This is a genomic window from Faecalibacterium sp. I3-3-89, from assembly GCF_023347275.1.
Taxonomy (GTDB): Bacteria; Bacillota; Clostridia; order Oscillospirales; family Ruminococcaceae; genus Faecalibacterium; species Faecalibacterium butyricigenerans.
This window is the reverse complement of sequence record NZ_CP094468.1, coordinates 2617648-2673640: the sequence shown is the minus strand read 5'-3', so window position 1 is coordinate 2673640 and position 55993 is coordinate 2617648. Positions and strand designations below refer to the sequence as shown.

Below are 55993 nucleotides of genomic sequence, written 5' to 3'. Positions count from 1 at the left end.
CCCCCAAGGCGGCAGCCGCCGCCAAGCCCGCTGCACCTGAAAAAAAGGGCGCGGCCAAGCTTTCTGCGGCAAAAAAGCAGAAAGCTCCCAAAATCGAAGCAAAAGAGGAACAGCTCATGGATGAGAACAACAAGCGCACTCCCGGCGGACGCGACAACAACCGCCGTAACAATAACAACCGGCCCCGCCGCGAGGGCAACGCCCCTGCACAGGGCACAGGCCGCGGCAGCAACGCCCAGCCGAAATTCGACCCCCACTTTGTGAGCGCTCCGGAGGCGACCCCCCTCCGCTCCGCCAAAAAGAACGCCGCCGCGCCCGCTGCCCCGGCCCAGAGCATCCCCACCGCGATGCAGAGCCGCCAGCCCGCCCCGCGCGGCGAGAACAATGGCCGCAATGGCGCAGGCCGCAGCCCCCGCAATGAGCGGAACGCCCGCCCGGCCCAGCCTGCCCAGCAGAACAATGCCCGCAGCGAGGGCCGGAACAGCCGCCGCAATGACCGCAGCGAGCAGGGCAGCGCAGGCCGTGCGCCCCGCGCCCCCAGAGCCGAGCAGCCCGGCCGGAACAACGGCCGCAGCCGCAGCAACGCGCCGGGAAAAGACGAAGACCCGGGCCTTATGCTCATCAGCCGCCGCCCGCCGCAGCAGAAGTTCACCAGCTTTGAGGAGTATATGAACGCCCACGGCGGCGCGACGGCCCCCATCGAGGACCACAGCGAGGAAGTGTGATGGCAGAGGGATTCGCTCCGTGGTGCTGCCCGCTGTGCGGCGCACCGCTTGCCGGGGAGAATGCGCTGAAATGCCCCTCCGGCCACAGCTTCGACCGGGCAAAAGAGGGCTACTGGCATCTGCTTCCGGTGCAGAACACCCGCACGAAAGCCCCCGGCGACAGCAAAGAGATGGTAGCCGCCCGCCGCGCGTTCCTGAGCGCGGGCTACTATGGCATCTTCGGGCAGGCGCTGGGGGAGCTGTGCCTTATGTATGGCCAGCCCGCCGCAAACGGGCCGCTCCGCCTGCTGGACGCGGGCTGCGGCGAGGGCTGGTATGACCGCTGCATCGCCCGGCAGTTCGGGGAGGCAGGCCGTCCGCTGGAGCTGGCAGGCTTCGACATCGCAAAGCCTGCAGTGCGTCTGGCCGCAAAGGCCCTGCCCTCGGCCCGGTACGCCGTGGCGTCCAGCTTCCATCAGCCGGTGCGCACGGGATGGGCCGATGTTCTGCTCAACTGCTTTTCGCCCTTCGCGCAGGAGGAGTTCCTCCGGGTGCTGCGCCCGGGCGGGCGGCTCATCTATGCCGTGCCCGGCCCGGAGCACCTCTTCCAGATGAAGGCCGTCCTCTACGAAAAGCCCTACAAAAATCCGGTGCAGGAAGTGGAATATCCGGGCTTTGAGGCCGTCGGGGAGCGGGAAGTGTCCGGCCGCATCACGGTGCCGGCCGGGCAGCTGGAAGCCCTCTTCGCCATGACGCCCTACTACTGGAAAACGCCCCGGGACGGTGCAGCCCGCCTCGCGGCGCTGCCGGAGCTGACCACCGACATCTCGTTCCGGTTCCTCGTATTTGAAAAGAAATAAACGAAAAAGGCATCTGTCCGCAGGGGCAGATGCCTTTTTCGCTTTATGAGTACATCAGACAGGGATGGAGTTGGTTACTTGTTTTCCGCCTTCTTCTCAGCCTTGGGCAGAAGGTTCGCACGCTCCAGCGCCGGGCGCAGGGCCAGATAGAGGAGAACGACGCAGACGGTGGAGGCCACGCTGTTGACAAAGGTGACGCCGCCGGTGATCTTGGTCAGGGCCTTGGCGATGGTGTAATCCTGACCGAAGATATATACATTGCGGAAGTAGCCGAGGAACGGGTCGGTAAAGACGTTCAGCAGCAGGCCGGAGGCAGCGGCGGCGGTCACTTTGACGAGATAGCCGGGGGTGTGCTTATCCAGCTCGCGGAGCTTGAAGACCTTGTGGGCCACTGCGCCGCAGGTGATGCCGATGAGGAACTTCAGGATGAAGGTGGTGACGGCATAGCCCGGGTCGCCGGCGAGGATGTCGGCCAGAGCCAGACCGATGGCACCGGCCAGACCGCCGGATACGCCGTCCAGCAGCAGGGCGGTCAGGGCCGTGAAGGTATTGCCCAGATGGAACGAGGAGCCGCCGTAGAAGGGCACCCGGAAGAATAAGTAGGCCACGAGGCTCAGAGCGGCCATGACGCCGGTGAGCGCCAGCTCGTGGACGGTGAAGGTGCGCTTGTAGAGCACACTTGCAAAGACGATCACGATGACAACGACTGCCAGAAGCAGCCACATTGCGGTGGTAGACATGATTTTTCCCTCCCATTTTACGAAAAACCCACAAAACCGATTGACTTTTTTGGTTCTTGCGGGTATGCTCCTATTATACGCAAAACTGGCCCCGTGCAAATACCCAGAACAAAGATTTTTTATGGGGTCAGTTTGGCACACTGGCTGAAAAGGAGGGGCTTTTTATGGTCCATTTGACGACAGCGCTGGACGCGGCATCCGATGTGCCGCTTTATGAGCAGCTCTACCGCAGCCTCGCCGCCGAGATGCGGACGGGAGCTGTCCCGGCGGGGACGCGGATGCCCGGCAAGCGGCGTCTGGCGGCAGAGCTTTCCGTCTCGGTGAACACGGTGGACGCGGCCTATCAGATGCTGGCAGCGGAGGGCTATCTGGAGGCGCGGGAGCGGAGCGGCTTTTATGTACAGGAGTATCTGGCTCTGCCCGAGAGCGCCGCGCCCGCCGCGCCGCCGAAGGCTGAGGCTGTACCGAAACAGCGGCCCATCCGCTATGACCTCTCCACCCGGGGCGTGGACCCGGGGCTGTTCCCCTTCCGGACGTGGGCGCGGCTGCAAAAGGAGCTGCTGTATTCGTCGCCCGAGCTGCTGACCCACGGCGATGCGCAGGGTGACCTTGCGCTGCGGCAGGCGCTGGCGGGCTACCTCGAAGAGTACCGGGGCGTCCGGTGCGGTGCGCACCAGATCGTCGTGGGAGCGGGCCTTGAGTACCTGCTGGGGCTGCTGGCCCCGCTTCTGCCCGGGCCGGCGGCGGTGGAGAATCCCGGCTACCCCCGCGCAAAGCAGGTGCTGGAAAACAACGGCGTGGCCTGCTGCTGCCTGCCGGTGGACGAGGATGGACTTTCCATCCGGGCGCTGTCGGACTCCGGCGCGGCGGTCTGCTACGTCACCCCCAGCCATCAGTTCCCCACAGGCGTCACCATGCCGGCCGGACGCAGGGCCGAGCTGCTCCACTGGGCTGCCCGCTGCCCGGGCCGGCGGTATATCATCGAGGACGACTACGACTCCGAGTTCCGCTTCGACACCCGCCCGCTGCCCAGCCTGCAGGGGATGGCCGGGGCCGACGGGCCGGTGGTCTACCTCTCCACCTGCTCCCGCAGCCTCGCGCCCAGTATCCGCATCGCCTACATGGTGCTGCCCGAGCAGCTTCTGCCCGCGTGGCACGCGAAGTATCGGCTCTACTCCGGCACCGTGAGCCGCTTCGAGCAGCAGACGCTGGCCCGCTTCATCACCGGAGGCTACTTCACCCGCCACTTGGCCCGGGAGCGGGTGGCCTATAAGGCCCGGCGGGACGCCCTGACGGCGGCGCTGCAGGAGGCCTTCGCGCCCGAGGAGCTGCATCTGATGGGGCTGCACACCGGCCTGCATCTGCTGGCCGAGCTGCGGGACCCGCCCCCGGATGACGCCCTCCGGGCCGCTGCCGAGGCCGAGGGCGTCCGGCTCAGCCTCCTGAGCGATTACGACCTCACCGGCGGCGGAGCCGCTCCGGTCGGCACGCTGGTGCTGGGCTATGGCTCGCTGGCGGACGAGAGCTGCCCGTCGGTGGGAGAGACGTTGAAGAGGGCCTGCACGGCGGCGCGGGAGTCCTCGGTAAGGGTGTAACGCCCGGCGTCGGCATCCCAATCCCCGGGCAGCGCCCCCGCATGGACGGAGGCTGTGCGGTCGGCGAGAAATTCCAGCGTATCCTCTAAGATGAGCAGGTCCTGCGCCGTCAGGTCGGTGAGCAGGCTCGGGCTGTAGGTGCGCAGGGCGTCGGGCAGGGTGGCGGGCAGAAGCTCCAGCTCCTGCCGGAAGAAGGCGTCCCACACCGCCGCCCGGGCGGCTGCTTTGTGGGCCGGAGGGACGACGCCCTCCATCCCGCTGAGCAGCGCTTCCGCCTCCCGGGCCGAGAGGGCCTGCACATTGGCGCTGTAGCCGGTGCGGGCCAGCTCGTCGGCGGTCAGCGCGCCCGAAAAGCCCACCCGGAGCGCCCCGTACCGGTCAGCGATGGCCTGTAAGACCGAGGGCGCAAGGGCGAGGTAGTGGGTGTCCTCAGGCAGGGCGAGGGCAGAGAGCAGTGCTTCCCGGCAGCGGGCCGGGCCTGCCGCCCGGTAGCAGTCGGCGAGGGCGGCTTCGTCCGTCCCAAAGGGGACGGTCAGCTCCCCGGGCAGGGCCAGCGCATGGATGCAGTTCTGGCTGGCGCTGAGGTAGAGCAGCAGGAAGCCGGGGGCTGTCGTCTCGGTGGGGGCGGTGCAGACCAGCAGGCTCAGGCGGTTTTCCTCCTTGGGCTGTCGGATGGCCACGCCGCTCTGAGGGCGGGAGGCCAGCTTTGTCCGCAGAGTGCGGCGGGTGAGCAGGACGGTGCCGCCCACCAGAGGTACCAGCACCAGCAGCCCTGCCAGCAGCGCGGCCCAGAAGGGCCTCCAACCTTTTGCGTTCATTCCTCTGCCTCCCTGCAAAAAACTGCATAAAGCATGGCCGGGTGGGGGAAGCTTTATGCAGAAAAGGAGGGAAATGCTATGAAATTCGATGATACCCCCAGCAAGGAAGAGCGGGAGGACTTCTGGCTCGACCTCGGCCCCGCCAGTGCCTACGAGGGGCTGGACTGCTGCGAGACCTCCCGCCGTGACGGCGACGTCAGCCCGGACGGCCTTGCCCACGGCTTTGAGGGCGCGGAAGGCCCGGAAGACCTCGTGCCCCCGCCCGATGACGACCCGGACGGTGAGCCGGTGCCCCACCTGCCGCCCCAGCTGAAGGCTGAGGAGTGGCTGGACGCGATGGGCAGCCCCGACGATGTGCCGCCCATCGACCGATAAAGACAAGAGAAAGTCATACCAAAATAAAATTCACCTTTCGGAATAAAAGATGAAACCGGAGCGTAAAATGCGGTGAAAGGCTTGCCAAGAAGCCGAAAATATGATAAAGTTTTTCTAATGTGCACAGCTGTGCATAAAGGGAGAACGAAATCACAAGATGTGCCGCCCGGTGCGCCGGGTGTGCCGCACTCTGGAGAAGCCCGCAGAAAGCGGGTGCCGAAGGTGTAAGGCCGAATGGGCCGATCTCTCAGGCAGAAGGACAGAGCAAACGTCTTTTGTGCAGGAAGCATATCCTGCGCGGAGTCATACGCTGCGTTTTTTGCGGGCAGAGCCTTTGGAAAAGAGGTTCTGCCCGCATTTTGTTTGGGATATTTGGAGGAGGATTCCTATGGTAGACATCGTCACGCGGATCAACAACGTGGTCAACGGCTTCGTCTGGGGGCCGTTCGGTTTGGCGCTGCTGTTCTGCACCGGCCTATGGCTCAGCATCCGCACCGGTTTTTTCCAGTTCCGGAGGATGGGCTACTGGCTCCGGCACACCATCGGCGCCATCTTTACCAATAAGGACGTCACCGCCCATACCAGCAAGGAGGACATGGCCATCAGCCAGTTCCAGAGCATGTGCACGGCGCTGGCGGGCACCATCGGCACAGGCAACATCGTGGGCGTGGCCACGGCCATCGTCTCGGGAGGCCCGGGGGCCATCTTCTGGATGTGGGTCATGGCGCTGCTGGGCATGATGACCAGCTTCGCCGAGAACGTGCTGGGCGTCTACTACCGCCGCAGGAACGAGAAGGGCGAGTGGTCCGGCGGCGCGATGTATTACTTAACGGACGGTCTGGGCGCAAAGCCCGGCTGTAAGACGGTGGGCAGGGTGCTGGCCGCCCTGTTCGCCTGCTTCTGCATCCTTGCGTCCTTCGGCATCGGCAACATGAGCCAGATCAATTCCATCGCGGGCAACATGAACGCCGCGTTCCATCTGCCCTACCTTGCCACCGGCCTTGCGCTGATGGTGGTCACGGCCCTCATCGTCATCGGCGGACTCAAGCGGGTGGCCGCTGTCACCGAGAAGCTGGTGCCCCTGATGGCCCTGTTCTACATCGCGGGCGCGCTCATCATCGTGGTCATGCACGCAGGCAATATCCCGGCGGCGCTGGCGGCGATCCTCCGGGGCGCATTCAATCTGAACGCCGCAGGCGGCGGCGCGCTGGGCTACGGCATCAGCCAGACCATCACATGGGGCTTCAAGCGGGGCGCGTTCTCCAACGAAGCCGGACTCGGCTCTGCGGTCATGGTCAACTCGGCCTCCAACGTCAAAGAACCGGTGCATCAGGGAATGTGGGGCGTGTTCGAGGTTTTTGCCGATACCATCGTGGTCTGCACCCTGACGGCCCTCGTCATCCTGACCACCGGCGTGGTAGACCTCGAGAGCGGCGCTGTCCTTGCGGGAGTGCAGGACAATGCACTGGTGGGGCAGGCCTTCACGGCGGCGTTCGGCAGCTTCGGCCCCAAGTTCATCGCGGTGTCCATCCTGCTGTTTGCCTACTCCACCACCCTCGGCTGGAGTCATTACGGCACCAAGGCCGTCGAGTACCTCTTCGGCACGGCAGGCAGCCGCATCTATAAGGTCGTCTTCGTGGGTATGACCGTCGTGGGCGCGACCATGAAGCTGGGCCTTGCGTGGGACCTCTCCGACACCTTCAACGGCCTGATGATGATCCCGAACCTCATCGGCGTGCTGGCGCTGTCCGGCACTGTGGTGGACATCACCAAGAACTACTTCGCCCGCCGCGTCCGGGGCGAGGACATCGAGCCGATGTGGTCGGCCTTTGCGGAGTATCAGAAGGAAGAAGAGGCGGAAGCTGCCGCCGAGGCCGCAGAGCTGGAGAAAGCGGCGAACGAATAACGCAGAAAACAAGACCCCGGAGAAATGCCCTCCGGGGTCTTGTGCTGCTTCAGGTCTTTTTCTTTTTCCGGGGGGCAGGGGCGGGGCGGCGCTTCGCCGCCGACCGGCCGGCGAGGATGCCGCTGCCGAAGGCCCAGTGGAGGTTGTAGCCGCCGCAGCTGCCCGCGCAGTCCAGCGTCTCGCCCACGAAGTAAAGGCCCGGACAGCCCTTGAACTGGAAGTCGTCCTCCACCTCGTCCAGCAGCAGTCCGCCGCCGGTCGTCTGGGCCTGCTTCCAGCCGCAGGGGGTCAGCCCCTCGAACCGCCAGCACTTGGCCGCGGCGGCGAGCTTCGGCCACGCCGAAGCGGGCAGGGCGCGGGCGTCTTCGGGCAGCCCGGCGTCGGCCCAGAGGGCGCGGCCCAGCTTTGCGGGCAGAAGCCCCAGCCAGAACTCCGCAGCGCCGCCCAGAAGCCCGGCCCGCCGGGCGAAGAGGGCGGACAGCTCCGCTTCGCTCAGGGCGGGGAAGAGGTCGAGGGCTACGACGGGCTGCTTCGGGCCGCGGCCCGGGGCCAGCAGGCCCGACAGCTGCATGATGCAGATGCCGGAGAGTCCGTAATCGGTGAACTGCACCTCGCCCATTTCCCGGGCAAGCACCCGGCCATCGGTGCCGTCCAACAGGCTGGCGCAGCCCTTGGCCCGGATGCCGGCCAGCGACTTACGGGGGTGGGCGCACTGTAAGGCCGTCAGGCAGGGGTAGAGGGGGGCCATCCGCCCGCCGCACTGGGCGGCGAACCGGGTGCCGAAGCCGTCGGTGCCAAACTGCGGCCCGGCTTCGCCGCCCATGGCGCAGATGACGGCATCGGCCCGCAGACTTTCGCGGCCCGCTTCGGTCTCGAACTGGAGGTCGTAGCCGCCCCGGCTCTGGCTCAGGCTCCGGACGGTGCAGCCGGTGCGAAGCTCGACGCCAAGCGCGGCCAGATGGTGTTCCAGCAGGGCCAGCACGTCTGCCGCCTGATTGGAGTAGGGGTACACCCGCCCGGCCTCGTCGGTGCGGGGGTAGAGGCCGAGGCCCTCGAACCACGCCAGCGGCGCGGCCTCGTTCACGGCGTCCAGCAGGCGGCGCAGGGCCTTGGGGCTGCTGGTGAAATACCGCTCGGGCGAGATGTCCCGGTTGTCGAGGTTGCAGCGCCCGTTGCCGGTGGCCAGAAGCTTTTTGCCCACCTTTGCGTTTCTGTCCAGTACGGTGATGCGGGCGCTGCCCTTGGCGGTCTGCGCTGCCGCCAGCGCAGCGGCCAGACCCGCTGCGCCGCCGCCTAAAACAAGGATATGCTGCATCCTCTGTCCATCCTTTCCAAGAAGCTGTGTTCAGAAGCAAACCAGCTTCTGAGATGAGTTCATTGTATCATAGCCGCTCCGGTTTGGCAAACAGAGGGCGGGCAGGTGTATATTTCCCTCTCGTTTCCACATAATAACTGTACCGCATCCGAAAGCAAAGAATGGGAAGGAAGGTACACCAGATGAAAGCAACCGGAATCGTCCGCCGCATCGATGAGCTGGGCCGGGTGGTCATCCCGAAGGAGATCCGCCGCACCCAGCGCATCCGCCGCGGCGACCCCCTCGAGATCTTCACCACCGGCGAGGGCGAGGTCATCTTCAAGAAGTATTCCCCGGTGGGGGAGCTGCACGGGGTGGCGGTGCAGTATGTGGAGGTGCTGAGCCGAAGCTTTGCCCTTACGGCCTTCATGGCCGACCGCGACCGCATCCTCGCCGCCGCAGGGGCAGGCCGGCGCGACCTTGCCGACCGTAGTGTCAGCCAGCCGCTGGAACGGGTGATGGAGTCCCGCAAGCCCTATCTCAGCGAGGGCGACCCGGAGCACGTCCTGCTGCCCTGTGAGGGCTCGCTGCGGCCTCTGCTCTGCGCGTGGCCCATCATCGCAGCGGGGGATGTCACCGGGGTCGTCGGGCTGCTGGCCGAGGATCGCGCCCAGCAGCCTGACCCCGCCCAGCAGAAGGCCGTGGCCGTGGCGGCGGCGTTTCTGGCAAAGCAGATGGAGGAATGAGGCTATAAAAGCATAAAAAGCGCGTGAAACCTTGTGCTCACGCGCTTTTTATGGTATCCTTTGGATGCTGCCTCTGGCAGCGAGGCGCTGTCTGCAAATGCAGGTGGTCAAGCTTCCTTACCCTGACGATTTGTTTTACTCTTTGGAGCGAAGCAGGCGTCCGGGAATGGACCTTTTTTGTTAGCAAAAAACCTTTCCCGGAGCCGTCTGTCGGTGAAGGGAGGGATGTGTCATGTCTCTGACAGAAACCTTTGCGCTGCTGGCGGTCATCATCAGCTTGCTGGTGCTGCTCGTCGATGCCGTCCACGTGACTTTCGAGATCACTTGGAAGATTTCTCATGAGGACAGAGAACATAACAAAAAAGATTGACCGCCTAAGTTCCCACACTCTGTCAGTCAATCTTTTTTGACATACGGGTAAGGAGCTGGCCATGTTGCAGACAGCGCCTTTTCTATAAATAAGTATAGCCGCCCTGCCGGGCGTTGTCAAGCGGGAAGCTCTCTTTATACCGGAAAGGGGGCCTCCCGCTGGTTTTATGACAGAATTATGAATCTTTATAAACTTTTTCGAGAAGCTATTGACAGGGAAAAAATTTTGGCTATAATGGTCTTAGCACTCAGGAAGATGGAGTGCTAAAGAAACAAAAGCCAAGAAGGAGGCAGGCGCTATGACGATGGATGCACGCAAGCAGCGAGTCTTGCAGGCGATCGTGGCGCTGTATGGCCTCGAGGGCGAGCCTGTGGGCAGCAGTGTGCTGGCAAACTATTTTGATATGGCCGTGTCCAGCGCCACGCTGCGCAACGAAATGGCGGCGCTGACCAAGCTGGGTCTGCTGGAACAGCCCCACACCAGCGCGGGCCGTGTCCCCAGTGCCAAGGGCTACCGTTATTATCTCGACAATCTGCTGACCGACGACCAGCCGCTGGACCGCGTGACCCGCGCCCGGGTGGAGGCCGTCTTCGCCAGCCTTGACCATGAGCCGGAAAAGCTGGCACAGGGTGCCGCCAAGGCGCTGGCCGCCATCAGCGGCTGCACCGCCGCGGTCAGCACCCCCTGCGCCGAAGACCTCTGCGTCGCCCACTACGAAGTCGTTCAGGTGGGCCGCAGCGCGGCGGCTGTGCTGGCCGTCACGACGGCAGGCTACGTCCGCACCCGTGTGGCGCGGGTCCGCACCGGGCTTTCCCGGGAGAATGCCGCTGCGCTGGCCGCGCTGCTCAACCGCAACCTGACCTTCGTTGCGCCGGTGGATCTTTCGAGCCGGCTGCTCGCCGAGCTGTGCAGCCAGATCGACCCGGAGCTTGTGCCGGTCATCAGCGCCGCAGCCGCGATTTTGCAGGACTCCGCACAGCCCCATGTATTCTTGGGCGGTGAGCAGCACCTGCTGGACTGGCCTCAGCTGGAGGGCAGGGTGGGCGACATCCTCACCTTGCTGAACGACGAGGAGCAGGCCGCCCACATCATCGCACCCCCGGCAGAGCGCAGTGAGAGCGTGCTGCTGGGCGAGGATCTGGAGCCTCAGATCCCCGGCCTGTGCATCGTCAGCGACCGCTACCTTGTGGGCGGCGGGCTGTGGGGCACGGTGGCCCTCATCGGGCCGACCCGGATGCCCTTCCAGAAGCTGATGCCGCTGCTCCACCTCTTCGCCGATGAGCTTGGCGAGGGTATGAGCGGCAAACGAAAAGACACCCCGCAGATGGCCGCACCCCGGCGGACTGTGATATATAAGGAGGATCTGGAATGAGCGAAGAGACGAAGAAGACGGCAGAAGCTCCCGAGCAGGAAGCGAAGGAGACCGAAGCCGCACCTCAGGAAGCGCCCGAGACCGCCGCAGCCCCCGAGCAGGAGGCCGAGGCAGAACCGGCAGACGCCAAGAAGAAAGATGGCTGGTTCAACAAGAAGGCCCGCGAGATGGACGCCGTGAAGGCGAAGCTCGATACGGCCGAGAAGAATGCCGCACAGGCAAAAGACCAGCTGCTGCGGATGGCAGCGGAGTACGAGAACTACCGCAAGCGCTCCACCCGCGAGGCTGACCAGAAGTTCAACGATGGTGTGTCCTTTGCCGTGAATCAGATCATCCCCATCCTTGACACGCTGGAGATGGCGGCCAACGCTCCCACCACCGACGAGAATTACAAGAAGGGCGTCATCATGACGCTGGATAAGGCTGCCAAGGCGCTGGATGCCCTCCATGTGGAGGAGATCGAAGCGCTGGGCAAGCCCTTCGACCCCAACATCATGAACGCCGTCCAGCAGATCCCCGCCCCGGACGGGCAGGAGAGCGGCACCGTCATCACGGTGTACCAGAAGGGCTACAAGCTGGGCGACAAGATCGTCCGCCACGCGACCGTCGTGGTGGCCGAGTGACATCGCAAAGACCCGCAAGGGTTTTGAAGATAAGACATCCGCTTCACACATCGAGCATGAGATAAACAAGTTCTTTTGAGAGGAGACTTCATTTATGAGCAAAATCATTGGTATTGACCTTGGTACTACGAATAGCTGCGTGGCTGTCATGGAGGGCGGCGAGCCTGTTGTCATCGCAAACTCTGAGGGCGCACGCACCACCCCGTCTGTTGTTGGCTTCACCAAGACCGGCGACCGTCTGGTCGGTCAGGTCGCAAAGCGTCAGGCCATCACCAACCCCGAGAACACCGTGTCCTCCATCAAGCGTCAGATGGGCACCGACCACAAGGTGACCCTGAACGGCAAGGAGTACACCCCCCAGCAGATCAGCGCGATGATCCTGCAGAAGCTGAAGGCTGACGCCGAGGCTTATCTGGGCGAGCCTGTCACCGAGGCCGTCATCACCGTTCCTGCCTACTTCAACGACAGCCAGCGTCAGGCCACCAAGGACGCAGGCACTATCGCCGGCCTGAACGTCAAGCGTATCATCAACGAGCCGACCGCCGCTTCTCTGGCCTACGGCATCGATAAGGAAGATGACCAGAAGATCATGGTCTACGATCTGGGCGGCGGCACCTTCGATGTCTCCATCATCGAGATGGGCGACGGCGTCACCGAAGTTCTGGCCACCAACGGCGACACCCATCTGGGCGGCGACGACTTCGACCAGCGCATCATCGACTGGATGGCAGACGCCTTCCAGACCGAGAACGGCATCGACCTGCGCAAGGATAAGATGGCCGCTCAGCGCCTGAAGGAGGCTGCCGAGAAGGCAAAGATCGAGCTGTCCAGCGCAATGAGCACCCAGATCAACCTGCCCTTCATCACCGCCGACGCTACCGGCCCCAAGCACCTCGACATGACCCTGACCCGCGCAAAGTTCAACGAGCTGACGGCGGATCTGGTCGATCGCACCATGACCCCTGTCCGCAAGGCTCTGCAGGATGCAGGCCTGCGCGCATCGGATCTGAAGAAGGTCCTGATGGTCGGCGGCTCCACCCGTATCCCCGCCGTCTACGATGCAGTCAAGAAAGAGCTGAACTGCGAGCCGTTCAAGGGCATCAACCCCGATGAGTGCGTGGCTGTCGGTGCTGCCATTCAGGGCGGCGTCCTGCAGGGCGACGTCAAGGGTCTGCTGCTGCTGGATGTCACTCCTCTGAGCCTCGGCATCGAGACTCTGGGCGGCGTCTGCACCAAGATCATCGAGCGCAACACCACCATCCCCACCCACAAGAGCCAGGTCTTCTCGACTGCTGCGGACAACCAGCCCTCGGTTGAGATCAACGTCCTGCAGGGCGAGCGTGAGTTCGCACGGGACAACAAGAGCCTCGGCGTCTTCCATCTGGACGGCATCGCTCCGGCTCCCCGCGGCGTGCCTCAGATCGAAGTCACCTTCGATATTGATGCAAACGGCATCGTGAAGGTCAGCGCAAAGGATCTGGGCACCGGCAAGGAGCAGAACATCACCATCACTGCTTCGACCAATATGTCCAAGGACGACATCGACAAGGCTGTGAAGGAAGCAGAGCAGTTTGCTGCCGACGATAAGAAGAAGCGCGAGGAAGTGGACATCCGCAACGGCGCCGACCAGATGGTCTTCCAGACGGAGAAGATGCTGAAGGAGAACGGCGACAAGATGCCCGCCGACGTCAAGAGCGAGGCTGAGGCAAAGCTGGCCGAGCTGAAGACCGCTGTCCAGTCCGGTTCCATCGACGACATCAAGGCAAAGCAGGACGCTCTGAGCCATGTTTTTGAGAAGATGTATCAGGCTGCCGCTGCTGCCCAGCAGGCCGCAGGCGCACAGCCCGGCCCCGACGCTGGCGCAAACGACCAGCAGAAGCCGAACGATGACGGCGTTGTGGACGCAGACTTCAAGGAAGTCTGATCTGAGACACAGCAGTGTGTGCCCGGCCAAACCGGCGGACGCACGCGTAGAATAGCAAAAGCCGCTCCGGTTTTGCCGGGGCGGCTCTTGCTGGTTATAGAGGACCTCTCAGTCTCGCTGCACGGGAAACAGCAGCGCGCTGCTGGAACAGGGAGGTTGCTGCTACATGAGAGGTGATTGGATTATGGCACAGGAGAAACGCGATTACTACGAAGTGCTGGGTGTATCCAAGACGGCCACCGATGCGGAGATCAAGAAGGCTTACCGCAAGCTGGCCATGAAGTACCACCCGGACTACAACCCCGGCGACAAGGAAGCCGAGGAAAAGTTCAAGGAGATCAACGAGGCGAACGAGGTGCTCTCCGATGAGAAGAAGCGCCAGCTCTACGACCAGTACGGCTTTGCCGGGGTCGACCCCAACTATGCGGCCCAGAACGGCGGCGGCCCGGGCGGCTTCGGCGGCGGTTTCGGCGGCGACGGTGTGGACTTGGGCGACATCTTCGGCGACATCTTTGGCGGCGGTTTCGGCGGCTTTGGCGGCTCGGCCCGCTCTGCGAACCCCAACGCCCCCCGCAAGGGTCAGGACATCCGGGTGCGCATCACCCTGAGCTTTGACGAGGCGGTGCATGGCTGCAAGAAGAACATCACCATCACCCGTCAGCAGGAGTGCACCGAGTGCCACGGCAGCGGCTGCGCTGCCGGCAGCAGCCCTGAGACCTGCCCCGACTGCGGCGGCAGAGGCTTCGTCATCCGTCAGCAGCGCACGCCCTTCGGTGTCATGCAGACCCAGCAGCCCTGCTCCCGCTGCGGCGGCAAGGGCAAGCTGGTCAAGAACCCCTGCAAGAGCTGCCACGGCAGCGGCAAGACCGCAGCAAAGAAGACGCTGGAGGTGTCCATCCCCATGGGCATCGACGACGATCAGAGCTTTGCACTGCGGGGCATGGGCGACGCCGGTGCCAACGGCGGCCCCGCCGGTGACGTCATCGTGATGGTCACGGTCCGTCCCAGCGAGGTGTTCCAGCGCGACGGCTACGACGTCTACGTCATCGTCCCCATCACCTACAGTCAAGCGGTTCTGGGCGACAGCATCACCGTGCCCTCGATCGACGGCAAGGTGGAGGTCACTGTGCCCGAGGGTACCCAGAGCGGCACCACCTTCCGCCTGCGGGGCAAGGGCATCCAGTACCTGAATGGCCGGGGCCGGGGCGATATGTACGTCAGGTGCGAGGTCGAGATCCCCAAGAAGCTCAGCAAGACCCAGCGCGACGCTCTGAAGAAGTTCGAGGGCACTCTGAAAGAAGAGAACTACGAAAAGCGCAAGGGCTTCTTCAAGAAGCTGAAGGATATGTTCCAGTAAAACGTAAAAAAGAGGGCGGGTGCCCTTCCCCATCGGGAAGAGCACCCGCCTTTGTTGTTCTTTGGAGTCTCCTGACTTATCAGCTGAAGATGACAAGTGCGTTGATCAAGAGGCCGACGCCCGTGAAGCAGCTGGACACCGTCCAGAAGGTGCAGCCGAGGCCGTAGAATGCATTGGCGACGCTCTTATCCATATAACGGGTCAGAGCATCCGGGCCAGTGCTGGTCCAGTCCTTCGGATGAGACTTCCGGTAGTCGCGCACACCGGCGACACCGGCGAACCATCCGTAGAACGGGATAAAAACAGCTGCTGCTGCCTGAACGATGTTGGCACCACCAGAGGTATAGGTCATTTCCTCTTCGTTCATAACGCAATAGGAAGCGGGAAGCATCATGATGTTTTCCATAGTAGCACTCCTTTACGAACAATATCCCAAAACGATGCACGGTGCATCGTTTTTTCAAGAGAGAGGCGAAGCTTACGGAACGCCGCGGGGGAAGCTTACAGGATGAGCAGGATGGCGCTCAGGGGGGCAAGAGCGATGACCGTACCGGCGGCCACCGTGTCACGCAGGAAGTTGGAGGGGGACTTGGACATATCCTCACTGAGGGCGTCGGACGCACGGCCCAGCACGGTGAAGAGGTTGCCCTTGCGGTTGCTGGAAACACTGAGCCAATCCTTGGCCTGCGAGATGCCCCAGACATAGCTGGAAGCCAGAACAGCGACGCCCACGACGGTGACGACACCGCCCACAGCGCTGCCGCCGGAGGTGTAGGTCATCTCATCTTCGGAAAGGGCGGTATAACCAGCGGGAAGCTCCATATATTTCTTCATAGGTGAAACACTCCTTTTGTATCAGCAGGCGGTACACCGCCTGAATTTCCCTCAGACAGAACCATGTTCTCTGTCAGCATCATTCTACTACAAGGCCGTGTTTTGTGCAAGTGTTTTGGCTAGAAACGACAAAAACCCGGGAAAATGCATGAAAAACAACCTTGAAGTTTGTGGAAAAGCACTGCAATAATTTCCAGCATCAGCCTGCGGCACCAGCCCGGTAGAGGTAGGGGTCGCTCTTGAAGCTGTCGAAGCTGTAGAGCACGAGGATCTGGTCATAGCCGTTGTCCGCGATGAGCTGGTCGAGGCCGTAGTTGTAGTTGCGGAAGTCCACCACGTCGATGTCGGCATAGTTGGCCGTCAGGTAGGGCACGAAGCAGTTGGCGTAGCTGTCCTTGATGACCAAAATTCGACCGCGCCCGGTGCCGTCGCCCTTGATGCGGCTCAGGCCGTTGTTGCCGTGGAGGAACATGGCGTACTTGTCGTAGACGGAAAGCTTGTCCGTGTCGTAGAGGCCGGTGGTCTCGCCCTCGGCGGGCTGGCCCGGGGCGGTGACGGTGTAGATGGTCAGGGCGTTGGGCAGGTCGTAGTAGGTGATGGTGTCCGGCTCGGCGTCGGGCGTCCGGGCCTTGGAGTAGTGGGTGCCGTAGAAGCCCTCTGCCGTCCGGGCTGTATGGGCCGAGGGGTCAAAGGGCGTAAGGCCCAGTGCGGTGCAGAGCTGCTGGTAGGCATAGTATGCGCCGGTGCTCGTCCAGTGATGGTCGGTGCGGTAGTAGATATATTCGCCCTTGTGGTCGGCGAGGGTCTGCCGCACGTCCACAAACCGGCCTCCGGCGGTCTGCACGGCCTCTGAGAGGGCGTCGAGATAACGGTCCTCGTCCAGCAGGGGAGCGCCTGCGGGGACGTTCTCAGGGTAGACAGCGGACGCCGCAGGCACCAGCATCACATTGACGAGGCCCGGGTACCGCTGGCAGAGGGCTTCAAGGGCGGCTGTATTCTTGGGCAGGGTGCGCGTCTCGCTGGAGACCAGACCGTAGGTGCGGGGGAACATCATATGCTCTTTGCCCAGCAGGATGCCGCCGCTCTGCTCCTTCTGCATCACCTTGGTCTCTACGGTGCTCTGGAGGGCGACCCAGTTGTCGCGGCCCGCCACCTGATCCTTGACGTACTTGGTGTAGGCCGTGAAGAACTTGTTCAGGCCGTCTGCCGAGAAGCTGGACAGGCTGGGCCGCTGGGAGAGGGTGGTGTTTTCCAGCTCACTATAGGCCCTGTCCGGGGTGACGAGGTCGAGGGCGAACAGCCCCACGAAAAACAGGCTGAATGCGAGCAGCACCGGGTAACGGAAGATGGAAGCAGAGCGCTTCGAATGTTTCGCCATCGTTTGCGCCTCCTCTTAGAAGTTGAAATACAGGAACGGGCTGTTGGTGCTGCCCACGACATAGGCCATCGAGATGGTCAGGAGGGCCAGAATGGTCAGCGCCTTGGTGACGGCATGGCGGGAAAGCAGGTCCCACAGCTTTTCGATGAGCGGGGTGCAGCAGAGGACAGAGACCGCCAGCAGCACGCCGTAGTTGCGCAGGAAGTAAAGGGGCATCACGCCGCCGGATGGGATAAAGAGCTTTTGGAACAGCAGCCCGAACTCCACGCCCGCGTCGTTGCCCACGAACATGGCCCAGCCCACCACCACGAGGAAGAGGGTGTAGAGATGGGGCCAGACCCTGCCCTTCTTCAGATAGGGCAGCAGGAAGAGTTTTTCCAGAGCCAGCAGCACGAAATAGTATAAGCCCCAGCAGATGAAGTTCCAGTTCGCGCCGTGCCAGATGCCCGTGAGCAGCTCGACGACAAAGAGGTTGAAGATCTGACGCCGGAGGCCCTTCCGGTTGCCGCCGAGGGGGATATAGACATACTCCCGGAACCAGCCCGAGAGGGTCATGTGCCAGCGCCGCCAGAACTCGGTGATGGAGGCGGAGATATAAGGGTAGTTGAAGTTCTGGGGAAAGTCGAAGCCCAGCATCTTGCCCATGCCGATGCCCATCATGGAGTAGCCGGAAAAGTCGAAATAGAGCTGTAAGGAGTAGGCGATGACGCCCAGCCAGACCAGCGGAGTGGAGGCGTTGGCAAGGCCCACGAAGGAGACGGAGGGGCTGTCCGCTACCCCGATGATGTCGGTCCAGAGGGCGCCGACGGCGTCGGCCAGCAGGACTTTCTTCGCCAGACCGAAGGTGAAGAGGGTCATGCCCTCCTCGATCTGCTTTAAGTTATAGCGGCCTTTGTAGACGTGGAGGCGGTCGGAGACGTCCCGGTACTTGACGATGGGGCCTGCGATGAGCTGGGGGAACATGACGACGTAAGCGCCGAAGTCGATGATGTTGTGCTCGGTCTTCACGTCCCGGCGGTAGACGTCGATGGTGTAGGAGAGGGTCTGGAAGGTGTAGAAGCTGATGCCCAGCGGCAGCACGCTGATGCCCGGGATGGCCGCAAAGCTGGTGCCGAAGAGGGCGTTGAGGCTGCTGAGCACAAAGTTTGCATACTTGAAGTAGAAGAGCATCCCGAGGCTGCCCGCCAGTGCGATGAGCAGCAGGACGAGGCGGGCCGTCCGGTTCCGGTCGAAGCGCTCAAGCCCGAGTCCGCAGAGGTAGTTGATAAGGATGAGGGCCAGCATGACCGGGAAAAACCGTACCTCGCCCCAGCAGTAGAACACGAGGCTGCACAGGAAGAGGACGGTGTTTTTGAGCTTCGGGGGCGCGAGGTAATAGAGCGCCAGCGTGATGGGCAGAAAGCGCAGCAGAAAGATGATGGTGCTGAAGACCACGGCGTCAGTCTCCTTTCGGACTTTCCCCGGTGGGGGGAGCGGACAGCGCCGGGAGGCGCTGCGTGAGAGGTTTTACCAAAGCGAAAAAGGCCGATGCCGCTGCGGCACCGGCCCGGAAGCGCTTCTTTACTTGCCCAGAACGCCGTTGACGGCGCTGGTCAGGTCGGCAGAGCAGCCGTTGGAGGCAATGATCATCACCACGAGGTCGTCGCTGACGTCGATGATGGCATTCTCCACGTTGGACTGTGCCTCAGCAAACTCGGCGTAGTTGCCGTAGAAGGCCACCTGATCCTGCTGGTAGGTCTTGAGGGTGTCCATGACATCCTGTGCCTTGCCTGCGGCGGGCTGGATGGCCAGCACGAGGCCGGCGTCGCCGTTGTCGTTGCTCTTGATGCCCTTGTAGCTGGTGACATCGTCGGCCTTCAGGCCGAAGTCGTACTCGATGTTCATGGCTGTGATCTCAAACTGGTTGGAGATGGGGTTCGTTTCCAGCAGGGCGTCCACGGCAGAGGCCACGGCGTCGGAAGCGCCGTTCTCCTCGGCGGAGACGGAAGCAGCAGGCTCAGAGGCGCTCTGGCTGGCAGCCCCGGAGGAGGCCGCAGAGGATGCCGAAGAGGATGCAGAGGAGGCAGAGCCGCCGCAGCCTGTCAGCAGGACACAGCCCGCAGCCAGCGCAGCAGCAGAAAGGACGAGTTTCAGACGAATATTCATAGAAGATTTCCCTCTTTTGTCGTTAAATTTCCAAGGCCCGGCCGCACCGAAAAGCGTCGGCCCAAGACCCTTATCAGTCTATCATAACGAGGTTCGGATTGCAAACGAACTGCAAGATTTTTAACCTTTTCTTCACCGGTCGGGTCAGCCTTCGGCCGCGATGTCCCGCAGCGTCTGGATATACTCCTCGAAGCAGAGGCCGCTGGCGTTGATCCGGGCCGCATTTTCGACGCCGACATACCGCCAGTGCCACGGCTCGTAGATGATCTCGGTCTTGTCCTCGGCGTCCTTCGGGTAGCGGAGGATGAAGCCGTAGTCCCCGGCGTGTGCACAGAGCCAGCGGAAGGCGGCGGTGTTCTCGAAGCCCTCGTCCAGCCCGGTGTGCTCGGGGCTGTTCAGATCGGCGGCGAGGCCGCAGTTGTGCTCGGAGTAGCCCGGAGGGTTGACGACGGCTGCGGCCTTTTCCTTGGCAGCGGCGTTGTCATAGCCCTTGTTGAGGTAGTACTGGGTCTTTTTCTCGTAGAGGCTGGTCTGGTACTTGACGCTGCGGTAGCCGCTCTGCATCCAGACGGTGACGCCGTCGGCGGCTGCGGCCTTCTGCATGGCGAGGAAGGCGTCGCAGGCCGCCGTCTGGAGAGTCTTGTTCACGGCGGTGGCAGAGCCGCACTCCTTGGTGTCAAAGGTGTAGTCGTCCGGCATCTTGTTGGTGTGGTTCACCAGCACCATCAGCGGGTCGGCCAGCAGGGCGCGGGCCTCGTCGGCGGTGAGGCCGAGGGCGTTGGAGGGGGCGGTGTTCTCGGGGACGCTGGACGCTGCGGCCTCCTGCGGGGCGCTCTGCGCCGGGAGAGGGGCCGCAGACGCCGCCGAGGCGCTGGGGATGGCGGCGCGGCGGGTGAGCAGGAAGGAGACGCCGCCCGCGGCGACGCAGAGCATCAGGGTAAGCCCGGCCACCCGGCGGATGGCACGTCTGCGCCTGCGGCGGCGCAGCTCAGCGCGGGTGAGGCGTCGGTGCTGAGGATGAGGAGTGGAGGGATTCATAAAAGACCTTCTTTCCGGTTGGGTGTGTATATTTTTCCACAGGGGAGGACATCCTATTCCCGGGAGGCGAACAGGATGAAAATGTCGGCTGAGGAATACGGGCGCAGGGTGCGCCGGGTCGGCCCGCCCTCGCCGCTGGGCAGAGACTGCCTTTGGGCGTTCTGCGTGGGCGGCGGCATCTGCCTGCTGGGCGAGGTGCTGCGGGGGTGGTATCTGACCATGGGGCTGGACAAAGAACTGGCCGGCACCCTCACCAGCTGCACACTGGTAGTGTTGTCGGCCCTGCTGACGACGCTGGGCCTCTACCAGAAGCTGGCCGCGAAGGCGGGCGCGGGCACCCTCGTGCCCATCACAGGCTTCGCCAACGCGGTGGTCAGTGCGGCCATCGAGTTCAAGACCGAGGGCCGGGTGCTGGGCACCGGCGCGAAGATGTTCCTCATCGCCGGGCCGGTCATCGTCTACGGCACGCTGGCGGCGGTGCTCTACGGCAGCGTCTGCTGGCTGCTTGGATAAAACGGCTCTCCCTGTCCAGAATACGCAGGAGAGGGTGCGAAAATTGCATCCGCCTGCCGAAACCCCAGTATACCACAAAAAGCGGATAAAATCAGCCCCATAAAGGAGGAAACTGTATGGCCGCACGCCGCGGAGATACCCTTTTGTTCCCGACGCCGCCCATCGTGGCGGCGCATGCGGCCATCGGCGGCAAAAAGGAGGGCGAAGGCCCCCTCGCCGCCTGCTTCGATGCGCTGAGCGCCGACAACTTCTTCGGCCAGTCCAGCTGGGAAGCCGCCGAAAAGGAGCTGGCCCTGCAAACGGCGCGGCTCTGCCTTAAAAAGGCCCAGACGACCCCCGAAAAGGTCAGCCTCGTGCTGGCGGGAGACTTGCAGGCCCAGTGCACCGCATCCAGCTACGCCATGCGAGAGCTGGGCATCCCCTTCGCGGGCCTGTTCGGCGCGTGCAGCACGATGGCCGAGGCGCTGGGCCTCGGCGCGGCGCTGTGCAGCGCCGGGATGGCCGACGGCCTGCTGGCCATGACGTCCAGCCATTTCTGCGCGGCAGAGCGCCAGTTCCGCACGCCGCTGAGCTACGGTGCGGTGCGGACGCCCACGGCCCAGTGGACGGCCACGGCGGCGGGAGCCTGCCTGCTGCGGCCTGCGGGCGAGGGGGTGCAGCTCTGTGCCGTCACCTTCGGGCGGGTGCAGGACTATAAGATAAAAGACATCAACAACATGGGCGCGGCCATGGCCCCTGCGGCCGCAGCCACCCTTCTGCGCTATCTGAAGGACACCGGCAGCGCTCCGGAGGACTTCGACCGCATCTACACCGGCGACCTCGGCCATGTGGGGAGCCAGCTCCTCCGCGACCTGCTGGCGGCGGAGGGACTGCTGCTCAAGAACCATGTGGACTGCGGCTGCATCCTCTACGATGCCACTGAGCAGACCGTGAAGAGCGGCGGCTCCGGGCCGGGCTGCAGCGCCTCCGTCCTCTGCGGGCATATCCTGCCCCGCCTCGAGCGGGGGACGCAGAAGCGGGCGCTCTTTATCGCCACCGGCGCACTGATGAGCCAGACGACCTTTTTGCAGAAGGAGAGCATCCCGGCCATCGCCCATCTTGTGGAGCTGCGCAGCCCGCAGCAGAAGGAGGAAAACGGATGAATTACTTCTGGGCCTTCGTGGTGGGCGGCGGCATCTGCGTCATCGGCCAGCTGCTCATCGACCTCACCGGCCTGACCCCTGCCCGCATCCTGACGGGCTATGTGGTGGCGGGCGTCATCCTTTCGGCGGTGGGGTGGTATGGGCCGCTGGCGGAGTTCGCGGGCTGTGGGGCCACCGTGCCCCTGCTGGGGTTCGGGCATCTGCTGGCCAAGGGGGTGCGGACAGCCATCGAGGAGGAGGGGGCCATCGGCATCCTCACCGGAGGGCTGACGGCTGCGGCTGCGGGCATCACGACAAGCCTTGTATGCGGGGTGGTGTGCTCGTGGGTGGGGAAGAGCCATGACCAGAACTAGAAAAGCATCCCGGTCTCGCGCCGGGATGTTTTTCTGTGCGTGGCGGGCCGTTTCGGCTCATTTTTCGTCCGGGGTGCGTTATATTGGGACCAAAGGAGGCAGGAAGCATGAAACAGGAAACACAATGGACGACCATCTTCTGGGAGGGCTGGACAGCGCAGGCGCTCTGCGCGGCGGCGGTGTTCTGGCCCGGCAGCGCGGCGCTGCGATACCCGGCGGTGCTCTGGCCGGGGCTGGCCCTTGCAGCGGCAGTCCCCGCCGTCTGGGCCGGGTGGTGGATGCTGGCCCAAAGGCCGAAGCCGCTGCCGGAGGAGGTGGTGATGGAAAAGCAGGGGAAGATACATATCGTCACAGAGGAGGTTTTTCTTTAAGTGGGTGCGCGCGCTTGTGCGCGGGGTTAGAGTGCTGTTACGGTAAGGCTAAGTTCTCTTTTGCGTGCCAAAAGAGAACCAGAAAAGCACCCGCTACTTTCGAGGCGCGGGAGGCACGAATCAAGGGCGAGCAGCCCTTAACTCGTTGCGGGGAGAGTGGAGTCCAGAGGTAGGGAGGGGGGAGTCGAAACACCCCTCCCTGCCTCTGGCCCGCGCGGAGCGCAAGCCACTTGACCATAAGAGAAAACCTGCCCCGCGCCACCAGCGCGAAATCCCACTTAAAGAAAAAATCAGCCCTACTGCAACAACGCTTTAATCCGCGCCACCAGCGCGCGCCTGCTTAAAGAAAACCAAGCCCTGCTGCAACAGCAATCGGACCGACCCCGCGCCCGGAAAAATAAAAAACAAAAACCCCCGCACCGGGGTCCCGGTACAGGGGTTTTGTTCGTCAGTCAAACTGCGATCAAGCGTTCTTGTTCGCACGCTTTGCCATACGGCTGATCTTGCGGCTAGCGGTGTTCTTCTTGATGACACCCTTAGCGCGAGCCTTGTCGATCGCGGAAACAGCAGCCAGGACGGTTGCGTCCTTGTCAGCGGCATTCGCATCGATGGCAGCGTCTGCCTTCTTGACGACTGTTTTCAGGTTGGTCTTAATGGCCTTGTTGTGAGCCTGCTCTGCAACAGCCTGCACGACGCGGTCCTTCTGAGATTTGATGTTAGGCATTCGTTCCACCTCCTTGGCTACCTATAACAGCGCACCTTATGATACCATATTTGCCGTTCCAGCGCAAGCATTTTTTCGATTTTTGTTTCAAAAAGTTTTGATTTTCCCATACTTTTTGTGCTGCAAGGCCCCAAAAACGGCTTTTTGGCGAAAAATGGAACAGAAATGAGGGAAAACGATGCGCTTGACCGATATGGCGGACGAGCTGTATGCCGCGGCGGCAGACCTGCCCGGCGGCGTCCGCACAGCCACGGCGCGGCGGGGCGGCGTGACGGTGACGCGGGTGGAGATCGCCCGGGAGGGCCTCGAAAAGCCCCGGGGGCGGTACGTTACGCTGGAAGTGCCCAGCGTCAGCGTGCTGGACGAGCGGGACGCCGAAGTTATTGAGCAGGCGGCGGAGGAGCTGCGGGCGCTTATGCCGCCGGAAGGGCCGGTGCTGGTGCTGGGCGTGGGCAACCGCCGGGTCACAGCCGACGCCCTCGGGCCGAGGACGACCCAGAAAATTTTCGTCACGATGGGGGCGGGCCGCCCGCCGGTGCAGGGCATCCGCCCCGTGGCAGCGGTCGCCCCGGGGGTCTCGGCCTCCACCGGTCTGAGCTTACAGCAGCTGGCCGGGGCGCTGGTGAGGGAGGTGAGGCCCACGGCCCTCATCTGCGTGGACAGCCTCTGTTCTTCTGAGCCGCAGCGGCTGGGCCGGACGCTGCAATTTTCCGACGCCGGCCTCTGCCCCGCCCAGCCCGGCAGCGCCCGACATCTGGACACGGCCCGGCTGGGCCTGCCGGTCATCGCGGCGGGCATCCCGACCCTGATGGCGGCGCAGGAGGGCAAAGACCTCGTCGTGACGCCCCGGGAGCTGGACAGCGTCATCGCCCACGGGGCTGCGCTGCTGGGCGCGGCTATCAACCGGGCCTTGCAGCCGAGGCTCAGCATCGCCCAGCTCTGCTGGCTGGCGGGATAAAACCAGAGCCTCCGTCATATTGTAAAGACAAAGCAGAAGGGGAGGGGGAAGTCTATGCGCTGCAGAGAGGCCGGGCAGAGCCGGATGCTGCCGTTTCTGGGCGCTGCGGCCCTTTTTGCGGCCCTGACCATCACGGCCCACAGCCTTGTGCTGGGGCTGGCAGCGATCATCGCCGGGCCTGTCCCGGCGGCACAGACCGCCCTTTCCCTGAGCCGGAAGGCTGTCGCCAGCGGGGCGCAAGAGGCGGCGTCTGCCGCCGAAGCCGCCCCGGAAAGCGCTGTATCTGCCCCTTCACAGCCCGAAGCCGCCGCTCCGGCGGAAGGCATCGAGGGCTACCTTGTGGAGCTTCTGGGCGAGGACGCCCGGCCTGAGAATGCGGGCGCTGTCCTCGAAAAGAACTACCCGCAGGGCAGCGGCGGGAAGTATGTCCCCTGCGGCGCGGGCAGCATCAAAAATAACACCCGTCAGAGCGTGGCGGACATCGCGGCGGAAATAGAAAATCCGCTGCCCTTCGGGGTCGAAAAGGACAGCCCCGACCCGCAGATCCTCATCATGCACACCCACGCCACCGAGGACTACCGTCTCTCGGCAGGGCTGTGGTATTCGCCCGGCGACGGCGCACGCACGACCGACACGAACCTCAATATGTGCGCCGTGGGCCGTGTGATGGCCGACACCCTCAATGCCGCCGGGCTGAACACCCTCCACGACGAGACCCTGAACGACTACCCCAGCTACACCGGCAGCTATGCGAACAGCCGGGCCGTCGTCCAGCGGTACTTGGCCCAGTACCCCAGCATCAAGGTAGTGCTGGACGTCCACCGGGACGCCATCGAGACGGAGGGTGGCTCCCGGATGGCCCCCGTCTGCACCGTGGACGGGCGGCAGGCGGCGCAGGTCATGATCATCTGCGGCTGCGACAACGGCGGCAGCGTCCAGCTGCCAAACTGGCGGCAGAACCTCCGCTTTGCCGCCGCGTGGGAGCGCAGCATGGAGGGGATGTACCCCGGCTTCACCCGGCCTGTGTTGTTCAGCTACCGCTTCTATAATCAGGATCTGACCACCGGCAGCCTCCTCATCGAGATCGGAGGTCACGGCAATAACCTGAATGAGGCCCTCTACGCCGGGCAGCTGGCCGCAAATGGCCTCGTGCAGGCCCTGCTGGGGCCGGATGCTTGACGAAACGGCGGCAAAGTGCTATATTTTAAGAAGTAAATGCAATGAGCGGGAAAAGTAGCGCATCACAATGCCACAGAGAGCGCGGCAGAGCTGGGAGCCGTGCGCGGACGGTGCGTGAACGAACACCCGGGAGCAGCAGGCTGAACAGGGCGCGGTCTTATCCGACCGAGCGCCGCCAGTAGGTGCGCCGCAGGCCCAGCGTTAACGGGGCAGCGCTTTTACCATGAGCGCGTGAGCGACCGGACACTTCCGGTAATTCAGGTGGCACCGCGGACATTACAAGACAGCTTGTTCGCCCTGAACTTTCAGGGAGAAAAGCTGTCTTTTTATTTTATACCGGAGGTAATCTGAAAATGGAACGCACTGAGATCGTTTCGCTGTACAAGAACACCCCCGCCGACGGTACGGTCGTCACCGTATGCGGCTGGGCAAAGAACATCCGCGACTCCAAGAACATCGGCTTCATCGCCCTGTCGGACGGCGGCTGCTTCAAGACCCTGCAGGTCGTGCTGGAAGCCGGCAAGCTGGCAAACTACGATGAGGTCGTCCACACCGGCCTGTACAGCAGCCTGCGCGTCGTGGGCCGCATCGTGCTGACCCCGCAGGCAAAGCAGCCCTTCGAGCTGAACGCCGACAGCGTGGAAATTCTGGGCGACTGCCCCGCCGACGAGTACCCGCTGCAGAAAAAGAAGATGAGCATGGAGTATCTGCGCACCATGCCCACCCTGCGCCCCCGCACCAACACCTTCAACGCTGCTTTCCGCGTCCGCAGCGTGGCGGCGTATGCCATCCATAAGTTCTTTCAGGAGAACGGCTTTGTCTACGCCCACTCCCCGCTGCTGACCGCTTCCGACTGCGAGGGTGCCGGCGAGATGTTCCGCGTCACCACCCTCGACCTCGACAACGTCCCCAAGAACGAGGACGGCACCGTCGATTACACCAAGGACTTCTTCGAAAAGCCGGTCAACCTGACCGTTTCCGGCCAGCTGGAGGCCGAGGCCATGGCCATGGCCTTCGGCAAGGTGTACACCTTCGGTCCCACCTTCCGCGCCGAGAAGAGCTTCACCACCCGCCACGCCGCTGAGTTCTGGATGATCGAGCCGGAGATGGCCTTCTGCGACCTGAACGGCTACATGGATACCGCCGAGGCCATGACCAAGTACGTCATCCGCTATGTGCTGGACAACTGCCCCGATGAGATGGCCTTCTTCAACCAGTTCATCGACAAGGGCCTCATCGAGCGCCTCGAGCTGGTGGCAGGCAGCGAGTTCGGCCGCATCAGCTACACCGATGCCATCGAGATTTTGAAGAAGAACAACAAGAAGTTCCAGTTCCCCGTGGAGTGGGGCGTGGACATCCAGACCGAGCACGAGCGCTACCTGACCGAGGTGGTGTTCAAGAAGCCCGTCTTCGTCACCGACTACCCGAAGGAGATCAAGAGCTTCTACATGAAGCAGAACGCCGACGGCAAGACCGTGGCCGCAGCCGATATGCTGGTGCCCGGCATCGGCGAGCTGATCGGCGGCAGCCAGCGCGAGGAGGACTACGACAAGCTCGTGACCCGTATGGACGAGCTGGGTCTGGACAAGTCCAGCTACGACTGGTATCTGAACCTCCGCAAGTTCGGCGGCGTGGAGCACGCAGGCTATGGCCTGGGCTTCGAGCGGATGATCATGTACCTCACGGGCATCCAGAACATCCGTGACGTGCTGCCCTTCCCCCGCACGGCTTACGGATTCTAAGTAGTAAAAAACCTCTCAGTCAAAGCCTGTCGGCTTTGCCAGCTCCCCTATCGAGGGGAGCCTCTGGCGAAGAGGGAAAGTTTCCCATTTTGCCAAGGCCTCTCCTCGGTAGGAGAGGTGGCATTGCGGAGCAATGACGGAGAGGTTTCTTTGTTTTTTCAACAAGGAGGCCCAAACAAGTGGAAAACATCGCCCCGGCCCTGCTGGAATGGTTTTACCGGAACCAGCGCATCCTGCCCTTCCGCACCGACCCCAGCCCTTACCACGTCTGGCTGAGCGAGATCATGCTGCAGCAGACCCGCGTCTCGGCGGCGCTGCCGTATTACGAGCGCTTTCTGGCGGCGCTGCCGGACATCCCGGCGCTGGCGGCCTGCGAGGAAGAAAAGCTGCACAAGCTCTGGGAGGGTCTGGGCTACTACAGCCGGGTGCGCAACCTCCAGAAAGCCGCCCGCATCGTCTGCGAGGAGTACGGCGGCGAGCTTCCGGCCGACTACGACGCCCTCCGCGCCCTGCCCGGCATCGGGGACTACACGGCGGGGGCCATCGCGTCCATCAGCTTCGGGCTGGCCGTGCCTGCCGTGGACGGAAATGTGCTGCGGGTGTTTTCCAGATTGTATAATGATCCGGGTGTTATTACAGAACCGGGGGTAAAAAAGGCCTTTACAGCCCGGGTCATGGAACATCAGCCCCCGGAAAAGGCGGGCGACTACAATCAGGCCCTGATGGAGCTGGGGGCGCTGGTCTGCCTGCCGAACGGTGCGCCGCTGTGCGGACAATGCCCGCTGGCAGCGCTGTGCGCCGCCCGGGCGGCAGGCACGGCGCTGGAACTGCCCCGCAAGGCCGCGCCCAAGGCCCGGCGGGTGGAGCCGGTGACGGTGGTGCTGGCCGAGGATGCCGAGGGACGGTTCCTCTTACAGCAGCGGCCCGGGAAGGGCCTGCTGGCCGGGCTGTGGCAGCCCCTTTTATGGGAGGGCGAGGCCCTCAGCGCCGGGGAAGTGCTCGCCCGTCTGGAAGAGCTGGGCCTCGGCTGCGCGGGTGCCGAAGCCCTGCCGGAGGCAAAGCACATCTTCAGCCACATCGAGTGGCGGATGAAGGGATATGCCGTCCGCGTCGGCGCAGTTTATGCCCCGGCAGGCTGCGTCTGGGCCAGCCGGGAACAGATGCAGGACGAATATACCCTGCCCGGTGCATTCAAGGCCTACAGAAAGCGGATGGGGCTCTGAAAAAGCAAAATTTTGCCTTTTTGGTTGTAATTTTCGCGCAGTACGGGTATAATAGTTGCAGAATAGACCGAGTCTGTGCCGCGGAATGACCGCTGAGAATGGCTGGACCGCTGGTTCGACCAAAAAGGAGTGTGCTGAACCTATGAAGAATTCTTGTCTGATCGCTGTTGCCGCAACGCTGGCCGCTGTAGCGGGTGCGCTGACCGCTGTGGCTGTTTATCTGCGCCGCCGTGAGAAGGAGCTGGACGAGTACGAGCGCCTGCTGTTCGGCGAGGATACCGCCGCCCCCGCTGAGGAAGAGCCTGCCGAGGCCGAAGAAGAGGCAGCTCCCGCTGAGGATACTGCCGAATAACGCGGGCCGAAACAGAACAAAACACCAGAGGGCGCACCGGCAGTCTGTAACAGGGCTGTGTCGGTGCGCCCTTTTTCTTACCCGCAGCACAGGATTTGAAAGAAAACCTCTCAGTCCGCGCTTTGGCGCGGACAGCTCCCCTATCGAGGGGAGCCAAATAGAGGAGTGCTGCGCAGAAAAGGGGTACATGGCATGAAACGACTTTTATTATGGCTCATCGGCGTGGCGCTGGGCGTCGCGGTGCTGCTGGCGGCGGTGATGAGCGTGAGCTACTCGTTCACCTCGGAGGGGGCGAAGCCTGCCTCTGCGGTGCAGTTCGCCGGGCAGGAGCTGGAACCCAACGGCTGGTGCTGGCAGGTGCCGCTGCTGGGCGGTCAGCTGGACAAGGTATTCGCCAGCCCCCGCACCCTCACGGTGCAGAAGCTGGGCGTCCTCTACGACGCCCATCCGGCTTTCACCCTGCCCGACTGGTTCAGCTACGGCCCTCTGACCATCACCGACAGCGCGGGCAATGTGGTCTTCACGGGCACGGTGCCCGCCTACGAGGACTTCCTCTTCCCGGCCAACGGAGACTACAAGGCCGAGCTGACGCTCTGGCGGATGCCGGAGACGATGCTGGCCACCCAGTTCGAGGGCGGCAGCACCGGCCAGCTCCGGCGAAATCCCCGGCTGGAGAAGCCCGCAAAGCCCACAGGCTGGTACTATTACTCCTTCCGGTTCACCTTGCAGGCCAGCGCCGGAGTGGAGCTTTCTGCCGACCGGGTGGAGCAGGGCGGCACGGTAGCGGCGGCCTTCACCGGCATGGTGGGCGACACCGCCCCTGCCGTGGAAACAGACCTCGGCAGCGTGCAGGCCGTCCGCTTGGGCAGCGGGTGGCGTGCCTACATCCCGGCGGCCTACAACGCCTCCGCCGGTGCCCACGAAGTGACCTTTACGGTGGGCGGCGAGACGGTGACAAAGAACATCACCGTCATCCCGAAGGATTTTGGCACTGTCGAGGTGGAAGCCGGGCCGGAGGCCTCCGAGGAGGCCAACGCCGAGTTCCGCAACATCGTCTGGCCTCTCTACGAGCAGCCCGCCCGCGAAAAGCTGTGGAGCGGCGGCTTCGTCTGCCCGGCGGAGAACTACATGACCCTCGTGGATTTCGGGCAGGTGAAAGTCACCGGCGGCAAGCAGGGCAGCAGGTCCAACTCCACAAAACTTTACACCATCCCGGGCGAACCCTGCCGCGCCCCGGCGGCGGGCGTCGTGGTGCTGACGAAATATCTCGCCCTCACCGGAAACACCGTCGTCATCGACCACGGCTGCGGGCTGCGCAGCTACCTCTACGGGCTGGACGCCCTCTCGGTCAGCGCTGGCCAGAGCGTCGAGCGGGGGCAGGCTGTGGGCGCGCTGGGCGAGGAGATGACGATGGACTTCAAGCTCGGCAGCAAGAGCGTGAACCCGTGGCCCCTGTTCCAGACCAGCGGGGGGCTGTTCTGGAAGGAGAACGGATGAAAAAATACAAAAGGGACTGTTGCAACTGCTGGGTATCCGTAAAACAGTTTTCGAAAAATGACACGGCAACTGCCTGTCAGGATTGGTTACGGAGTACCCGGCTAGGCCGAGGAAGCATCAAGTCCCATGTCCGCACCGTTAAGGTGTTGGGTATGGGGCTTTTTGCATTTCAGGAACGTATACACCTCTGGAAAGGTGTAACACACTAGACTTTGTACCAAAGTCGTGTGCCAAGGGTGCTGCGCCCCTTTGGAATCCCTGCTTACATCGCCTGTGGGCGATGTAGATTCGCCGCACAGAAAGCTCTCACAAAAGGCACACCCGGCTGTCTGCGGCGAGGAGAAGGCACTTCTGCGGAAGTGTAATAACCCACTATGACACTTTCATCCCTGTGGTCTGCAAAGTGTAGTGGGCTCTCCGAGGGGGAAACGGCTATATAGGGTGCGCTTCGGGCAAATCGCTGCGTACGTGCGTACCAATCTCTCGTACGCACGTACGCAGTAAAACGGCTAAAATCTCCTATATAGGGGTGTTCTTCTGGAAATCAATATGATATACTCAACTTAACCAACCATCAACTAATAGGAGGCGGTAATATTATGGGAAAAACTTTTGTGTGTAGCTTATGCCGTAATGGAATCATTGGCGGTGGTTTGTACATTGATGAACAGAGCATTACATATTCAACTCAAAAGCTCACAGTCAGTCCACTGTATCGCAACCTTGTATTGCCCATGAACGAGATAAGGGAGCTTTCATGGAGTCAGATGGTCGTTCCTGTTGCAGCAATTTCCATGAAAGATGGAGAATGTTATAAATTTATCATATATAACAAATCAGGATTTGAAAAGGCATATAAGCAATATAGCAACCACCAAGAATGAAATCACCTAGCAGGGTTTGGGGCAGGCACGCCCCAACAAGAAGCTGTCCCAAAAGGGCAAGAATTTTCAAGAATTGAAAATTTGTGGCCACGGGACGATTCTTGCTCTCACGAAAACCCATACTTTTTGAAAATCCGCTTTTCGCAGCCAAAGGAGGATGCACCATGAAAAAAGAGATCGAAGCCTTCGTCAACGCAGCCAACGAGCAGGAGTTGGAAGCCGCATGGAATAACCTCTCGGCAGAGGAACAGCGAGTTTTCGAGCAGCTCATGGAGGAAGAACCACCCGAAGATGCACTGGCATTTTTCGCACAGCTGTATGATGATGCCCCGAAAGAGCAGACCAGCGAGACTGTGAACATCTCCGAAAATGAAATCTATTTCAAGCGGAAGCCCTTGACCGAAGAGCAGAAGAAACACAGCTCTTATGTGGACGAGAACGGCAACCTCCATGTCAAGAACCTGTCCGCTTTCTGGATTCCAGAACTGACCACCACGGAGAAAGTCGGTCACACCACCTACACCGTGACCGGCAGCTATGAGGGCAAGGAGTCCTTTTTGAAGAAGCTGGAGCGCATTGTTGCCAAGAACGCCCAGCAAAAATTTGAAGATGAGGGTGCAGACGAATGACAACTGCGTCCAATTCTGCTATACTTGACCCGGTAACCAATCCTGTACCGACAGTTGCTCCACAGAGTAAGGAGGACACAACAATGTCTGGAGCAACGAATAAAATCACCGCACTTTACTGCCGACTGTCGCAAGAGGACGCACGGCTCGGCGAAAGCCTGTCCATTGAGAACCAGAAGGCTATTCTTCTGGAATACGCTAAGAAGAATCACTTTCCGAACCCGGTGTTCTTTGTGGACGATGGATATTCCGGCACGAACTACGACCGCCCCGGCTTTCAGAGTATGCTGGTCGAGATTGAAGCGGGGCGTGTAGGAATCGTTATCACGAAGGATTTGTCCCGACTGGGACGCAATTCTGCCTTGACAGGTCTGTACACAAACTTCACTTTTCCTCAGTATGGCGTTCGCTACATTGCCATTAACGACAACTACGACACCATTGACCCGAACAGCGTAAACAACGATTTTGCGGGCATTAAGAACTGGTTCAACGAGTTTTACGCCCGTGATACCAGCCGCAAGATTCGGGCTGTTCAGAAGGCCAAGGGAGAGCGTGGAGTACCGCTGACGGTCAATGTGCCGTACGGCTATGTGAAAGACCCGGAGAACCTGAAACATTGGCTTGTTGATCCAGAAGCGGCTGCAATCGTGAAGCGCATCTTCTCCATGTGCATGGAAGGCCGTGGCCCGACCCAAATTGCAAACCAACTGTGGGTGGACAAAGTTCTGACTCCCACCGCCTATAAGTTGAGCCATGGCCTGAGTACGAACTCACCCGCCCCGGAAGACCCTTATCGCTGGGATAAAAGAGCAGTAAGTTCGATTCTGGAACGCCTGGAGTACACTGGCTGCACAGTCAACTTTAAGACCTATACTAACTCTATCTGGGATAAAAAGAGACATCTGAATCCCGTGGAAAATCAGGCTATCTTCCCGGATACACATGAGCGCATTATTGACGATGATGTGTTTGAAAAGGTTCGGGAGATTCGTAGCCAGCGTCACCGCATGACCCGGACAGGCAAGAGCAGCATTTTCTCCGGTATGGTCTACTGCGCTGACTGCGGTTCCAAGATGCAATATGGTTCGTCCAATCACAGGGACTTCAGTCAAGACTTCTTTGATTGCTCTCTGCACAAGAAGAACGGGAGCAAGTGCAAGGGACACTTCATCCGGGTAAAGGTTTTGGAGGGCCGTGTGCTAAGCCATGTTCAGCGGGTGACGGACTACATCCTCTGTCATGAGGACTACTTCCGCAAGGTCATGGAGGAGCAGCTTCGGGTGGAAAGCACCGAAAAGCTGACTGTCCTGAAGAAGCAGCTTGCCCGGAATAAGAAGCGGATCGCAGACCTCAAACGGCTGTTCATGAAGATTTACGAGGACAATGTTAACGGAAAGCTGAGCGATGACCGCTTCGACATGATGAGTCAGAGCTACGATGCCGAACAGAAGCAGCTGGAAGAGGAAGTTCTCTCCATCCAGCAGGAAATTGAAGTACAGGAACAGCAGATCGAGAATATTGAAAAGTTCGTCCAGAAAGCGCACAAGTACGTTCATATTGAAGAACTCACCCCTTATGCTCTCCGTGAACTGGTGTCGGCCATCTATGTGGATGCCCCGGATAAGTCCAGCGGAAAGCGGGTGCAGCACATCCATATCAAGTACGATGGGCTGGGGTACATCCCTCTGGATGAACTGGAAGCAAAAGAAAAGGCGTGACCGAAGTCACGCCAAATCTTCCCCATTTCGGGAGCTTTTGCAAATACTGTTTTATGGGAACTCTGCTACGCAGCAGTCCCTTTTGTTATAGAAAAGCTTCAGGAGATGGCGTCCACGTCCCACTTCATCTGGACGGCGTCGGCGCCTTCCAGCGTGATGTGGAGCGCACCGGCGTTGTCGATGGCCTGCTCGGGCGTCCGTGCACCGCACAGGACGTGCAGGCCGGGGATCATCCGGGCCGTCAGGGCGATGACCAGCTGCGCCTTGGTGCAGTGGTACTTCTCGCAGAGGTCGCCCCAGCTGTCCAGCAGGTGGATGGCCTGTGCCCGGCGGGCAGGCTGGAAGCAGGGGTTCGTGTTCCGGGTGCTGCCCTCGGGATAGGTGGTGTCCATCGTCACCTTGCCGGTGAGCAGGCCCTGCTCCAAGGGAGAGTAGGCCTGAATGGACACGCCCAGCTCCTTGCAGGTGGGCAGCAGCTGCTTTTCGATGCGGCGGGTCAACAGGCTGTACTTCTCCTGAATGACGTCCAGCTGGCCGTACTTGCAGTAGCCGCGGATGAGGTCGGCGGTGGTGTTGGATGCGCCGATGGCCCGGATCTTGCCCTGCTCTTTGAGCTTCATCATGGCCTCGACGGTCTCTTCCAGCGGGAAGATGGAGAGGTCCGGCGTCTGCCAGTGGGTGTACAGCACGTCCAGATGGTCGGTGCCGAGGCGGCGCAGGCTGTCTTCCACATCCTCGATGATGCTCTTGGCGGAGAGGTCGCGGTAGGTCTGCACACCATCCACGACCTTGTGGAGAACAGGGCTTTCGTGCCGCCACTCGAGGCCGCACTTGGTGGAGAGGATGACCTTGTCCCGGTCGATGTGGCGCAAAGCCTCGCCCACCACCTCTTCGCTGTGGTAAAGGCCGTAGATGGGGGCAGTGTCGATCCAGACGATGCCCTGCTCCACGGCAGTCTCGATGGCCTTTACCGACAGGGCATCGTCATTGTCGCCCCACCAGCGTCCGCCGCCGATGGCCCATGTGCCCAGCCCCAGAAAGGGGGCAGAAAGGCCGCTTTTGCCAATATTACGTTTTTCCATAGATCCATTACCTTCTTTGCCAGCGGTGCTCCCGAGAGGGGACTACTGGGACTCATTGTTGTATTTCTAATATATTCCAAAAAGAGCTGCCGTGCAGGTGCTCTGCACAGCAGCTCTTGGAAACCTGTAACTTAAATATTGCCAAATTCGCTCAGCTTTAACGTCTCATTGTGCGTCTCGGCCCAGCGGATGGCCCAATCGGAGGTGAACAGGAGCAGGCGGTTGCCCTTCATGTCCTCCACGGCCTTGGTGTCGCTGGTGAGGTCGAGGTCGCGCAGGACGTAGGTGTCGGGGTCGTTCTGGATCCAGCGCAGCTGCTCAAAGGGGAGCTGCTGCATCCGGATCTCCACGTTGTACTCGGTGTTCAGACGGTACTCCAGCACTTCCAGCTGCAGCACGCCCACGACGCCGACCACGACTTCCTCCATGCCGCCGCCCACTTCGCGGAAGATCTGGATAGCGCCCTCCTGAGCGATCTGCTCCATGCCCTTCACGAACTGCTTGCGCTTCATGGTGTCCTTCTGCTCGATGCGGGCAAAGTGCTCGGGAGAGAAGGTGGGGATGCCGGCGAACTCGACCTTCTTCTTGCCGGTGCACAGGGTGTCGCCGATGGAGAAGATGCCCGGGTCGAACAGGCCGATGATGTCGCCTGCATAGGCCTCATCCACGATGGCGCGATCCTGCGCCATCAGCTGGGTGCCGGTGGCCAGCTTGATGTTCTTGCCCTCCTGCACATGGTAGGCTTCCATGCCGCGCTCGAACTTGCCCGAGCAGATGCGCATAAAGGCGATGCGATCGCGGTGTGCCTTGTTCATGTTGGCCTGGATCTTAAAGATGAAGGCCGAGAACTCGTCGCGGCAGGGGTCAACGGCCTCGCCGGTCAGGCTGTCCACGCGGGCCAGCGGGGTGGGGGTGAGGCGGAGGAAGTTTTCGAGGAAGGGCTCGACGCCGAAGTTGGTCAGCGCAGAACCGAAGAAGACGGGACTCAGCTCGCCGCGCAGCACCCGGTCGAGGTCAAATTCCTCGGCAGCGCCGTCCAGCAGTTCGATCTCGTCCACGAGCTGCTGGTGCAGGTAGGGGGTCAGCAGCTCGTCCAGTGCGGCATCGCCCAGCTCGGCCTCGGTCTCCTCGACCTTCTTGACGCCGTTGGCGCGGCCGTCGCTGGAGAAAGCCAGCACCTTGCGGGTGTTGCGGTCGAACACGCCCTTGAACTCCTTGCCGCAGCCGATGGGCCAGTTCATGGGGTAGGTCTTGATGCCAAGGATCTCTTCGATGTTCTCCATCAGCTCGAAGGGGTCGCGGGCCTCGCGGTCCATCTTGTTGATGAAGGTGAAGATGGGGATGTGGCGCAGGGTGCAGACCTTGAACAGCTTGATGGTCTGAGCCTCGACGCCCTTGGCGGCGTCGATGACCATGACCGCCGAGTCGGCTGCCATCAGGGTGCGGTAGGTATCCTCCGAGAAGTCCTGATGGCCCGGGGTGTCCAGAATGTTGACGCACTTTCCGGCGTAGTTGAACTGCAGGACAGAGGAGGTGACGGAGATGCCGCGCTGCTTCTCAATGTCCATCCAGTCGGACACGGCGTGCTTGGCGCTCTGCTTGCCCTTGACAGAGCCGGCCTGATTGATGGCTCCGCCGTACAGCAGCAGCTTTTCGGTCAGCGTCGTTTTGCCGGCGTCGGGATGGCTGATGATCGCAAACGTCCGGCGGCGCTCGATTTCTTCACGATTTGTCATATAAGTTTCGTTCTCCTGAGATGCGGCCCTGAGGAGGGCCGGGTGGATGTATAAACAAAGAAATGTCTTGTTTTACATAGGAAATCTCCTGCTGAAAACCTCTCCGTCACGCCTACGGCGTGCCACCTCCCCTATCGAGGGGAGGCCTTGGCATGACGGAAAACTTCATCTCTTCGCCAGAGGCTCCCCTCGGTAGGGGAGCTGTCGAGCGATAGCGAGACTGAGAGGTTAAATTACATACAACGCTTATTTTAGCAGAAAATACACATGGATGCAAGAGTTTTTGCTATTTTTTCAGAACAAGGCAGGGCAGGGGCGCTGTATCGGCCCAGTTGGCGAAATCGCACACCAGTACGGTATATTTTTCCAGAGGGAGGGCGCGCAGCCAGCCGAGGATGCTCTGTTTTTCGCCGGTGCCGATGACCCGGCCGCTGTAGAGGATGGCACTGAGCACGCCGCCCGGGCGCAGAGCCGTAAGAGCTGCTTCCAGCGCGGGGATGCTGCTCTCGGCGGTGGAGAAGACCCTGTGGTCGGCCCCGGGCAGCCAGCCGAAGTTGAACATCACGATGTCCGCTGTGCCGGGCCGGACATGGTGCAGGAGGTTTGCGTGGCTGTCGCAGAAAAGCTCCGCGGCGAGGCCCTGCGCTTCGAGCCGGGCGCGGGTGGAAGCGATGGCCTCAGGCTGGATGTCGAAGCCCAGCACCCGCCCCTCCGGGCCGACGAGGCGGCAGAGGAAGGCCGTGTCACCGCCGTTGCCGCAGGTGGCGTCGATGCACAGGGCGGCATGGGGCAGGTGGGCCGCAAGATAGTCCTGTACCAAGCGCACTGCCGTCAGGTCGGGGGTGCGGCGGCGGCAGAGCCGCCCGCCCTCGGGGACGAAGCCGAATTTTTTCCAGAACAGCCCCTCGCCCTCGTCGGCAGGCAGCGGCGCAGTGAAGACCGTGGCGGCCTCCCGGTCATAGCCGCCGAAGCGGCGCAAGATCTCTTTCAGTAAATAGGAGCCATAGCCCTTCCGCCGCCACTGGGGCAGGACGGACAGGGAGGTGATGTCCGCGCCCTTGGGGGCGGGGGTGACGCTGCACTGGCCGATGACGTCGGACTCCTTATAAAGGGCGAAGCCGCCCGCAGTCACAGAAAGCTTCATGGATGTCTCCTTGGACCTTATTTCACACATTCTTCACGGGGGAAACGATTGATTTTCACAATTAGCAGATAGAATAAAATCGTGCCAGAGGGGAGCGGCAGAATGCTCCCTCCCGACCGAAGCTGTTTTTGTGGCCGGTACGTTCCGGCGGGGACAGCTTCCCGATCCCTTCGAAAGGAAGTAATCACGATGGATGAAAATAAATGGGAATATGACTATTCCTCTTCCAATAATTCTGCCGGGGACACCGGCTATCCCAATGTGGGTTCCAGCGGCATGAACACTGCCAACACCGCTTCCAGCTTCAGCGAGAGCACGGGTGCTTCCGGCGGCGCGACGCCGCCTCCCGCCCAGCCGCAGAACGCTGCCCCCGCAGCCCCGAAAAAGCCGAAAAAGAACGCCGGTAAGGCCGCAAAGAGCATCGTCGCTCTGGTGCTGGCCGCAGCGATGGGCTTTATGGGCGGCTTTGTGGGTGCACGCTTCGGCGGCGGCAGCAAGGTCGTCATCCAGCAGGTGGAGCGCTCGGACAGCGCTGCGGCAGACTCGGAGAGCGCCGCAGGGGGCACCTCTGTTTCCAGCGGCATGACCACTGCACAGGTGGCCAAGACCGTCAGCCCCAGCGTCGTTGTCATCACCACCGAGCAGGTGGTCTACTCCCAGTGGTCGTGGTACGGCCAGAGTCAGGTGGAGAGTGGTGCCGGCAGCGGCGTCATCATCAGCTCGGACGGCTACATCCTCACCTGTGACCACGTCGTGTCGGGTGCCTCCAACATCACCGTCACCATCGGCGACAAGGACTATCCCGCCACCATCATCGGCGAGGACTCCACCAGCGACATCGCAGTCATCAAGATCGAGGCCGACGGCCTGACCCCCGCCATCGTGGGCGACAGCGACAAGCTGGCCGTGGGAGACAATGTGCTGGCTGTGGGCAACCCGCTGGGTGAGCTGGGCGGCACCGTCACCAGCGGCATCGTCAGCGCCCTGAACCGCAGCGTCTCCATCCAGAGCTCCAGCGCCGTCAACACCATGTCCCTCATCCAGATGGATGCTTCCGTCAGCCCCGGCAACTCCGGCGGCGGCCTGTTCAATATGAACGGCGAGCTGGTGGGCATCGTCAACGCAAAGTCCTCCAGCTCCGACGCTGAGGGTCTGGGCTTCGCCATCCCCATCAACGACGCCATCAAGGTGGCGCAGGATCTGCTGGAGAACGGCTATGTCACCGGACGCCCCTATATGGGCATCACCTATCTGGCTGTGACCGACGCCCAGACGGCGGCGCAGCTGGGCGTCAACGCCTACGGCATCTATGTCGTGGATGTCGTCTCCGGCGGCCCTGCCGATCAGGCGGGCCTCAAGGCCGGTGACCGCATCATCAGCATCGACAACACCGAGGTGGCCCAGAAGACCGACCTCGGCACCCTGATGCAGGAGCACTCCGCCGGGGACACCCTCTCCATCACCATCGCCCGCGATGGCCAGATGCAGACGGTGAGCCTGACGCTGGGCGAAAAGAACGCCTCCAACAGCGGCAGCGCCAGCACCAACGGCGCAGCCCGTCAGGAGACGCCCAGTGAGTCTGCACCCCAGCAGGACCCGCAGGGCTAAAAGTCAAGACATCCCCCAGAAGTTCCTTTCTTCTTGTTGGGCGGCTCGCCGTGTGATGCGGCGGGCCGCTTTTTTTGTCATACGCGCCCGAAGATGGTGGCGCTGCACGGGAGGAGCGTCACCTCGCCGCCGCAGACCCGGCTGGGGCTTTTCCAGAGAGCAGAGGAAACGCCGTCGCTCAGCAGCTTCCACTGGCCCTCCGGCAGGCTGACCCGTTTTTCCTCCCCGGTGGGGTTATAAAAAACGCAGAGCGCCCGCCATTCGGCACCGTCGCCGGGGGCGGCGGGCAGCGTCCAGCCCACAAGGGGCTGCTCCAGCGAGAAAAAGCGGATGGCCGCCGGGCTGGCGGCGTCCGGGGCGCTCAGGCGGGGAAACCGCGCCCGCAGGCCCAGAAGCCCCCGGTAATAGTCCACGAGGCCGTGGAACTGTGCCGCCCGCTTCCAGTCCAGACGGTTGAGGGCGGGGGAGGAGCGGTAGCTGTTGCCCTGCCCCTTTTTGGTGCGGGCGAACTCCTCGCCGGCCAGCAGGAAGGGCATCCCCATGCAGGTGAGATAGATGCCCGCCGCCAGCCGGTTCTGGGCCAGTGCCGCCGAGTCGGCGGCGGTGTACTCGGGCCGGGCATACCGCACCAGAAGCAGCTTGTCCCAGAGGGTAAAGTTGTCGTGGGCGGACACATAGCTGACGATCTGGGCGGGCGAGTGGGCGGGCAGCTTGTCGCTGCGGCACCACGCGGCTACCGCGCCGCCAATGTCCCAGAAGCTGTCCGGCCTGCCCTCCACATAGCCCGGCTCCCGGGCGTCGAAGCAGCCGCCCTTGATGACGTCGCGGGTGTTGTCGCAGAAGATGCCGATGCGGTCGGAGAGCATGGCGAGGTTGGCTTTGTTGGCCTCGTAGCAGTGGAGCTGGCTCCCGCCGCCCTGCCACGGCTCGCCGTACATCAGGATGTCCCGGCCTCCGGGCAGGGCGTCCAGCGCGGCCCGCAGCTCGTTCATGGTGTCCACATCGTAGAGGCCCATGAGGTCGAAGCGGAAGCCGTCGATGTGGTATTCCTGCGCCCAGTAGAGCACCGAGTCGATGAGGTATTTCCGGGCCATGGGCCGCTCGCTGGCAAACTCGTTGCCGCAGCCGCTGCCGTTGGAGAAGCTGCCGTCCGGGTTCTGCCGGAAGAAATAGTAGGGCACGGTGCTGTTCAGCGGGTTTTCGTTGCGGTACATATGGTTGTACACCACATCCATGACGACGCCGATGCCCGCCGCGTGGAGGGAGGCGATCATCTCCTTGCACTCCCGCACCCGCACTTCGCCCTTGGAGGGGTCGGTGGAGTAGCTGCCCTCGGGGACGTTGTAGTTGGTGGGGTCATAGCCCCAGTTGTACTGCCGGGTGAGGGGGCGGCTCTCGTCCACGCTGCCGAAGTCGAAAATGGGCATCAGCTGGACATAGCCCACCCCCAGCCGTTTGAGGTAGTCGAGGCAGGTGGGGAAGGTGCCCGCCGAAGAGAGGGTCGTGCCCTTCTGGGTAAAGGCCATGAACTTGCCCCGCCACCCGGTCTGCACGCCGGAGGCCGGGTCTTGGGAGAAGTCGCGGACACTGACCTCCCACACTGTCCGGCGGGAGGCCGGGATGGCCGGGCGGTGGTCGTGGCTCCAGTCGGGCGGGTCGATGCGGGGGGCGTCGAGGATCATGCTGCGCAGACCGTTGACGCCCGCCGTCCGGGCGTAGGGGTCGCCCGTCTCGTGCTGCGTGCCCTCCACCTCCACGGTAAAGGTATAGTAGCGCCCGTGCTGGTCGCCGGGCAGGTAGACTGACCACAGCCCCTGCCCCTGCGGTTCCAGCGGCAGGCTGCCCATGCAGGCTCCGCCGTCGCCCCGGCGGTAGAGGTTGACCGAGACGCTCTGCGCCGTGGGCGCCCAGAGCCGCAGCCGGGTGCCCGAGGGGTTGTATTCCGGCCCCAGCGGGCCGCTGTAATTGGTCTGCCGTGCAAAGGCGCTGCTCTCGAACAGCGTTTTCCACTCTGCGGGCGTTTTCATTCTATTCCATTCCCTTCTCATGAATCAGATGATATAAAATTAGTGTACCCGCCCGGCTGCGGATTTTCAAGACTTTTCTTGCAAAAGGGGGCAAAGTACACTATACTGGAAAAAACGCAGGACGGAGGCAGGCGCAATGGGATACACCGACGATTGGGAGAGCTTGATGAACGGAGTGTTCGGCCCGGGAGGAAAGCTGCGCTATGATGTGCAGAAGCCGCCGGAGAAAACCGGCCTGCCCGACCTGAACGCAGCTCTTCTTGAGCAGCAGAAAAAACTTGATGAGATGCTCAAAAAGCAGAACGCCGCGCTGCGGGGCGGCACGGCGCAGGAGACGCTTGCCCAGAGCCGGAAGATGCTGGAGGAGATGGAGGCCGACGGCCTGCTGGCCAAGGGCACGGCAGAGGTGGGGCAGGAGCATCTGGGCAGCTTTGAGGGGCTGGCCGCTGAGGTGAAAAAGACGGTGCTGGGGCAGGACGCCTTCGTGGACGGGGTCGTGCGGGCCATGCGCCGCCCCTTTGTGCTGGGGACAGAGCCGCCGACGGCCCGGAACGTCATCCTCCTCTGCGGCGCACCGGGCACGGGGCGGCACTTCACCCTTACCGAGACGGCCCGCTGCATGGCCGCGCGGGGGCTTCTGAGGAGCGACAGGCTGGCCGTCATGGACCTTGCCCTCTACCCCGGCTCCGGGGCAGAAAAGCTCTTTTTGCAGGATTTGTACGCCGCCCTCCACGCGCCGGGCGAGATCGTGGTCTTTGAGCACTACGAGAGCTGCTGTCCGGGCTTTTTAAAGACGCTGGCCGACCTCGCCGTCAGGGGCAGTGCGCCCCTGTCCAGCCGGTATCTCGTCAACAAGGAGGGCATTCTGGTGGACGCCGGGACCGCCCTTGCCCCCGGGGCGGTGAGCCGCATCACCCCCTGCGGCAAGTACCTCGTCTTCTTCTCCCGGAAGGGCCGGGCGGCGCTGGCCGACAGGTTCGGTGCGCCCTTCGTCTCGGCGCTGGGCGATGTCTGCGAGACGGCCCCCTTTGCCCGGGAGGACCTCGCCGCGCTGGCGGCCCAGCAGCTCAACGCGCTGGCCGCGAAGGTGAAAACCCGCCTCGGGCTGACTCTCGCGGCAGGGGCGGACGTGCGGGACTATGTGGCCGGCCAGTGCAGCCCGCAGCAGGGCGTGGCGGGGCTGACCGCCTGCTGTGACCGGATGTTCCGCGCCCTCAGCGAGTATTGTTTGCAGACCGACGCGGCCCTCACCGGCACGGTGTCCCTGACTGCCCGGGAGGGGGGCATCGACTTTGCCCTCAACGGCGGCGAAGCGCAGAAGCTTTTCGACCTGCTGCCCGCCGCCTACACCGGCGCAGTGGAGGAGATCAAAAAAGAGCTGAACAGCCTCGTGGGCCTCGGGCCGGTGAAGGAATACGTCTTCGGCCTCGCCGACAACCTCGAGGTGCAGCAGCGCCGGGCGGCAGCGGGACGCAAGACCGCCAGCCTCTCGATGCATATGATCTTCACCGGCAACCCCGGCACCGGCAAGACCACCATCGCCCGGCTGGTGGCAAAGTACCTCAAAGCCATCGGTGCCCTCAAGGGCGGGCAGCTGGTGGAGGTGAGCCGGGGCGACCTCGTGGGCCGGTACACCGGCCACACCGCCCCCCTGACCAACAGCGTCATCGAGAGCGCGCTGGGCGGCGTCCTCTTCATCGACGAGGCCTACAGCCTCTACCGGGGCGAGCAGGACAGCTTCGGCCTCGAGGCCATCGACACGCTGGTGAAGGGGATGGAGGACCACCGGGACGAGCTGGTGGTCATCCTCGCGGGCTATACGCGGGAGATGGAACACTTCCTCACCGCCAACAGCGGCCTTGCCAGCCGCTTCCCGAACCGGATCGAGTTTCCGGACTACACCGCCGCCGAGCTGCTGGACATCACATACCGGCTGGCCGAGGGCAGGGGCTACCAGCTGGACGAGAGCTGCAATGCGCCGCTTCTGGGCTACTACCAGCGCCGTCAGGCGCAGGACGCCCGCACGGCGGGCAACGGACGCCTCGCCCGCAACACGCTGGAAAAGGCCATCTTCCACCAGAGCCGCCGCCTTGTGGCCGAGCCAGCCGCCGCGCTGGACCTCATCTTGCCCGGCGATCTGGAGCTGGAAGAAGAATAAGAAAATACCGCAGAGACCCCGGGCCGTCGGCCCGGGGGTTTTTGCGTCTGAGGATTGACAAAACACGTGGGGGGGGGGGTAAAATATGGAAAAACGGGGAGACCCGGAATCATGGAGGAGTTGCAATGAAGATGGCAAAAAAATTAGTTGCTGTTCTGCTGGCCGGTGTGCTGGCACTGTCCGTCCTGACGGCTTGTTCCGGTAGTGCAGGGCCGCTGACGAAGGATAATGTCACGGATTATATCATCGACTACTACAAGGCGAATGGCTACCAAGCAGAAGAGGAACAGTCCATGGAGTCGGCAGCACAGGCTGTACTGGCTTATGTGAACTCTCAGATTGGCAAGAGCGAATATAACGGCATGGCGCTTCGAGAGGCATTCTCGGCTATTATCGAGAATGCGGACGAAAATACTCGGAAAGGGTGGATGAGCAGCGTCACGCCGAAGGAAGGCTATTTCTACTGTGTCAGCTGTGCATCTGTGAATGAGACGTATCGGACTGACCTTTTCAATCAGGGCAAAACGGCTTTGATTGCAGCGGTATTGGCGAGCGATCAGTGCGGGATTCGCAGCTATATTTGGGAACAGGCTCCGGAAAGATGGCCGAGCGATGCCGGTGTATGCGTCATTGAGGGCGTCATCGGCGGCAAAGAGTGCATGGTGTCGATGCTCCGGATTCCCAGCAGAGTTGTCGCTCATTATCCGAATAAGGGTGACGATAACGCCTCTGGCGACCCCTCTTCTGACGCGACCACAGAATAAACCCCAAAACAACAGCAGAGCCTCGGGCCATCGGCCCGAGGCTCTGCCTTTTTACGTTCGCGCTTTCTCCATCCGGAGCAGATAATAGAGCACCTCCACGAGGATGTTCGGTGAGAGGAGAGATGCCGCGTGGCTGCCCTCGATGAGCCGCTGTTCGCGGTTGGAGGCGGTCATCACATAGTCGGACAGATGGGCCAGCGGGCTGTGGCTGTCGCAGGTGATGAGCAGCACCGGCGCACCCCTCATCTTGGCGGCAGAGATCACCTCTTCCAGCCCGGCATCCCGCCCGGAGGTGGAGAATGCCATGAGGAGGTCCTTCGGGGTCAGCGTCTGCGCAAAAGCCAGCGTCTTTTCGTGGAGGGCGCTGGCGACGCACCGCTTGCCCAGATGACTGAACCGGATGGATGCATCCAGCGCCACCGGAAGGCTTCTGCCCTCAGACACCACCTCGATGACCTCGCAGCTGCGCAGCAGCGAGAGCACCCGCCGCAGCTGCCGGGTGTCGATGGCCTGAATGGTGGCCCGCAGCTCCTCTTCCCGGTTGGCCTGAATGTCCAGCAGGGCCTGACGCAGCTCGTCCTGCCCTTCCTCCCGGGTGCGCCGGGCGGTCTCCTGCTGCTCCATGGCATCCCGCGCCAGCGCCAGCTGGAATTTGCGGTAGTTCTCGAAGCCCAGCTTGTGGCACAGCCGGGTGATGGTGGCCTCGGACGAACTGCTCAGACGGGCCAGCTCGGCCGACGTACACATGGACGCCCGCTTTACATCTGCAAGAATGCAGTCCGCAATACGCCGCTCGGCGCTGTAAAGCTGGATGCCGGAACAGAGCAGAGTTACTACGCTTCCGGGGGCTTCGCACATAAGTGATCCCTCCTTGCATTATGCGCAAGACACAATTCCGCCTAGACTTCTTTCTAAGATTGTAGCAGTTTTGACCAAGAAAATCAATTCAATTTCCAATAAAATTTTCATATGGCGGAGATGGACTTTTTATGACCGCTTTTGCATTCCATACGGTTTTGTTGAAAACGGACGCAAAAACGCCCCTCCGCAGGGGGCGGAGGGGCGTCGGGAAACAAATATTCAGCGCAGCTTAGTGCAGAATGGCAGCTCAGCAGCCTTCCTTCTCGGCCAGCTTGCGGCCCATCAGCACGCCCATGACGGAGGCCATCATCAGGCCGCGGGTCCAGCCGGAGGAGTCGCCGAGGCAGTGCAGGCCCTTGATGTTGGTGTCGAGGTTTGCGTCCATCTTGACCTTGTTGGAGTAGAACTTCAGCTCGGGGCTGTACAGCAGGGTCTCGTTGGCGGCAAAGCCGGGCACGACCATGTCCAGCATCTTGATGAACTCGATGATGTTGGTCATGGCGCGGTAGGGCATGGCGGCGGTGATGTCGCCGGCCACGGCGTCCTTCAGGGTGGGCTTGACGTTGGACTGGGCCAGCTCCTTCTGCCATGTCCGCTTGCCGTCGAGGATGTCGCCGTAGCGCTGGACCATGATGTGGCCTGCGCCCAGCATATTGGTCAGCTCGCCCACCTTCTGGGCGTAGGCGATGGGCTGGTTGAACGGCTCGGTGAAGTTGTGGGAGACGAGGATGGCGAGGTTGGTGTTCTCGCTCTTCTTCTCCTTGAAGCTGTGGCCGTTGACGACGGCGAGGTCGTTGTCGTAGTTCTCCTGCGCCACGAAGCCGCCGGGGTTCTGGCAGAAGGTGCGCACTTTGTTTTTCCAGGGCTTCGGGTAGCCGATGAGCTTGGACTCATAGAGTACCTTGTTCACCTTTTCCATGACCTCGTTGCGGCACTCGACGCGGACGCCGATGTCCACGGTGCCGGGCTTGTGGGCGATGTGGTGCTCGGCGCAGATCTTTTCGAGCCAGTCGGCGCCGCGGCGGCCGGTGCCGATGACCACGGTGTCGCCGTAGACGGCCCGGGGTTCGCCGCTGCCCTGACGCAGCAGCACGCCCTTGCACTCCTCGTTCTCGAGGATGATGTTCTCACACTCGGTGGAGAAGAGCATCTCCACGCCGTTGTCGGCCAGATAGTTCTGGATGGCGAGGTAAAGCTCCTGTGCCTTCTCGGTGCCGAGGTGGCGGATGGGGCAGTCCACCAGCTTCAGACCGGCGTGGATGGCGTTCTTGCGGATCTCCTTGATGTCCTCGCCGGTGTAGATGCCCTCGACGTGGGGGTCTGCGCCGAACTCGAGGTAGATCTTGTCGGTGTAGTCGATCAGCTCCTGCGCGAACTCCTCGCCGATGAGGCTGGGCAGATCGCCGCCGACCTCATAGGAGAGGCTCAGCTTGCCGTCGGAGAATGCGCCTGCGCCGGAGAAGCCGGTGGTGATGGCGCAGGTGGGGCGGCAGTTGACGCAGTGGCCAAGCTCTGCCTTGGGGCAGTGGCGCTTTTCCACCGGCTTGCCTTTTTCCACCAGCAGGATGTGCTTCTTGCTGCCGCGGCGCAGCAGCTCCACGGCGGTGAAGATACCGGCCGGGCCGGCACCAACGATGATGAGATCGTACTTTTCCATAGCTCTCTTTTTATCCTTTATGTTGAATTGATAAAACCTCTCAGTCGCCTTCGGCGACAGCTCCCCTACCGAGGGGAGCCTTTGGCAAAGAGGTCAGGCTTACAGTTTATACGGGAAACGCAGCGGAATGCCAAGGCCTCTCCTCGATAGGCGACGGCGACGACCGCCACTAGTGGCGGAAACAGGGAGAAGCTGTTGGGGCAGCGGCCAGCAGGATGCAAGCGGCAGCGAAGCAGACGCTGGGAGCCGCAACCCGGGCAGTGGATGCGACCAGCGGGAGCAGACGGAGAGGGCAAGCCGCCTGAAGTTATTCCTCCTCCTGCTCCACCTCGGCGCTCTCGTCCACATGGTCCAGCTCCACGGCGGTCGCCTCTGCGTCGGCGTGGGCGATGTCCGGGGCGATGACGCCGTCGCCGTTCAGGTCCTTGCCGGTGACGGCCTCCAGCATCGACTGGGTCTCGGGGTGCAGCTTCATGAAGCGCCGGACGGCCAGCATGGTGTACAGCGCACTCAGCAGGTTGAGGGCGGCTTCGAGGATGAGGATGAGGCCGATGGCCATGACCAGCGTCTCCATCGTGCCGAAGGGGTCTACCACCATCACGATGCCCAGAATGACGCTGAGCACCGCCAGCAGCAGGAAGACCTTCCAGCTCGAATACGCACACCGGCGCAGCTCAAGGGCGTTCTGGACGCGGCCAAGGCTGTCGAAGATGATGAACAGGCCGAACACGATGGGCAGCACCCGGACGACGATGTCGCTGCGGATGATGAGGAACGCGCCCAGCGCCAGACAGACGAGGCCCGAGATGAGGGTGAGCTGGCTCTGGAACACGCCGCGCTCTACGACAAAATAGCGCACCAGCTGCACGGCTGCGCAGGCCAGTACCACGCCGCCCAGGGCGTAGCAGACCACGTTGAGGGCCGTGCCGGGCACCATCAGCAAAAAGATGCCCAGTGCCAGATAGAGCAGGCTCATGAGGATGAGGTTCCACTTCAGCTTTTTTGCCATAGAGTTCACGTTCCTTTCGTCCACGAGGGGAGTTTTTATACAGCCGCGTCCTGCTCCTCATAGAGCGGGACGATGACGGTGCGGTTGATGCGGGCCATGAAGATGAGGCTCAGGGTCAGGCTGACCACTTCGGCGATGATGAAGGACCACCAGACCATATTCACCTCGCCGGTGCGGCTCAGCAGCCATGCGGCGGGGATGAGCACCACCAGCTGGCGGCAGATGGAGACGGTGAGGCTGAACACGCCGTTGCCCAGTGCCTGAAACACCGAGCTGAGCACGATGCCCGCGCCCGCCAGCAGGAAGTGGGGGCAGATGATGCGCAGAGCCGGGATGCCGATGGCCAGCATGGCGTCGCTGGCGGCAAAGAGGCCCAGCAGCTTATCCGGCAGGAACTGGAAGATGCAGAAGCCCACCAGCATGATGCACTCGGCGTAGAAGACTGCGAGGCGGATGGTCTTTTTGACCCGCTCCGGCCTGCGTGCGCCGTAGTTGTAGCTGATGATGGGCACCATGCCGTTGTTCATGCCGAAGATGGGCATGAAGACGAAGCTCTGCAGCTTGAAATAGACGCCGAAGACCGCCACCGCCGTGGCCGAGAAGGCCATCAGGATCTGGTTCATGAAGAAGGTCATGACGCTGCCCACGCACTGCATGGCAATGCTGGGCAGGCCGACGGTGTAGATGCGGCCGATGGCCTTGGCGCTGGGGCGGAAGCCCCGGAAGCTGATCTGGATGTCGGGGTTTTTGTTGAGGTTGAAGTACAGCGTCATGCCCGCGCCGCAGAACTGACCGATGACGGTGGCCACAGCAGCGCCGGTAGTGCCGGACAGGGCCTCGCCGCAGTAGCCGAAGATGAAGATGGGGTCCAGCACGATGTTCACCACAGCGCCCACCAGCTGGCTGATCATGCTGAGGTGGGTGCGGCCGGTGGCGGCCAGCAGCTTTTCGCCCATGGTCTGGGTGAAGAGGCCGAGGCTGAGGACGCAGCAGATGCTCAGATACAGGATGCCCTGCCGGGCGATGTCCATGTCCGAGGTCTGGGCGTAGAAGTAGGGCTTCATGCAGGTGAGGCCGATGAGGAGGAAGACGGCGTAGCTGCACAGAGACAGAAAAATGCCGTTTTCGGCGGTCTTGTTGGCCCGCTCCTGATCCTTTTCGCCGAGGCTCTTGGAGAGCAGGGCGTTGACGCCGACGCCGGTGCCGACGCCTACGGCGATCATGACGTTCTGCAATGAGAACGCCAGCGAAACAGCGGTCAGGGCGTTCTCGCTGACGTGGGACACGAAGATGGAGTCCACCACGTTGTAGAGGGCCTGCACCAGCATGGATATCATCATCGGTACGCTGAGCTTGATGAGCAGAGGATTGATGTCCATCGTGCCCATAATGTTTTCCCGCACATCTGCGGGAGCGGTCTGGGGCTGCTTGTTTTCCACGGTTTCTCCTTTTGCTGTTGATAACTTGGGGGTTGTGTGCTTTTTCTATGCCGCAAACGTGGGCAGAGCGCAAAAGCGCCCTACCCACGCAGCATCGTTGTTTTGTTCTGTCTCTCCGGGGAGACAGGGCCTTTAGCCCTCCATCGACTTTTCCTTGGCCTCTGCGGCGGCAAGGATCATCTGCACGCAGGCGTCGTGGCCCAGTGCGGCGTTGATGGCCAGATCGTAGTTGTGGGCATCGCCCCAGCGGTTCTGGGTGTAGTAATTGTAGTAGGCTGCGCGGTTGCGGTCGGTCTTCTCGACCTCATCCTTGATGCCCTTTTCGTCCTTGGCCTGCAGCATATTGTTCTCCTTGCCGTAGGCCAGACGCCACTCCTTGGGGGCGTAGACAAAGACGCGCAGCACATCCTTGCGGTCGCGCAGGACATAGTCGCCGCAGCGGCCCACGATGACGCAGGGGCCTTCGTCGGCCAGCTGCTTGATGATGCGGCTCTGCAGGATGAAGACCTGATCGCCCAGAGGAAGGTCGTTGCCCATCGTATACAGGCTGTAGAGCAGGCTGTGGGTATGCCGCTTCTCGCTGGCGGCCACGGCCTCCTCGGACAGTCCGGAATTTTTGGCTGCCATGGTGATCAGCTCCTTGTCGTAGAGCTTGATGCCCAGTGCGCGCGCCACGTCCTTTGCGATGTAGCGTCCGCCGGTGCAGTACTCACGGCCCAAAGTGATGATCGTCTTTGCCATAATGTATTCCTCCCATATTGATGATTTATCCATTGAAAGCGTCTGGCGTGCCCCTCAGGGGGCAGGGGGCAGAGTGCTTTGGTTGGCTTCGGGGGCCGACGGGGCCGGCGGCGGGGTGGGCAGCCGCACTTCGGCAAACTGCATGGTGCCGGTCTGGTCGATGATGTAGATGCTGCAGCGTCCGCCGCTGGCCGTCTGCTCGGGCGGGAAGCGGAAGCCCCCCGTCCGTGTCCGCTCCATCCGCCGGAAGGTGCGGTGGGCGGTGGTGGCATGGGCCACGCCGTCGTGGGGGCTGCAGGCCGCCCAGCCGGAGAACTCGGCCGGGAGGAGCTGGCGCTGGCCCCGGAGGGACAGATACCAGCAGTCGTCCTCGGTGCTGTACTCGAAGCTGCAGGGGACGCGCCGGGGCCGGTCGGCCTCGATGTCCCGGGGCTTGGGGCGGAGGGCGATGGCCCGCCCGGTGAAGTAGCGGGCAAAGTCTGTCACCGCCATCGTGCAGTTCACCGCCCCGTCGCTGTCGGCGGTGGGGTCGTTGAGGAGGACGAAGTCGGCGAGGACGGCGTCGTCATGGCCGAAGCCCCGCAGGCCCATCCAGACGCCCACCGGGTCGCGCTGGCCCCGGATGCGGCGCTCGATGCGGACGGCCACCGAGCAGCCGTCGTGGATCTGTTCCCGCAGGTCTTTCAGATCCATCCACGCCTGCCAGCAGGGGTAGCCGCAGCAGCCCGCTGCGGCCGCCGCAAAGGCGGCGTTGCCGGTGCTGCCGGTGGCCTTGTCGGCCATGATGTGGGCCACCTCCTCGGGCAGGATGTCCTCGCCCCAGCGGTTCATCAGCGCTGCCATCACCAGCGGCAGGTCCATCTCCCGCCCGAAACTGGGGTCGTGGGCGGAGAGGCAGTATTCCGGTAAGTAGAGGCGGCGGTTGATGGGGTGGCCGTCCTGCTTTTCCCACGCGAGGGGGCGGACCGCCGCCGACAGCAGCCGGAGCGCCGGGGTGACTTTGTCGTCGTTGGTGGAGAGATTCACCTGAAGCTGGACGCCGGTGCCGCCGCCGGGCAGGGCCACGGTCACGGTGTCGCCCATCAGGAAGATGAGGCCGTCGTCGCTGTGGGCGTTGATGCTGCTCCGGGGGTAATCGGGTGCCCACTTGCCGAAGCTCATCCAGCCCGTCCAATTGCCGCCTGCGTAGACCCGGCAGCGCACCTCCACCATGGTGTTCTGGGGTGCGTGGGCGTTCCAGCTGACATTCAGGTTGCAGAAAGCCGGCATGGCGAACTCAGGCGTGGTATAGCTGCCGTATTGCAGATACCGCCCGGCCACGCTGTCCAGCACGACGCTGCCGTTGTCCAGCGCCACATTATCGAGCTGCCCGCGGGAAAACGTCTCCGTGCCCTGCAGCACCAGATTGTTCCGCTGTTCCATTGCACGCATCCCCTTTCCGCGTCATTGCGCTGTTTATTCTTCGCCGTCGCTGCGCTCCGAGGCCATCTCGGCCTCGTACTCGGCGTCGTGGAGCTTGCGGATGTTCTCCTCGATGTGGAACACCCGGTCGAGGTCGCCGTAGACGATCTGGCTGGTGATCTCCACCTGAAACCAGAAGCCGAACACCAGCATGAGCAGAAGGCCCAGCGGCATACAGAGGATGACGAGGCCCCAGAACAGCACCGTCACGAGGGACGCCGCCAGCGCGTGGGGCAGGAAGGCGATCATGCAGTTGACGCTGTTTTTGAGGGTCTGGCCGAGGGGCTGGTCCAGCAGGACGATCTGGGGCCACATATAGGAGAAGAGCATATGGAAGAGGATGAGGTTGAGCACCGTGGCCACCCACATCCCCACGCCGACGTTGGTGCCGTGGTAGAGCATATTGAAGCAGAAGTAGACGAGGAAGATCTGCACCGTGACCACGACGCAGTAGAGTATCCCCGGCAGGATGCTGGCCTTGAAGTTCTGCCGGAAGGCCTTGCGGTAGGTGGTCCACCAGTAGCCGGCCTCGTCGCGCAGGGCGCGCAGGACGGTGTCGTACATCCCCGCCAGCACCGGTCCGGCCAGAATGCCGCCCACGGCGGCGCTGAGGACCATGACCGGCAGGCTGTTCATCAGGAAGCCGATGTACACCAGACAGATGACCGGCAGAAAGCCCAGACAGGTGAGCAGGTTGGCAAGGAACATCCCGCTCATATCCCGGCCCACCAGCTCGAAGAAGCGGCCGACGCCGGTCTTGCGGGGGGCGTCCTTTTCCACGCCCGGGCCGGACTTGAAATCGTTTGCAGAAGGGAACAGACTCATGGTATGTGAATATCCTCTCTCGCTGTCTCTGGGACAGCTCCCATTGCACAGCACGGTTTGGCATAAAACACCATTGTGCTGGCTTTCTGATTATAAATATACCCGGATTTTGTGGATTTTGCAAGCCGCAAAGCCCCCGAAATGTAAAAAAAGTGTTTCCTCTCCCTTTTTGGGGCGGAGTGTGTTACAATAGAGACGGCTTTTCAGCCGAAAGGAGGAATCTCTCTGTGAGCATTTTCCGCACCATTGCGATGTTCACCTATCTGTTTGGCTACATGATCGTCCACTACGGCGTGCTGCGCAAAGCCGAGCGTGCACAGGCCGCCGGCGACACCGAAACGGTGCGCCGTCTGGTGGAGCAGCACATCCCCCACTGGAGCCGGGGCATCCTGAACGTCACCGGCGTCCGGCTCAGCGTCGAGGGGCTGGACAACATCCCGAAAGAGGGACCCTGCGTTTTTGTGGCGAACCATCGCAGCTATTATGACATCCCCCTGCTGCTGGCCAGCCTCGACAAGCCCTACGGCATCCTCGCCAAGGAGGAGCTGGAAAAGATCCCCCTGCTCAGCCGCTGGATGAAGCTGCTGGGCTGTGTCTTCGTCCAGCGCGATGACGTCCGCGCCTCGGTGCGCGCCCTCAACGACGCCACCGCCATCGTAGAGAGCGGCAGGAGCTTCATCATCTTCCCCGAGGGCACCCGCTACAAGGGCGAGGAGGGCGGCGCCGGTGAGTTCAAGGCCGGTGCTTTCCGCATCGCTGTGAAGACTGAAACCCCGGTGGTGCCGGTGGCGATCTCCGGCGCACGGGGGCTGTTCGAGGCCCACGGCAACCGGACGACGCCCGGCACGGTGCGCATCCGGGTGCTGCCGCCCATCCAGACGGCGGGCATGAGCCGCGCCGAGCAGAAGGAACTGCCCGCCGCCGTCCGCCAGACCATTCTGGCACAGCTGTAACACAAAAACTGGGAGGACACTGCCGCATGGCAAGCTACCGTTACGAGCGCGACATCGACCCGAAGGACATCGCCCCCCGCAGGGAAAAACAGTACACCCGCAAGGAGCGCTGGGCCAACTGGTGGGACTATAACCTCAAGTGGGTCATCCTCATCGGCATCGCCGTGGTCTTTGTGGCCTACAACTTTATCGGGCAGTACTTCTTCGTCACCAAGCCCGACTACAACGTGGCCGTGGTGGCCCCCTACTACCTGCCCGAGGACACCGTGAACGCCTTGCAGGAAGCTCTGGCGGACTACGGCGAGGACCGCAACGACGACGGCAAGGTGGTCGTGACCCTGAACGTCTACACCCTCGATTACGCCGAGGGCGAGACCCAGACCGAGAGCGACGCCTACCTGACCATGGCGGGCACCACCAAGCTTGCCACCGATGTGCAGGGCGGTCTGAGCTCCGTCTTTCTGCTCTGGGACCCGGCAGGGTTTGAGGAGAGCACCGGCTCGCTGCGGTATCTGGACGGCAGCCTGCCCGCCGCCGACAGCGACGAGGACTGGTGGAACATGGTCTATAAGTGGAGCGACTGCCCCGTGCTGGCGGGCCTCGACCTCGGCAGCTACGGCCCCGACACCACCCAGAGCCGCAGTGGGTCCAGTCAGGAGTATATGTCCCAGTTCTACGTCGGGATGCGGGGCGCATGGAACAGCGGCACCGCCGACAACCTCGCCGGCGGCGAGGAGCTGTGGCAGAAACTGACGGCGGGGGCTGTCTCCACCGTTGCGCCGGAGGGCTGAGCCATGCGGTTCCGCGTTCGGCGCAAGGGCAGGGCGGGGCACATCAGCGTCCCCGAAAAGCCCGAGAAAAAGGCGGTGCCGTTAAAAGCCGCCGACCTCGACAACCCCTATGGCCGGGTGTTCGGCACCCCCCGCAGCAGGGAAGACCTGCGCAAACAGGACAGATGAACGAAATGACCCTCTCCGACCGCCTCGGAGAGGGCTTTTTTGTTGCAATCTCTTCGCGTTGACGGCCCCGGATTTGAAATATTCTCCACCCTCAAAGGGAGAGGCGCTTGTTGTTTCCTCGTCCGGGTTATGGTATACTTACTAAGTATCGTCCCAACAGGAGCTGAAATTTTACCCGAAGGATGTGGAACAGATGGACACACTGGAACAGGCCCGCGCCGAGATCGACGCGGTGGACGCGCAGCTGGCCGCCCTGTTTGAGCGGCGGATGGCCGCCGTGCTCAGCGTCGCCCAATACAAGCAGGCCCACGGCCTGCCGGTCTATGACGCCGCACGGGAGGCGGTGGTGCTGGAAAAGGCTGCGGCCCGCATTCAGGACCCCGCCCTCCGGCCCTACTACAGAGATCATGTCCAGAACATGATGGACGTCGCCAAGCAGTACGAGGCGGAGGTGCTGGGCGAGAACCGCGCCGCCTATCAGGGCGTGGAGGGCGCTTTTGCCCACATCGCGCTGCGGGCGCTCTTCCCCCACGCGGAGGCAGTGAGCTACCCGACGTGGGACGAGGTCTTCGAGGCTGTCCGGCGGGGGGACGCCGCCCACGGCGTCGTGCCCTTCGAGAACAGCCACGCAGGCGATGTCTCCGCCGTGCTGGACCTGTGCTATAACTACCCGGAGCTGTGGGTGGTGGACGTCTACGACCTGCCCATCTCCCAGAACCTGCTCGTCCTGCCCGGCACCCAGCTGGCCCAGCTCCGGCACGTCTACAGCCACCAGCAGGCCATCGCCCAGAGCGAGACGTTCTTAAAGCAGTTCCATCTGCCCGCCACAGCCATGCCGAATACGGCCATGGCGGCAAAGTTCGTGGCAGAGTCCGGCGACCCGTCCCAAGCCGCCATCGCCAGCGCGGAGACCGCTGCCCTCTACGGGCTGGAGGTCCTTGTGCCCAGCATCAACACCGACGGCGACAACACCACCCGCTTCATCGTCCTCAGCCGCGAAAAGCCCACCGGGGGCAACCGCTTCTCGCTGCTCTTCACGCTGGACAACAAGCCCGGCAAGCTGGCTGAGGTCATTCAGGTCATCGGTCGGTTCGGCTACGACATGGAATCCATCAAGAGCCGTCCGCTGCCTCATGTTCCCTTCGATTACTATTTTTACGTCGAGCTGGTGGGAGACCCCGCCGACGACGAGACCGCCGCGCTGCTGCGCGAGCTGGATCATACCTGCCGCACCGTGCGGCTGTTAGGAGTGTATACGAAATGAGTGGATTTATCGGCACAAAGCTCACCATGAATCTGGGTGAGCGCAGCTATGACATCATCCTGAAAAACGGCGCACTGGAGAACCTGTACCAGTTCGCCCGCCTCGACCGCCGTGTGGCGGTGGTGACGGACGCAGGCGTCCCGGCAGAGTACGCCCAGCGGGTAGCCGACCAGTGCCGCGACGCAAAGATCATCACCGTGCCGCAGGGTGAGGCCAGCAAGAGCATGAAGATTCTGGAAAGTGTCCTGCGCCAGATGCTGGAGTTCAATATGGGCCGCGGCGACCTCGTCATCGCCGTGGGCGGCGGCGTCGTGGGCGATCTTGCAGGCTTTGCCGCCTCCATCTATATGCGGGGCATCGATTTCATCAACTGCCCCACCACCACTCTCTCCATGATCGACTCCTCCATCGGCGGCAAGACGGCGGTGGATCTGGGCGAGACGAAAAACATCGTCGGCTCCTTCTGGCAGCCCAAGCTGGTCATCGTGGACCCCAGCACCCTCGCTACCCTGCCCCGCCGCCAGTACATCAACGGTCTGGCCGAGTCGGTGAAGGCGAGCCTTCTGGCCGACCCGGAGCTGTTCGCTATCTTTGAAAAGGGCGACATCGACGAGCAGATCGGAGAGATCATCTACCGCAGCCTCCGCTTCAAGAAGAGCATCGTGGAGCAGGATGAGACCGAGCGCGGGATGCGCAAGGCCCTCAACTTCGGCCACACCATCGGCCACGGCATCGAGGCCGTCAAGGGCGTCAAGGGACGCCGCACCGTGGGCCTCTACCACGGCGAATGCGTGGCGCTGGGGATGCTGCCCATGATCGAATCCAAAGCATTGCAGAAGCGCGTCCGGGCGGTCTACCGCCGTCTGGGCCTGCCCCTGCGCACCGCCTACAATAAGGATAAAGTCTACGCCGAGATGCTCCACGACAAGAAGGCGCAG

Annotated in this window: 53 protein-coding genes and 1 riboswitch (2 of these 54 running past the window's edge); of the genes, 32 read left to right on the top strand and 21 right to left on the bottom strand. The window is 62.3% G+C overall.

Annotated elements, in window-relative coordinates; translation table 11 throughout:
- Both MTP38_RS12985 and MTP38_RS12980 read left to right on the top strand, forming a co-directional pair.
- Positions 1-725, top strand: the 3' portion of a protein-coding gene (locus MTP38_RS12985; RefSeq protein WP_249233792.1) for a DEAD/DEAH box helicase. The gene continues 1216 nt to the left of window position 1, outside the view; the window shows 725 of its 1941 coding nt (coding positions 1217-1941); its start codon lies beyond the left edge, outside the window; it ends in the stop codon at positions 723-725.
- On the top strand, positions 725-1564 hold the full coding sequence (locus tag MTP38_RS12980; protein ID WP_249233791.1) for a putative RNA methyltransferase: 840 nt from the start codon (positions 725-727) through the stop codon (positions 1562-1564). The genes MTP38_RS12985 and MTP38_RS12980 overlap by 1 nt, the downstream gene beginning before the upstream one ends.
- A 74-nt stretch (positions 1565-1638) precedes the next feature.
- Here the strand turns inward: MTP38_RS12980 and MTP38_RS12975 are convergent, their stop codons facing one another.
- On the bottom strand, positions 1639-2304 hold the full coding sequence (locus MTP38_RS12975) for an ECF transporter S component (RefSeq protein WP_249233790.1): 666 nt from the start codon (positions 2302-2304) through the stop codon (positions 1639-1641).
- Positions 2305-2468: 164 nt separating this feature from the next.
- Here MTP38_RS12975 and pdxR point away from each other — a divergent pair, with 164 nt between their 5' ends.
- Positions 2469-3899, top strand: coding sequence for a MocR-like pyridoxine biosynthesis transcription factor PdxR (pdxR, locus tag MTP38_RS12970; RefSeq protein ID WP_249233789.1), 1431 nt, complete (start codon positions 2469-2471; stop codon positions 3897-3899).
- Here the strand turns inward: pdxR and MTP38_RS12965 are convergent.
- Complete coding sequence (locus MTP38_RS12965; RefSeq protein ID WP_249233788.1) at positions 3806-4717, bottom strand: hypothetical protein; 912 nt, start codon at positions 4715-4717, stop codon at positions 3806-3808. The genes pdxR and MTP38_RS12965 overlap by 94 nt on opposite strands.
- Before the next feature lie 78 nt (positions 4718-4795).
- Between MTP38_RS12965 and MTP38_RS12960 the strand changes: the two genes are divergently transcribed.
- Positions 4796-5092 carry a hypothetical protein gene (locus MTP38_RS12960; protein WP_249233787.1) on the top strand — a complete coding sequence of 99 codons (297 nt, stop codon included), beginning with the start codon at positions 4796-4798 and terminating at the stop codon, positions 5090-5092.
- A 180-nt stretch (positions 5093-5272) separates the two neighbouring features.
- Positions 5273-5365, top strand: a riboswitch (glycine riboswitch).
- Positions 5366-5480: 115 nt separating this feature from the next.
- Complete coding sequence (locus tag MTP38_RS12955; RefSeq protein WP_249233786.1) at positions 5481-6998, top strand: alanine/glycine:cation symporter family protein; 1518 nt, start codon at positions 5481-5483, stop codon at positions 6996-6998.
- A 49-nt stretch (positions 6999-7047) separates the two neighbouring features.
- Here MTP38_RS12955 and MTP38_RS12950 read toward each other — a convergent pair whose 3' ends face one another.
- The gene (locus MTP38_RS12950; protein WP_249233785.1) at positions 7048-8313 is read right to left on the bottom strand and encodes an NAD(P)/FAD-dependent oxidoreductase; all 1266 of its coding nucleotides are present in this window, start codon (positions 8311-8313) and stop codon (positions 7048-7050) included.
- 182 nt (positions 8314-8495) lie between these two features.
- Between MTP38_RS12950 and MTP38_RS12945 the strand changes: the two genes are divergently transcribed.
- From MTP38_RS12945 to dnaJ, 6 genes are all read left to right on the top strand, one after another.
- Complete coding sequence (locus MTP38_RS12945) at positions 8496-9038, top strand: stage V sporulation T C-terminal domain-containing protein (protein ID WP_249233784.1); 543 nt, start codon at positions 8496-8498, stop codon at positions 9036-9038.
- Between the two features lie 232 nt (positions 9039-9270).
- Complete coding sequence (locus MTP38_RS12940; protein WP_227621388.1) at positions 9271-9408, top strand: hypothetical protein; 138 nt, start codon at positions 9271-9273, stop codon at positions 9406-9408.
- Positions 9409-9706: 298 nt separating this feature from the next.
- Positions 9707-10780 carry a heat-inducible transcriptional repressor HrcA gene (gene hrcA, locus MTP38_RS12935; protein WP_227621389.1) on the top strand — a complete coding sequence of 358 codons (1074 nt, stop codon included), beginning with the start codon at positions 9707-9709 and terminating at the stop codon, positions 10778-10780.
- On the top strand, positions 10777-11403 hold the full coding sequence (locus MTP38_RS12930) for a nucleotide exchange factor GrpE (RefSeq protein ID WP_249233783.1): 627 nt from the start codon (positions 10777-10779) through the stop codon (positions 11401-11403). The genes hrcA and MTP38_RS12930 overlap by 4 nt, the downstream gene beginning before the upstream one ends.
- 94 nt (positions 11404-11497) lie before the next feature.
- Positions 11498-13327, top strand: a complete 1830-nt coding sequence (dnaK, locus tag MTP38_RS12925; RefSeq protein ID WP_227621391.1) for a molecular chaperone DnaK — start codon at positions 11498-11500, stop codon at positions 13325-13327.
- Between the two features lie 184 nt (positions 13328-13511).
- Complete coding sequence (gene dnaJ, locus MTP38_RS12920; protein WP_227621392.1) at positions 13512-14684, top strand: molecular chaperone DnaJ; 1173 nt, start codon at positions 13512-13514, stop codon at positions 14682-14684.
- A gap of 79 nt (positions 14685-14763) precedes the next feature.
- Here the strand turns inward: dnaJ and MTP38_RS12915 are convergent, their stop codons facing one another.
- The 6 genes from MTP38_RS12915 to MTP38_RS12890 all read right to left on the bottom strand — a co-directional run bounded on the left by MTP38_RS12915 (position 14764) and on the right by MTP38_RS12890 (position 20079).
- Positions 14764-15090 (bottom strand): hypothetical protein, encoded by a 327-nt coding sequence (locus MTP38_RS12915; protein ID WP_227621393.1) that lies wholly within the window; start codon positions 15088-15090, stop codon positions 14764-14766.
- 95 nt (positions 15091-15185) lie between these two features.
- On the bottom strand, positions 15186-15518 hold the full coding sequence (locus MTP38_RS12910; RefSeq protein ID WP_227621394.1) for a hypothetical protein: 333 nt from the start codon (positions 15516-15518) through the stop codon (positions 15186-15188).
- A gap of 199 nt (positions 15519-15717) precedes the next feature.
- A complete protein-coding gene (locus tag MTP38_RS12905) occupies positions 15718-16896 on the bottom strand; it encodes a DHHW family protein (RefSeq protein WP_227621395.1) in 1179 nt (392 codons plus the stop codon).
- Between the two features lie 15 nt (positions 16897-16911).
- A complete protein-coding gene (locus MTP38_RS12900) occupies positions 16912-18330 on the bottom strand; it encodes an MBOAT family O-acyltransferase (protein ID WP_249233782.1) in 1419 nt (472 codons plus the stop codon).
- Positions 18331-18456: 126 nt separating this feature from the next.
- On the bottom strand, positions 18457-19041 hold the full coding sequence (locus tag MTP38_RS12895; RefSeq protein ID WP_249233781.1) for a DUF4358 domain-containing protein: 585 nt from the start codon (positions 19039-19041) through the stop codon (positions 18457-18459).
- A gap of 144 nt (positions 19042-19185) precedes the next feature.
- Positions 19186-20079, bottom strand: a complete 894-nt coding sequence (locus MTP38_RS12890; protein WP_249233780.1) for a M15 family metallopeptidase — start codon at positions 20077-20079, stop codon at positions 19186-19188.
- A gap of 75 nt (positions 20080-20154) precedes the next feature.
- Here MTP38_RS12890 and MTP38_RS12885 point away from each other — a divergent pair, with 75 nt between their 5' ends.
- The 4 genes from MTP38_RS12885 to MTP38_RS12870 all read left to right on the top strand — a co-directional run bounded on the left by MTP38_RS12885 (position 20155) and on the right by MTP38_RS12870 (position 22458).
- Positions 20155-20592 carry a SpoVA/SpoVAEb family sporulation membrane protein gene (locus tag MTP38_RS12885; protein ID WP_227621399.1) on the top strand — a complete coding sequence of 146 codons (438 nt, stop codon included), beginning with the start codon at positions 20155-20157 and terminating at the stop codon, positions 20590-20592.
- A 116-nt stretch (positions 20593-20708) separates the two neighbouring features.
- Positions 20709-21734 carry a stage V sporulation protein AD gene (locus tag MTP38_RS12880; protein ID WP_249233779.1) on the top strand — a complete coding sequence of 342 codons (1026 nt, stop codon included), beginning with the start codon at positions 20709-20711 and terminating at the stop codon, positions 21732-21734.
- Entirely contained in the window at positions 21731-22087 is a 357-nt protein-coding gene (locus tag MTP38_RS12875; RefSeq protein WP_015564451.1) for a SpoVA/SpoVAEb family sporulation membrane protein, read from the top strand. Before MTP38_RS12880 ends, MTP38_RS12875 begins: the two co-directional genes overlap by 4 nt.
- Before the next feature lie 107 nt (positions 22088-22194).
- Positions 22195-22458, top strand: coding sequence for a peptidoglycan synthetase (locus MTP38_RS12870; RefSeq protein WP_249233778.1), 264 nt, complete (start codon positions 22195-22197; stop codon positions 22456-22458).
- A 463-nt stretch (positions 22459-22921) separates the two neighbouring features.
- On the opposite strand, the gene rpsT is transcribed toward MTP38_RS12870, so the two are convergent.
- Positions 22922-23182: a 30S ribosomal protein S20 gene (gene rpsT, locus MTP38_RS12865; protein WP_149793985.1), complete on the bottom strand. Its 261-nt coding sequence runs from the start codon at positions 23180-23182 to the stop codon at positions 22922-22924.
- Between the two features lie 178 nt (positions 23183-23360).
- Between rpsT and gpr the strand changes: the two genes are divergently transcribed.
- The 9 genes from gpr (at position 23361) to MTP38_RS12820 (ending at position 33367) form a co-directional block, all read left to right on the top strand.
- Complete coding sequence (gene gpr, locus MTP38_RS12860) at positions 23361-24140, top strand: GPR endopeptidase (protein WP_249233777.1); 780 nt, start codon at positions 23361-23363, stop codon at positions 24138-24140.
- 54 nt (positions 24141-24194) lie between these two features.
- Complete coding sequence (gene spoIIP, locus MTP38_RS12855) at positions 24195-25319, top strand: stage II sporulation protein P (protein WP_249233776.1); 1125 nt, start codon at positions 24195-24197, stop codon at positions 25317-25319.
- 353 nt (positions 25320-25672) lie between these two features.
- Positions 25673-27061: an asparagine--tRNA ligase gene (gene asnS / locus MTP38_RS12850; RefSeq protein WP_227620083.1), complete on the top strand. Its 1389-nt coding sequence runs from the start codon at positions 25673-25675 to the stop codon at positions 27059-27061.
- A 179-nt stretch (positions 27062-27240) separates the two neighbouring features.
- The gene (mutY, locus tag MTP38_RS12845; protein WP_249233775.1) at positions 27241-28284 is read left to right on the top strand and encodes an A/G-specific adenine glycosylase; all 1044 of its coding nucleotides are present in this window, start codon (positions 27241-27243) and stop codon (positions 28282-28284) included.
- Between the two features lie 142 nt (positions 28285-28426).
- Positions 28427-28636 (top strand): phosphatase, encoded by a 210-nt coding sequence (locus MTP38_RS12840; RefSeq protein ID WP_249233774.1) that lies wholly within the window; start codon positions 28427-28429, stop codon positions 28634-28636.
- 192 nt (positions 28637-28828) lie between these two features.
- Complete coding sequence (locus MTP38_RS12835) at positions 28829-30133, top strand: murein hydrolase activator EnvC family protein (protein ID WP_249233773.1); 1305 nt, start codon at positions 28829-28831, stop codon at positions 30131-30133.
- A 599-nt stretch (positions 30134-30732) separates the two neighbouring features.
- Complete coding sequence (locus MTP38_RS12830; RefSeq protein ID WP_015538118.1) at positions 30733-31017, top strand: hypothetical protein; 285 nt, start codon at positions 30733-30735, stop codon at positions 31015-31017.
- Between the two features lie 164 nt (positions 31018-31181).
- Positions 31182-31646 (top strand): hypothetical protein, encoded by a 465-nt coding sequence (locus MTP38_RS12825; protein ID WP_112120869.1) that lies wholly within the window; start codon positions 31182-31184, stop codon positions 31644-31646.
- The gene (locus tag MTP38_RS12820) at positions 31643-33367 is read left to right on the top strand and encodes a recombinase family protein (protein ID WP_442900531.1); all 1725 of its coding nucleotides are present in this window, start codon (positions 31643-31645) and stop codon (positions 33365-33367) included. The genes MTP38_RS12825 and MTP38_RS12820 overlap by 4 nt, the downstream gene beginning before the upstream one ends.
- 98 nt (positions 33368-33465) lie before the next feature.
- Here MTP38_RS12820 and MTP38_RS12815 read toward each other — a convergent pair whose 3' ends face one another.
- From MTP38_RS12815 to MTP38_RS12805, 3 genes are all read right to left on the bottom strand, one after another.
- On the bottom strand, positions 33466-34449 hold the full coding sequence (locus tag MTP38_RS12815; RefSeq protein WP_227620087.1) for an aldo/keto reductase: 984 nt from the start codon (positions 34447-34449) through the stop codon (positions 33466-33468).
- 131 nt (positions 34450-34580) lie between these two features.
- On the bottom strand, positions 34581-36185 hold the full coding sequence (locus MTP38_RS12810; RefSeq protein ID WP_158395355.1) for a peptide chain release factor 3: 1605 nt from the start codon (positions 36183-36185) through the stop codon (positions 34581-34583).
- A gap of 286 nt (positions 36186-36471) precedes the next feature.
- Positions 36472-37329 (bottom strand): GNAT family N-acetyltransferase, encoded by an 858-nt coding sequence (locus MTP38_RS12805; RefSeq protein WP_249233771.1) that lies wholly within the window; start codon positions 37327-37329, stop codon positions 36472-36474.
- Between the two features lie 189 nt (positions 37330-37518).
- Here MTP38_RS12805 and MTP38_RS12800 point away from each other — a divergent pair, with 189 nt between their 5' ends.
- Complete coding sequence (locus MTP38_RS12800; protein WP_249233770.1) at positions 37519-38937, top strand: S1C family serine protease; 1419 nt, start codon at positions 37519-37521, stop codon at positions 38935-38937.
- 77 nt (positions 38938-39014) lie between these two features.
- Here the strand turns inward: MTP38_RS12800 and pulA are convergent, their stop codons facing one another.
- On the bottom strand, positions 39015-40964 hold the full coding sequence (pulA, locus tag MTP38_RS12795; protein WP_249233769.1) for a type I pullulanase: 1950 nt from the start codon (positions 40962-40964) through the stop codon (positions 39015-39017).
- A 136-nt stretch (positions 40965-41100) separates the two neighbouring features.
- Between pulA and MTP38_RS12790 the strand changes: the two genes are divergently transcribed.
- A complete protein-coding gene (locus MTP38_RS12790; RefSeq protein ID WP_249233768.1) occupies positions 41101-43122 on the top strand; it encodes an AAA family ATPase in 2022 nt (673 codons plus the stop codon).
- A gap of 125 nt (positions 43123-43247) precedes the next feature.
- A complete protein-coding gene (locus MTP38_RS12785) occupies positions 43248-43886 on the top strand; it encodes a hypothetical protein (RefSeq protein ID WP_249233767.1) in 639 nt (212 codons plus the stop codon).
- Positions 43887-43937: 51 nt separating this feature from the next.
- On the opposite strand, the gene MTP38_RS12780 is transcribed toward MTP38_RS12785, so the two are convergent.
- The 7 genes from MTP38_RS12780 to MTP38_RS12750 form a co-directional block, all read right to left on the bottom strand.
- The gene (locus MTP38_RS12780; protein WP_249233766.1) at positions 43938-44744 is read right to left on the bottom strand and encodes a MurR/RpiR family transcriptional regulator; all 807 of its coding nucleotides are present in this window, start codon (positions 44742-44744) and stop codon (positions 43938-43940) included.
- 250 nt (positions 44745-44994) lie between these two features.
- A complete protein-coding gene (locus MTP38_RS12775; RefSeq protein ID WP_227620094.1) occupies positions 44995-46404 on the bottom strand; it encodes an NAD(P)/FAD-dependent oxidoreductase in 1410 nt (469 codons plus the stop codon).
- A 307-nt stretch (positions 46405-46711) separates the two neighbouring features.
- Positions 46712-47413: an HdeD family acid-resistance protein gene (locus tag MTP38_RS12770; RefSeq protein WP_249233765.1), complete on the bottom strand. Its 702-nt coding sequence runs from the start codon at positions 47411-47413 to the stop codon at positions 46712-46714.
- Between the two features lie 35 nt (positions 47414-47448).
- Entirely contained in the window at positions 47449-48852 is a 1404-nt protein-coding gene (locus MTP38_RS12765) for an MATE family efflux transporter (protein ID WP_249233764.1), read from the bottom strand.
- Between the two features lie 132 nt (positions 48853-48984).
- Positions 48985-49593, bottom strand: coding sequence for a cytidylate kinase-like family protein (locus MTP38_RS12760; protein WP_227620097.1), 609 nt, complete (start codon positions 49591-49593; stop codon positions 48985-48987).
- 54 nt (positions 49594-49647) lie between these two features.
- A complete protein-coding gene (locus tag MTP38_RS12755) occupies positions 49648-51015 on the bottom strand; it encodes a hypothetical protein (protein ID WP_249233763.1) in 1368 nt (455 codons plus the stop codon).
- Positions 51016-51048: 33 nt separating this feature from the next.
- Positions 51049-51879 (bottom strand): DUF624 domain-containing protein, encoded by an 831-nt coding sequence (locus MTP38_RS12750; protein WP_249233762.1) that lies wholly within the window; start codon positions 51877-51879, stop codon positions 51049-51051.
- 227 nt (positions 51880-52106) lie between these two features.
- Here MTP38_RS12750 and MTP38_RS12745 point away from each other — a divergent pair, with 227 nt between their 5' ends.
- The 5 genes from MTP38_RS12745 to aroB all read left to right on the top strand — a co-directional run.
- Entirely contained in the window at positions 52107-52832 is a 726-nt protein-coding gene (locus MTP38_RS12745) for a lysophospholipid acyltransferase family protein (RefSeq protein ID WP_249233761.1), read from the top strand.
- A 26-nt stretch (positions 52833-52858) separates the two neighbouring features.
- Complete coding sequence (locus MTP38_RS12740) at positions 52859-53623, top strand: hypothetical protein (protein ID WP_249233760.1); 765 nt, start codon at positions 52859-52861, stop codon at positions 53621-53623.
- Between the two features lie 3 nt (positions 53624-53626).
- Positions 53627-53791 (top strand): hypothetical protein, encoded by a 165-nt coding sequence (locus MTP38_RS12735; RefSeq protein WP_227620102.1) that lies wholly within the window; start codon positions 53627-53629, stop codon positions 53789-53791.
- A 193-nt stretch (positions 53792-53984) separates the two neighbouring features.
- The gene (locus tag MTP38_RS12730; protein ID WP_227620190.1) at positions 53985-55055 is read left to right on the top strand and encodes a bifunctional chorismate mutase/prephenate dehydratase; all 1071 of its coding nucleotides are present in this window, start codon (positions 53985-53987) and stop codon (positions 55053-55055) included.
- Positions 55052-55993, top strand: the 5' portion of a protein-coding gene (gene aroB / locus MTP38_RS12725; protein WP_249233759.1) for a 3-dehydroquinate synthase. The gene runs 102 nt beyond the window's last position; the window shows 942 of its 1044 coding nt (coding positions 1-942); the start codon lies at positions 55052-55054; the stop codon falls past the right edge of the window. The genes MTP38_RS12730 and aroB overlap by 4 nt, the downstream gene beginning before the upstream one ends.

What these genes read in the sequence shown, in the direction of transcription:
- dnaK (WP_227621391.1), top strand. Translation starts at nt 11,498, where the DNA reads ATGAGCAAAATCATTGGTATTGACCTTGGTACTACGAATAGCTGCGTG.
- MTP38_RS12775 (WP_227620094.1), bottom strand. Translation starts at nt 46,404, where the DNA reads ATGGAAAAGTACGATCTCATCATCGTTGGTGCCGGCCCGGCCGGTATC.
- MTP38_RS12735 (WP_227620102.1), top strand. Translation starts at nt 53,627, where the DNA reads ATGCGGTTCCGCGTTCGGCGCAAGGGCAGGGCGGGGCACATCAGCGTC.
- MTP38_RS12740 (WP_249233760.1), top strand. Translation starts at nt 52,859, where the DNA reads ATGGCAAGCTACCGTTACGAGCGCGACATCGACCCGAAGGACATCGCC.
- MTP38_RS12975 (WP_249233790.1), bottom strand. Translation starts at nt 2,304, where the DNA reads ATGTCTACCACCGCAATGTGGCTGCTTCTGGCAGTCGTTGTCATCGTG.
- MTP38_RS12980 (WP_249233791.1), top strand. Translation starts at nt 725, where the DNA reads ATGGCAGAGGGATTCGCTCCGTGGTGCTGCCCGCTGTGCGGCGCACCG.
- MTP38_RS12785 (WP_249233767.1), top strand. Translation starts at nt 43,248, where the DNA reads ATGAAGATGGCAAAAAAATTAGTTGCTGTTCTGCTGGCCGGTGTGCTG.
- MTP38_RS12965 (WP_249233788.1), bottom strand. Translation starts at nt 4,717, where the DNA reads ATGAACGCAAAAGGTTGGAGGCCCTTCTGGGCCGCGCTGCTGGCAGGG.
- MTP38_RS12930 (WP_249233783.1), top strand. Translation starts at nt 10,777, where the DNA reads ATGAGCGAAGAGACGAAGAAGACGGCAGAAGCTCCCGAGCAGGAAGCG.
- hrcA (WP_227621389.1), top strand. Translation starts at nt 9,707, where the DNA reads ATGACGATGGATGCACGCAAGCAGCGAGTCTTGCAGGCGATCGTGGCG.
- MTP38_RS12730 (WP_227620190.1), top strand. Translation starts at nt 53,985, where the DNA reads ATGGACACACTGGAACAGGCCCGCGCCGAGATCGACGCGGTGGACGCG.
- MTP38_RS12825 (WP_112120869.1), top strand. Translation starts at nt 31,182, where the DNA reads ATGAAAAAAGAGATCGAAGCCTTCGTCAACGCAGCCAACGAGCAGGAG.
- MTP38_RS12815 (WP_227620087.1), bottom strand. Translation starts at nt 34,449, where the DNA reads ATGGAAAAACGTAATATTGGCAAAAGCGGCCTTTCTGCCCCCTTTCTG.
- MTP38_RS12910 (WP_227621394.1), bottom strand. Translation starts at nt 15,518, where the DNA reads ATGAAGAAATATATGGAGCTTCCCGCTGGTTATACCGCCCTTTCCGAA.
- MTP38_RS12880 (WP_249233779.1), top strand. Translation starts at nt 20,709, where the DNA reads ATGGCCGCACGCCGCGGAGATACCCTTTTGTTCCCGACGCCGCCCATC.
- pdxR (WP_249233789.1), top strand. Translation starts at nt 2,469, where the DNA reads ATGGTCCATTTGACGACAGCGCTGGACGCGGCATCCGATGTGCCGCTT.
- MTP38_RS12800 (WP_249233770.1), top strand. Translation starts at nt 37,519, where the DNA reads ATGGATGAAAATAAATGGGAATATGACTATTCCTCTTCCAATAATTCT.
- MTP38_RS12780 (WP_249233766.1), bottom strand. Translation starts at nt 44,744, where the DNA reads ATGTGCGAAGCCCCCGGAAGCGTAGTAACTCTGCTCTGTTCCGGCATC.
- dnaJ (WP_227621392.1), top strand. Translation starts at nt 13,512, where the DNA reads ATGGCACAGGAGAAACGCGATTACTACGAAGTGCTGGGTGTATCCAAG.
- MTP38_RS12940 (WP_227621388.1), top strand. Translation starts at nt 9,271, where the DNA reads ATGTCTCTGACAGAAACCTTTGCGCTGCTGGCGGTCATCATCAGCTTG.
- MTP38_RS12805 (WP_249233771.1), bottom strand. Translation starts at nt 37,329, where the DNA reads ATGAAGCTTTCTGTGACTGCGGGCGGCTTCGCCCTTTATAAGGAGTCC.
- rpsT (WP_149793985.1), bottom strand. Translation starts at nt 23,182, where the DNA reads ATGCCTAACATCAAATCTCAGAAGGACCGCGTCGTGCAGGCTGTTGCA.
- MTP38_RS12755 (WP_249233763.1), bottom strand. Translation starts at nt 51,015, where the DNA reads ATGGAACAGCGGAACAATCTGGTGCTGCAGGGCACGGAGACGTTTTCC.
- MTP38_RS12790 (WP_249233768.1), top strand. Translation starts at nt 41,101, where the DNA reads ATGGGATACACCGACGATTGGGAGAGCTTGATGAACGGAGTGTTCGGC.
- asnS (WP_227620083.1), top strand. Translation starts at nt 25,673, where the DNA reads ATGGAACGCACTGAGATCGTTTCGCTGTACAAGAACACCCCCGCCGAC.
- MTP38_RS12810 (WP_158395355.1), bottom strand. Translation starts at nt 36,185, where the DNA reads ATGACAAATCGTGAAGAAATCGAGCGCCGCCGGACGTTTGCGATCATC.
- MTP38_RS12760 (WP_227620097.1), bottom strand. Translation starts at nt 49,593, where the DNA reads ATGGCAAAGACGATCATCACTTTGGGCCGTGAGTACTGCACCGGCGGA.
- MTP38_RS12960 (WP_249233787.1), top strand. Translation starts at nt 4,796, where the DNA reads ATGAAATTCGATGATACCCCCAGCAAGGAAGAGCGGGAGGACTTCTGG.
- MTP38_RS12835 (WP_249233773.1), top strand. Translation starts at nt 28,829, where the DNA reads ATGAAACGACTTTTATTATGGCTCATCGGCGTGGCGCTGGGCGTCGCG.
- MTP38_RS12770 (WP_249233765.1), bottom strand. Translation starts at nt 47,413, where the DNA reads ATGGCAAAAAAGCTGAAGTGGAACCTCATCCTCATGAGCCTGCTCTAT.
- MTP38_RS12875 (WP_015564451.1), top strand. Translation starts at nt 21,731, where the DNA reads ATGAATTACTTCTGGGCCTTCGTGGTGGGCGGCGGCATCTGCGTCATC.
- MTP38_RS12955 (WP_249233786.1), top strand. Translation starts at nt 5,481, where the DNA reads ATGGTAGACATCGTCACGCGGATCAACAACGTGGTCAACGGCTTCGTC.
- MTP38_RS12890 (WP_249233780.1), bottom strand. Translation starts at nt 20,079, where the DNA reads ATGAATCCCTCCACTCCTCATCCTCAGCACCGACGCCTCACCCGCGCT.
- MTP38_RS12830 (WP_015538118.1), top strand. Translation starts at nt 30,733, where the DNA reads ATGGGAAAAACTTTTGTGTGTAGCTTATGCCGTAATGGAATCATTGGC.
- MTP38_RS12950 (WP_249233785.1), bottom strand. Translation starts at nt 8,313, where the DNA reads ATGCAGCATATCCTTGTTTTAGGCGGCGGCGCAGCGGGTCTGGCCGCT.
- MTP38_RS12915 (WP_227621393.1), bottom strand. Translation starts at nt 15,090, where the DNA reads ATGGAAAACATCATGATGCTTCCCGCTTCCTATTGCGTTATGAACGAA.
- MTP38_RS12750 (WP_249233762.1), bottom strand. Translation starts at nt 51,879, where the DNA reads ATGAGTCTGTTCCCTTCTGCAAACGATTTCAAGTCCGGCCCGGGCGTG.
- MTP38_RS12870 (WP_249233778.1), top strand. Translation starts at nt 22,195, where the DNA reads ATGAAACAGGAAACACAATGGACGACCATCTTCTGGGAGGGCTGGACA.
- MTP38_RS12895 (WP_249233781.1), bottom strand. Translation starts at nt 19,041, where the DNA reads ATGAATATTCGTCTGAAACTCGTCCTTTCTGCTGCTGCGCTGGCTGCG.
- MTP38_RS12885 (WP_227621399.1), top strand. Translation starts at nt 20,155, where the DNA reads ATGAAAATGTCGGCTGAGGAATACGGGCGCAGGGTGCGCCGGGTCGGC.
- MTP38_RS12945 (WP_249233784.1), top strand. Translation starts at nt 8,496, where the DNA reads ATGAAAGCAACCGGAATCGTCCGCCGCATCGATGAGCTGGGCCGGGTG.
- MTP38_RS12905 (WP_227621395.1), bottom strand. Translation starts at nt 16,896, where the DNA reads ATGGCGAAACATTCGAAGCGCTCTGCTTCCATCTTCCGTTACCCGGTG.
- gpr (WP_249233777.1), top strand. Translation starts at nt 23,361, where the DNA reads ATGCGCTTGACCGATATGGCGGACGAGCTGTATGCCGCGGCGGCAGAC.
- MTP38_RS12840 (WP_249233774.1), top strand. Translation starts at nt 28,427, where the DNA reads ATGAAGAATTCTTGTCTGATCGCTGTTGCCGCAACGCTGGCCGCTGTA.
- pulA (WP_249233769.1), bottom strand. Translation starts at nt 40,964, where the DNA reads ATGAAAACGCCCGCAGAGTGGAAAACGCTGTTCGAGAGCAGCGCCTTT.
- MTP38_RS12820 (WP_442900531.1), top strand. Translation starts at nt 31,643, where the DNA reads ATGACAACTGCGTCCAATTCTGCTATACTTGACCCGGTAACCAATCCT.
- spoIIP (WP_249233776.1), top strand. Translation starts at nt 24,195, where the DNA reads ATGCGCTGCAGAGAGGCCGGGCAGAGCCGGATGCTGCCGTTTCTGGGC.